Source organism: Pseudomonas sp. OV226, assembly GCF_003148705.1.
Classification (GTDB): Bacteria; Pseudomonadota; Gammaproteobacteria; order Pseudomonadales; family Pseudomonadaceae; genus Aquipseudomonas.
Window position 1 is genome coordinate 57,672 of the sequence record NZ_QGGS01000006.1, and the last position, 57,671, is coordinate 115,342.

The window sequence follows — 57,671 nt, forward strand, 5'->3', positions numbered from 1 at the left end:
AGAGCGATGCCCTGGGCAAGATTCTGTATCTGGACGAGCAGAACGCCGTCCTGATGACCTACTACCGCAACAACGTGCTGCACATTTTTGCGTTGCCGGCACTGCTCGCGAGTTTCTTCCAGAGCGCGTCGCGCATGAACCGCGAGCAGATCCTGCGTTACACCCGCGCACTGTATCCGTACCTGCAATCGGAACTGTTCATTCGCTGGTCCATGGATGAACTAGACGCGGTGATCGACCAATGGCTGGAAGCGTTCGTTGAACAAGGCCTGCTGCGTTTCGAAAACGATGTCTACCTGCGCCCCGCACCAAGCTCACGGCATTTCGTGCTGCTGACCTTGCTGTCGAAGAGCATCGCCCAGACCTTGCAGCGCTTCTATATGACCGTGTCCCTGCTGCTCAACAGCGGCCAGAACAGCATCAGCGCCGAAGAACTCGAAGACCTGTGCACAGTCATGGCCCAGCGCCTTTCGATCCTCCATGGCCTGAACGCCCCCGAGTTCTTCGACAAGAGCCTGTTCCGTCACTTCATCCAGACGATGCTTGATCTGGAGGTGCTCAAGCGCGACGAAGCTGGCAAGTTGAGCTATCACGAATTGCTCGGCGAACTGGCCGAAGGCGCGGCCAAACGGGTGTTGCCGGCGGAGATTCGATTGTCGATCCGTCAGGTTGCGTTGCACCGCAGTGAAGATGCGGCGGATCAGGCTTAGTTGGGTCAACAGTAACTTCCTGACAACAACTATAAGAACAGGGACGTTCTTTTAGTTGTCCGATTATGGATTAATAGATCACTCCAAATAACCCACCACGATATGGATATCGCGATGAACTCATTAGATAACCCCACCCACTACATCACCCTGATATTTAGTTTGCCTGACGACTTTATGCCTCCCACCAGTGGTGAGGCCGAGACTTATATAAGCGTTCATACGGCAAACACTCAGTCCCCCATCAAAGTGGCGCAATCCCGTAAACCGATGCTGTACAGCGGCCGCTGGAACTTTTCATTTGCACACAGTTTTTCCGACGTCAGCGTCAAATACCGCGTGAGTGTCAGCATGACCCACAACGGTGTGCCACTCCTGATCGACCTGGACCACTTCATCATTGTTCACCGCACGCCACACCGCCAAACACTGCACCTGAGTCCGATCGGTCGCCTCTACATCCAGGCGCAAGAACCTCAAGCGGTGGAACCCGAACACGCGGTGACCATTGTTGCCCATGAGCACGACAATGCGACGGTGCAACTGACTCAAGTGCATATCAGTGAAGAAATGGCAGAGGCGTTTTATCTGGAGTACGATCCGGACACTGTTGTGCCCGGTAAACGCTACACCCTGACGGCGACTGAAAATGAATACCGCAATGCAATCGAAGTCTCTCCCGGCTCTGTTGTATTAAAACCCTTCAGCAAAGCCTGATAACCTTCGCGCCCACAATAAACCGGCGAAACGGCTGTCAACATCCGTTCCTCCTCAATCCGAACAAGGAAGCTGCCATGTTCCGCCCTACCCTTCGCTTCGCCGGCCTCTGCGCAGGCTTGATGATCTCTGCCAGCGCACTGGCGCTCTCGTTCAGCGACCTGTCGCAAAAAGACGCCACCGGCGGCCTCAAGGATGCCCTGACCCAAGGCGCGCAACTGGCCGTGAAACAGCTCGGCACACCGGGTGGTTTCAGCAACAACCCGGACGTGAAAATCGGACTGCCGGGCAAACTCGGCAAGGTCGCCAGCAAGATGAAGCAGTTCGGTATGGGCGATCAGGTCGACGAACTGGAAGCCAGCATGAACAAAGCGGCTGAAACCGCCGTGACCCAGGCCCAGCCGATCCTCGTGGACGCGGTGAAGCAGATGAGCGTGGAAGATGCCAAGGGCATCCTCAGCGGCGGCAACGACTCCGCCACTCAATACCTGAACAAAACCAGTCGCGAGCAGATCCGCGCCAGGTTCCTGCCCATCGTCAAGCAAGCCACCGACCAGGTTGGCCTGGCCAAACAGTACAACACCTTCGCCGGTCAGGCGGCGACCATGGGCGTGCTGGATGCGAAGAACGCCAACGTTGAAAACTACGTCACCGAGCAGGCGCTGAACGGCTTGTTCGAGATGATCGGCAAACAGGAAGAAACCATCCGCCAGAACCCGGCAGCGGCGGCGACCAGTCTGGCGAAGAAGGTGTTTGGCACGCTGTAACGTTTAGCGAATGCCACACAAGAAAGAGCCCGCTGTCCTTTCAGGTTCAGCGGGCTTTTTACTTAAATGGCTTCCATGACGGATGAGGTGACGGGGGCGGGCCGTAAAAAGAACACCCACTCACGCCCCATCTTGCGCTTCTCAAACACCTTCAGATCAACCAACCCGTTCAAGGTCGCCGAAGCAGTGTTGTAAGAACAGTCCAGGTTCTCCTTCACATTGACCGCCGTAAATTCCTTGGCCATGCCGCTCTTGGCCACTTGATAGACGGCACGCTGCTTTTGGGTGAGCAGGTTGAAAAAACCGGATGCCATCAACCAGCGATCAAAGCGTTCGGTGTAAGCCAGACTGTTGCGATAGGCGCTGGTAAAACCACTGACCGCCCGAAGGATCACCGAACACTGGAAATCGATGAAGTAGGTCAGGTCCAGTTCATCGGCCTCGGTATTCAAATACGAGCGTCCGTATTTCACCGGCGCGTTGCGTAGCAAAATGCTGATCGCAATGTATCGAAAGGCCGAAAAGTCATTCTTGAACATGAACCAGTAAAACAGCGCCCGCGCGACACGCCCGTTGCCATCGCGAAAGGGATGCTCATAACCCAAAGCAAAATGCAGCGCGATGCCTTTGATCAGCGGATGAAGATAGTCCGCACGGTTGGGATCGTTGTGGGGTTGATTGATCCATTTCGACAGCACCTGTAACCGTGCCACCAGCCCCGCTGCGGGCGGCGGGGTATGCACGGTGTTGCCCTCGCCGTCCTGTACCACCACATCATCGTTGCCTCGCAATTCTCCCGGCGAGTACTGCACGTCGTCGATGCCCTCGACACCAACACGATGCATCGCGGTGATGAGCTCAACACTCAGAGGCTCATAACGCTGCTCCCAAGCAAAGGTCATCATTTGGTAATTGCCAATGACCATTCGCTCATCTGGCGTTCGCGGCTGGCGATGACGCTTGAGCATATCCTTGGCCACCCGAGTGGTCGTTGCCGCGCCTTCGAGCTGGCTGCTGCTGATGGCCTCGTCTTCGATCAGATCATTGAGCAGATAACTGAAATGTGCGCGCTCACCAATCTGGCTGGTCATGTATTCCAACGCAGCGGTTGTGGCTTGCCGATCGACGGCTGAAATAGCCTTCTGCGCCAGCGGTGTCAGCAGGAAGTTGCCCCACTGGACCGGCTCGCCCAAAGGTAGAAGGCTGGAATACTGAGCCGTGCGGGCTTTTTTGACCAAAGCCCAGCACAACCTGGAATCCAGTCCTGGTGCCCAGCGGTAACGCAATTCATCGAATGGAAGATAGCGCCCCTGGTCATCCAGCGGCTTGAGCAGGGCCAGGTAGTCCGAGAGGCGTTCCTTGTGGGGCGAGGTCATCAACAGGTCGAATACCGGATCGGTCCTCCCCGCCACAACAGGTGGTTTTTTCATGACGACTGTCTCAAAAACTCGTGAAATCGAGATTCGAGTACAGCATTCAGCCCCCTCTGACTCAATATCAGAGGGATCTGAAATACACGTAGGAAGTCAGACCGGTTCTTTCTTGACCCTGAACCACGCCGCATACAGCGCCGGCAGGAACAACAGCGTCAATGCCGTCGCCACGATCAGTCCCCCCATGATCGCCACCGCCATCGGCCCGAAGAATACACTGCGTGACAACGGGATCATGGCCAGCACCGCCGCGAGCGCGGTCAACACAATCGGGCGGAAGCGGCGCACGGTCGCCTCGATAATCGCTTGCCAGGGCTTGAGGCCTGCCGCGATGTCCTGCTCGATCTGGTCGACCAGAATCACCGAGTTGCGCATGATCATCCCGGACAACGCGATGGTCCCGAGCATGGCGACAAAACCGAACGGCTGACGGAACACCATCAGGAACAGCGTCACGCCGATCAGCCCCAACGGCGCGGTCAGAAACACCATTACCGTGCGTGAGAAACTGCGCAGTTGCAGCATCAGCAACGTCAGCACCACGACGATGAACAGCGGCACGCCGGCCTTCACCGAGTTCTGTCCGCGGGCAGAGTCTTCTACGGTGCCGCCCACGTCCAGCAAGTAACCGTCCGGCAATTCGGCGCGTATCGGATCAAGCGTCGGCATGATCTGCTGCACCAGTGTGGCCGGTTGTTCCTTGCCATAAATGTCGGCGCGAACCGTCACGTTAGGCAGGCGATTGCGGTGCCAGATGATGCCTTCTTCGAAGCCATATTCCAGCGTCGCGATCTGCGACAGCGCAACGCTGCGGCCGTTGTCGGTCGGCACCGCCAGGCTCGGCAGCAACGACAGCTCGGTGCGCTCGTGCAGGGTGCCGCGCAGCAGAATCTCGATCAACTCGTTGTCTTCGCGGTACTGGCTGACACTGGAGCCGGTCAGTGAACTTTGCAGGAATTTCGACAAGTTCGCCGTGCTCACGCCAAGCGCTCGGGCGCGGTCTTGATCGACGTTCAGGTACACCACTTTGCTGGGCTCCTCCCAGTCCAGGTGCACGTTGACCACGTGCGGATTCTCGCGAACCTTGGCCGCCACTTTACGGGCCAGTGCGCGAACTTCTTCGATGTGCTCACCGGTCACCCGGAACTGCACTGGATAACCAACAGGCGGCCCGTTCTCAAGACGCGTGACCCGTGAACGCAGGGCCGGAAATTGTTCGTTGAGGGTTTCGATCAACCAGGTGCGCAGGGTCTCACGCTCCTCAATGGTCTTGGCCAGAACCACAAACTGCGCGAAGCTCGCCGCAGGCAGTTGTTGATCCAGCGGCAGGTAAAAACGCGGTGAACCGGTGCCGACGTAAGCCACGTAATTATCGATACCGGCGTGATCTTTCAACAAGCCTTCAAGACGTTTGACTTCGTCGGCGGTGTTGCTCAGGGACGCGCCTTCGGCGAGTTTCAAATCGACCATCAGCTCCAGTCGACCCGACGCCGGGAAGAATTGCTGCGGCACGAAGCGGAACAACACCACAGAGGCAACGAACATCATGATCGTCAGCACGATCACCGTTTTGCGGCGGTGCACGCACCACTCCACCAGACGTCTGACCCGCTGATAGAACGGCGTGCCGTAAGGGTCAGGCTGACCCGTGCCATGTTTGGCGGCGTGAATTTTCGCCAGATCCGGCAGGAGTTTTTCCCCCAGGTACGGCACGAACACCACGGCGGCCACCCACGAGGCCAGCAACGCAATGGTCACCACCTGGAAAATCGAGCGGGTGTATTCGCCGGTGCCCGACTGCGCAGTGGCAATCGGCAGGAACCCGGCGGCGGTGATCAGCGTACCGGTGAGCATCGGGAATGCGGTGCTGGTCCAGGCATAACTGGCCGCTTTGACGCGGTCGAAGCCCTGCTCCATTTTGATCGCCATCATTTCCACGGCGATGATCGCGTCGTCCACCAGCAAACCCAACGCCAGCACCAGCGCACCAAGGGAAATCTTGTGCAGGCCGATCCCCAGGTAATACATGCAAGCAAAAGTCATCGCCAACACCAGCGGAATCGCCAGCGCCACCACCATGCCGGTACGCACGCCGAGTGAGAAAAAGCTCACCAGCAACACAATCGCCAAGGCTTCGACCAGCACTTGAACGAATTCGCCGACCCCGGTTTTCACCGCGGCAGGTTGATCCGATACTTTGCGCAGTTGCATGCCGGCCGGAAGGTTTTTCTGGATGCGGTCGAACTCGACTTCCAGGGCCTTGCCCAGCACCAGAATGTCGCCGCCGTCCTTCATCGCGACGGCCAGACCGATGGCGTTTTCCGCCATGAAGCGCATGCGCGGCGCTGGAGGATCGTTGAAGCCACGGCGAACGTCCGCCACATCGGAAATGCGGAACGTACGATCACCGACACGGATAGGGAAGTTCTTGATCTCGTCGACTGTCTGAAAATTCCCCGAGACCCGTAGCTGCAAGCGCTCACTGGTGGTTTCGAAGAACCCCGCCGTCGACACTGCGTTCTGCTCTTCCAACGCTTGCTGCACAGCGGCCAACGGCAAGCCTAGGGTGGCGAGTTTGACGTTGGAGAGATCGATCCAGATCTTCTCGTCCTGCAGCCCGAGCAACTCGACTTTGCCTACGTCCTTGACCCGTTGCAGCTGGATCTGGATACGGTCGGCGTAATCCTTCAACACCGCATAGTCAAAACCGTCGCCCGTCAGGGCGTAGATATTGCCGAAGGTGGTGCCGAATTCATCGTTGAAAAAAGGCCCCTGAATGCCCGGCGGCAGGGTGTGACGGATGTCGCTGATCTTCTTGCGGACCTGATACCAGAGCTCGGGAATGTCGACCGAGTGCATGGAATCGCGAGCGATAAACGTCACTTGGGACTCACCCGGGCGCGAGAACGAGACGATGCGCTCGTACTCGCCGGTTTCCATCAGCTTCTTCTCAATGCGCTCGGTCACCTGGCGCGACACTTCCTCGGCCGTGGCCCCCGGCCAATTGGTGCGTATAACCATCGCCTTGAAGGTAAAAGGCGGGTCTTCGCTTTGGCCGAGTTTGGTGTAGGACAGTGCGCCGACGATTGCCAGCAAAAGCATCAGAAACAGTACGATCTGGCGATTACGCAACGCCCATTCGGAAAGGTTGAAGCGCATCGGGGATTACTCCTTGTCCGCCAGATTGACCACGCGATTGGAGCGATCCACCGGGCGCACTTGCTGCCCGTCATGAAGCACATGAACACCGGCGGCCACGACCCAGTCGCTGGCGTTCAGGCCTTCGAGCACCGGCACGGTTTTCTCGCCGAACGCACCGACCCGCACCGGGGCTTTTTTCAAGGTGTTATTGGCGTTGAGTACCCAAACGTACGTCGCGCCGTTTTCTGCGGTGACGGCCGACAAAGGCACCGACAACGCCACCACTTCAGCGGTCTGAATAAACACCCGGGCGCTCTGGCCGAGTTCAGCGGTGACCTTGCCGGAGGTGAACGCGATGCGCGCGGCAAAGGTGCGCGACTTCGGATCGGCCGCCGGTGACAACTCACGAATGCGGCCACTGAAACGTTGATCGGGCTGAGTCCAGAGTTCTACCGACACCGGCTGCCCGACCTTGAAGCGACCGAAGCTCTGTTCCGGCAGGCTGATCAACACTTCACGTTCGCCATCGGTGGCAATGGTGAACACGGTTTGCCCAGCGGCCACCACTTGCCCGACTTCCACAGCCCGTTTGGCCACCACGCCATCCTGAGGCGCGCGCAGCACCGCGTAACTTGCCTGGTTGGTCGAGACGTTGAATTCGGCTTTGATTTGGTTGAGGCGTGCTTCACCGGATCGGTAAAGGTTTTCGGCGTTGTCGTACTGCGAGCGGCTGACCATCTGACGGTCCATCAGGGTCTTGTAGCGATCCCGCTCGGCGCGTACCAGGCTCAGATTGGCCTCGGCGGCGGCGACCTGGGCGCGGGCGGCATCCAGTTGCAGGCGTACGTCTTGCGGATCGAGTTCGGCCAGAGGTTGGTCGGCCTTGACGCGCTGCCCTTCCTCGACCAGTCGTCGGCTGACCTTGCCGCCAATGCGGAACGCCAGGTCCGGCTCATAACGAGCCCGTACTTCACCGGGATAGCTTTCCATCGCCTGCGCCGAAGGCTCTGGCTGAACCACCATGGCCGGGCGCACGCTGACTTGAGGCGCCTCTTCGTGACCACACGCAGACAGAAAAAAAGCCAGGGACACTGGCAACGCGAGGGGCAAGGCATAGCGGAACATGGTGAAGGACCTTTCGCTAATGGTGCTTGGAATAATTATACTGACGAGTATGTTATTAATAGCAAACTCACCAGTCCAGTAATAAAAGCGAATATGCCGAACAATCTTTCAGCACCCAATGGCCCAGGCAGACCCAAGGATTTGGCCAAGCGCCAGGCCATTCTCGATGCGGCGAAAACGCTGTTTCTGACCAAGGGCTACGCCAACACCAGCATGGATGCCGTCGCAGCTGAGGCCGGTGTGTCAAAGCTGACCGTGTACAGCCACTTCAACGACAAGGAGACGCTGTTCTCCACCGCCGTTGTCGCCAAATGCGAGGAGCAGCTACCAACGCTGTTTTTTGAACTGCCGGACGGCGTTGCGGTAGAAACGGTACTGCTGAACATCGCACGCGGTTTCCATCAACTGATCAACAGTGATGAATCGGTGAACCTGCACCGATTGATGATGAACCTGGGCAGCCAGGACCCGAAACTCGCGCAGATCTTCTTCGAAGCCGGGCCGCAACGCATGCTGCATGGCATGGAGCGGTTGCTGGCCAAGATTGATCAAAGTGGTGTGTTGAGCATCGATAAACCGCGCAATGCGGCCGAGCACTTTTTCTGCCTGCTCAAGGGCGCGGGGAATTTTCGGTTGCTGTATGGCTGCGGCGAACCTGTGGTCGGGGACGCGGCCGAGGAGCACGTGCAGGAAGTGGTGGGGTTGTTTATGCGGGCCTATCGACCCGAGCCAGCCTGATAGAAATCGGGTGTCTGGTCTGGCGCCTGCGCGAGCAGGCTCACTCCTACTCTGGATCTATGCAACACCGTAAATCCCCTGTAAGAGTGAGCCTGCTCGCGATAAAGGCGACTCGGTTTTAAGGCTTGAGCGCCTTCTTCGGATAAATGTCATACCGGCTGGATTTACCGTCCAACGCATGACTCGGCTTCGGCCCGGCAATGCAGGGCGCCTTGCGCGGCCGCTTGACCACCACCCGATGACTGGCCAGCGCCAGCGCGGCTTCCAGCAGTGCTGGCGCATCCGGGTCGTCGCCCACCAACGGCCGGAACAGACGCATTTCCTTTTTCACCAACGCGGTTTTCTCACGGTGCGGAAACATCGGGTCGAGGTAGATCACCTGCGGCGGCTCGCCTTCCCAATTACGCATCACCTCAATGGAATTACCCTTGAGCAAATGCATCCGCGCCACGATGGGCGCCACGTCGAAATCTTCCGCACCGCGCGCCAGGCCATCCTCAAGCAAGGCCCCGATCAGCGGCTGACGTTCGATCAGACTCATCTCGCAGCCCAGGCTCGCCAGCACGAACGCATCCTTGCCCAGCCCCGCCGTGGCATCCAGCACGCGGGGACGCACGCCCTGCGCGATGCCAACGGCCTTGGCGATCATCTGCCCCGTGCCGCCACCGAACAACCGGCGATGAGCCGCCCCGCCTTCGACGAAGTCCACCCGCACCGGGCCCGGCGCATCCGCCCCAAGCTGTTGCAACTGCAAACCCTGCTCGCCGACCTGCAAGGCAAACTCGCCATCATCCACTTGCAGCGGTAAGCCCAGGCGCTCGGCCCATTGCTCGGCTTGTGGCTGAAAGGTCGTGCCCAAGGCCTCGACATGGATGCGGCAAACCGCCGGTTGATCAATCATCGGAAAACACGCTCAAAAAATTAATGATCGGCAAAAACGGCCGATAACAAAACTAACGGGCATTTTGCCAGAGCTGAGCGTCGACCGAGAGAAATGTCAGACTTTCAACCCACAATCACAGGTTTTATCTCGCCCTACGGCGATTACAACCTGCGAAACACCCAGGCGTTGGGCGGTGTCAGTCACCTGTGGCAAGATTTTTTTGCCCGGGCGATGGCCGATCAGCCGGGTGACGGGGTTCCTGAATCGCTCAATTTTCCACCGGTTGATCTGGAAAGCCCGGTCGAACCCACGGTGGGCAGCGAGTTGTTGGCGCACATCGTCTCGCAGCGTCAATGCAACGTGACAGAAACCGTGGTTCGCCCGCCAGAGCCGCTGTTCTTGCCGATTGCCGAGTTCGAAATGGACCTGGCCGACAAACCGGCCCCACCCTTCCCGCCTGAAGAAATCGTCGCTCAGCAAAAACAGCAGGACTTCGAAAGCGGCTGGGTCCGTCCAATCGTGCTCACCGCCGGTCAACCTGTACCGCAAGCTGGCCCGGCGCCACAACCGCGCCCGCTGCACCTGCCGATCGCCGAATTCGAAATGGACCTGCTCGACAAACCGTTCCCGCCGTTCTCCCCCGAAGAGCTGGTGGAACAACAGAAACAGTTCGATTTCGATAACGGTTGGGCTCGCCCGATCGTTCTGCAAAACCTGCGCATCGCCGCCTGACCTTCAATAACAGGCCCTCAGCGACACCCCATCGTCAGCCTTTGAACAGTTGATTGGCCTTCGCGTACGGCATGGATCGCGAGGTAAACCCGAAGGTGCCCGATGTCTTGATCTCTTCGGCCGCACGGAAAAACTCGCCATACGCTGCCAACGCCAGCGCCGAACCGACGCTGATACGTTTGACGCCCATCTCGCTCAACTGCTCGACCGTCAACTTGAGCCCGCCAGACATCAACACATTGACCGGTTTTGGCGCCACGGCACGAACCACCGCCAAGACGTCTTCGGCACTGCGCAGTCCCGGTGCGTAGAGCACGTCGGCCCCCGCCTCGGCGAACGCCTGCAAGCGGCGGATGGTGTCGGCGAGATCGGGATTGCCGTGCAGGAAGTTCTCGGCACGCGCGGTCAGCATGAAGGGGAAAGGCAGGCTGCGCGCCGCGGCCACGGCGGCTTCAACGCGCGCCACCGCATGTTCGAAACAGTAGATCGGCGCCGCTTCACGGCCCGTGGCATCTTCGATAGAACCGCCGACCGCGCCGGCCTCAGCCGCGCGCAGAATGCTCTTGGCGCATTCGACGGGGTCATCGGCAAAGCCATTTTCCAGATCCACCGCCACGGGCAGATTCGTCGCTGCGACAATCGCGCGGACATTTGCCAGCGTATCGTCCAGAGTCATTGCGCCATCGGGGCGCGCATTGGAAAAGGCATAACCGGCACTGGTGGTGGCCAGCGCCTCGAAGCCGAGACTGGCGAGCATTTTCGCCGAGCCGGCGTCCCACGGGTTGGGAATGACAAAAGCCCCGGCGCGTTCGTGCAGTGCTTTGAACGCCTGGGCTCGAAGGGTTTGCGCATCCATTGGGCAGGCTCCTGAAAAGGGGAAAAAACCGCCTCAGAGCAAGCCAAGTTGCTCCACTGCGGGTTCTCTGTATAGCTCAGGCAGCGGCGGCAGGCCAGGCAAACGCAGCATCAGTTGTGCGTGAAAACGTTGCGCCAGCTTGGCGGCCAGCAGGTTGTCTGCGGTGTGCAGGAAGATGTACGGCGTACGGCCCTCTTCGATCCACGCGGCGATTTTCTCGACCCACGGCACCAGGAACGGATCGTTGGCTTCCAGCTGCGGATGGCCGATGAAGCGCACTTGCGGGAATTGTGTGAACGCCGCCGGACGTGGCGGCACTTTGGGCTTTTTCGATTGGGCGTGGAGCACCGACGGATCGGTCGACACACAACTGAACAGCGCTCGCGGATCGAGGCAGATGCGCTCGACACCGCGATCCATCAACAATCGATTGAGCATTCGCTCGGCATCGCCTTTGGCGAAGAACGCGTCATGGCGCACCTCGACGGCCAGAGGTCGCTCCAGCCCATCAATGAAAGCGGCCAGTTCCGGCAACCGTTGCGGCGTGAAGCTTTTCGACAATTGCAGCCACAACGGCGAAACCCGCGCGCCCAAAGGGCTGAGCAACTTCACGAAAGTTTCGGCGGCGGTCAGTTGTTCGCGCAGGTCACCACCATGGCTGATGTCACCGGGGAACTTGGCGGTAAAACGAAAGTGTTCGGGCATGACCTCGGCCCAACGCTGCACAGTCGAGGCAGCCGGGCTCGCGTAGAAGGTCGTATTGCCTTCTACGGCATTGAATACTTGGGTATAGAAATTTAGAAATTCAGCAGGTTTGGCGTCTGGCGGATAGAGGTAATCGCGCCAGGCGTTTTCGCTCCAGGACGGGCAGCCGAGGTAGTAAGGCTGCCCCATCAGATGTACAGGTCGAGGCCCAGCACATCCGTATCCCAATCGACAAAAGTGGCCGTGCTCAGGTAGCTGGCGAGTGCCGTAGCAACGCTTTTGCTCATGGCGCGGTGGTAGATCATGTCTTGTTGGCGAGCCGGGAGATTGCTCAGGCGTTGCGCAGAGGCTTTGGCGGCACGGGCAGCCATTTGCTCTTCGGATGGAATTTCCAGCTCGCCGTCGATATCAACGTAATCGTCTTCCGCCACAGGGCCTTTGCGAGCCTTGCGCTTGATGGGGTAGGACTGAGAGGAAACGCCGTCTATACGCATGAGTACATGTCCGGTATCAGTGATGGCAGTTTAGTGGCGCATTTCCCACTTCGCAAACCGCCGAGTGATAACTAGAACACAGAAAACGGAAAAGGTTTAAAAGCGGGAGGTATAAATCGACGATTGGCTGCGCTGGGTAGATCGCCATCGCGGGCAAGCCACGCTCCCACAGGATTTGTGTGGTTCACAAAATCTGCGGTTGGCTCAAAACTGTGGGAGCGTGGCTTGCCCGCGATGGCACCCACTCGGTGCCGGAAATCAGCGCGCTTTGGGCGTCGCCACTTTGTCGCGCAGGTAAACCGGCTGAGCCTGATCCGCGACAATCGCCTCGCCGCGCTCCCAGGCAAACCGCGCCAGTGTCAGCAGGTCTTCGGCATGCGGCAGCATGCCCGCGTCCTGCCCGGTCAGGTTCACGGCAATGCGCTCGGCATAACCCCAACCCGTGCCGGCACCGAACCACTCACCGCTGGCATCCGCCGGCAACGCCGCCGCTTCGGGTGGCAACACGGCTTCATTGCCCGCCAGGCGCATTTCCCCGGCCGTTTCGCGATAGCAGCCCCAGTACACTTCATCCATCCGCGCGTCGATTGCCGCGGCGACCTGGCTCACACCGTGTTCGCGATAGGCGCGTTGCGCCAGTACGGCCAGGTTCGACACCGGCAACACCGGGCGATCCAGCGCAAACGCCAGGCCCTGGACCACGCCGATGGCGATTCGCACACCCGTAAAGGCGCCGGGCCCGCGACCAAATGCGATAGCGTCGACGGCTTGCAAGGTGGTCCCGGCGTCGGCGAGCAATTGCTGGATCATCGGCAACAGCTTCTGGGCATGCAGGCGCGGAATCACCTCGTAATGGCTCGTGACTTTGCCGTCATGCAGCAAGGCAACGGAGCAAGCTTCGGTCGCGGTGTCCAGGGCCAGCAAGGTGCTCATCGATGTATCCGTAAGAGAATTCAGAAAAAGTTCGCCAGTATAAACAACTACGGCCCGCAAGCGGGCCGTAGAAGATGAAGCGGTTATCAGCTCAGTGCTTCAAGCACCTTGGCCGTGATCGCTTCAACCGAACCGACGCCAGGGATGTGGCTGTACTTCGGCTTGCCATTGGCAGCGGACAGATTCTGGTAGAACGCTACCAGTGGTTTGGTCTGGGAGTGGTAGACCGACAGGCGATGACGCACGGTTTCTTCGGTGTCGTCCTTGCGCTGCACCAGCTCTTCACCGGTGATGTCGTCCTTGCCGGCAATTTTTGGCGGGTTGTAGACGATGTGGTACACGCGGCCGCTGGCTTCGTGAACGCGGCGACCGGCGATGCGCTGGACGATTTCTTCGTCTTCGACGGCGATTTCGACCACGGCATCCAGCTCGACGCCAGCGGTTACCAACGCTTCAGCCTGAGGAATGGTGCGCGGGAAACCGTCGAACAGGAAACCCTTGGCGCAGTCGGCTTGAGCGATACGGTCCTTGACCAGTGCGATGATCAGGTCATCGGAGACCAGACCGCCAGCATCCATGATGCCCTTGGCCTTGAGGCCCAGCTCAGTGCCGGCCTTGACGGCTGCACGCAACATGTCGCCAGTGGAGATTTGCGGAATGCCGAATTTCTCGGTGATGAACTGTGCCTGAGTACCTTTACCGGCCCCGGGAGCTCCCAGCAGAATGACGCGCATCGATGTGCTCCTCAATTTTTTATATGGATATCGTCAGATTCGCCTCGTGGGGCCAATCTCAAAAATAGGGTCGTGGCCGCCCAAACGGCCAAAGGCTGCTCAAGATACACAGCAGTTCCTGCCCACACAAGCCGCCGAAAGTCGGAGAAACCGGCGCCTGTCATGCCCCTTCGATGAAGTGCTCCAAGTCGCAACCCCATCATTAACTGTCGCCTGACCGACCTTTCAACACCTTCACCGACAGGCACTCGACGCCTGCGCCGAGTGCCTCGCCCCACGGCAAAAACCTTAGCCGGTATTTCGCAAACCGGCGGCAATCCCCGCCACAGACACCAGCAGCGCCTGTTCTACAGGGCTGCCCTGCGCCACGTCCTGTTGCCGCGAACGTGCCAGCAACTCCGCCTGCAATAGATGAAGCGGGTCGAGGTAAGTGTTGCGTAACCGGATGAATTCAAGGGTGTCTGGGCTATGTGCCAGCAGCTGCGACTGACCGGTCAACCCCAGCACCACTGCGCAGGCCTGCGACAATAGGTCGCGTAAATGCACACCTAAAGGAAGCAAATCCGGCTCGACCAAGCGTTCATCGTAAGATCGGGCGATATCAGCGTCCGCTTTGGCCAGGACCATTTCCAGCATGTCGATGCGGGTGCGGAAGAACGGCCATTGCTCACGCATCTGCCCTAACAACTCGCCTTCACCGCGCTCCAGCGCCTTGCTCAATGCCGCTTCCCAACCCAACCAGGCCGGTAACATCAGGCGGGTCTGGGTCCAGCCGAAAATCCACGGAATGGCGCGCAGGCTTTCGATCCCGCCGGCGCGGCGTTTGGCCGGGCGGCTGCCCAACGGCAAACGTCCCAGTTCCTGTTCAGGGGTCGACTGGCGGAAATACTCGACGAATTGCGGGTTCTCCCGCACCACGGCGCGGTACGCCTTGACGCCATCGTCGGCCAGTTCGTCCATCAAATGACGCCATGCCGGCTCAGGTGGCGGCGGTGGCAGCAGGGTCGCTTCCAGCACCGCCGCCAGGTACAGATTGAGGTTTTGCTCGGCGATGTCCGGCAGGCCGAATTTGAATCGAATCATTTCCCCTTGCTCGGTGGTGCGGAAACGCCCCGCGACCGACCCCGGTGGCTGCGACAGAATCGCCGCATGCGCCGGACCGCCACCACGCCCCACGGTGCCGCCGCGACCATGGAACAACAACAATTCCACTTGCTGTTCACGGCAGATGTCGACCAGACGCTCCTGCGCCCGGTACTGCGCCCATGCCGCAGCGGTCGTGCCGGCATCCTTGGCCGAGTCGGAGTAACCGATCATCACTTCTTGCGGGCCTTGCAAGCGCGCGCGATAGCCCGGCAGCAGCAACAGTTTTTCGATCACCGGACCAGCGTTATCAAGGTCGGCCAGGGTTTCGAACAACGGCACCACGCGCATCGGCCGCAGCACGCCGGCCTCTTTGAGCAGCAGTTGCACGGCGAGCACGTCGGACGCCGCACCGGCCATGGAAATCACGTACGAACCGAGCGATGCACCGGGGGCGGCGGCCACTTCCCTGCAGGTCGCCAGCACTTCGGCGGTGTCGGCCGACGGTTTGAAGTACGCCGGCAGCAATGGCCGACGATTATTCAGTTCACGCATCAGAAACTCGATGCGCACATCCTCGCTCCAGTCTTCGTAGCGACCCAGGCCCAGGTAATCGGTGATTTCGGTCATGGCCGAGGTGTGCCGCGACGAATCCTGACGCACATCGAGGCGCACCAGAAACAGGCCGAACGTCACCGCCCGGCGCAGGCAATCGAGCAGCGGGCCATCGGCGATCACCCCCATGCCGCACTCATGCAGCGAGTGGTAGCACAGCTCCAGCGGATCCAGCAGTTCGCGGTTGTTTTGCAGTACATCGGGCGGTGCGGGGGTGGCGGTCGTCAACGACGCATGCGCCCAGTTGCGCGTCGCACGCAAGCGTTCACGCAGCTGTTTGAGCACGGCGCGATACGGCTCGGCGCTGTCCCCGGCCTTGGCTTTCAACGCCTCGCTGGCTTGTTGCATCGACAGCTCGGCCGCCAGTTGATCGACATCACGCACATACAAATCGGCCGCCATCCAGCGCGCCAGCAACAACACTTCACGGGTGACGGTCGCGGTCACGTTGGGGTTGCCATCGCGGTCGCCGCCCATCCACGAGGCGAAGCGAATCGGCGCGGCCTGTAGCGGCAAGCGCAGGCCGGTAGCGTCATACAGGGCTTTATCGGCCTTGCGCATGTAATTGGGGATCGCCTGCCACAGCGAATGTTCGATCACTGCGAAGCCCCACTTGGCTTCGTCTACCGGCGTCGGGCGGGTGCGGCGGATTTCTTCGGTATGCCAGGCTTCGGCGATCAGGCGCTGTAGTTTCGCGTGGATCTGTTCGCGTTCGGCCGGGGTCAGGTCGCGGTGATCTTGTGCGGCCAGTTGCGCGGCGATGGCATCGTACTTCTGGATCAGTGTGCGGCGCGCCACTTCGGTGGGGTGCGCGGTCAGCACCAGCTCGATGTCCAGTCGCCCCAATTGCCGGGCCAGGGAATCGGCACTGTGGCCTTCGGCGCGCAAGCGAGCGAGCAGTTCCGGCAGCACGCGCGCCTCGAACGGCGCGGGTTGCGACGCTTCGCGGCGATGAATCAACTGATATTGCTCGGCAATGTTGGCCAGGTTGAGAAACTGGTTGAACGCCCGCGCCACCGGCAGCAATTCGTCTTCGCTCAATTGGTTGAGACTGGCGCTCAGTTCGGCATCCATCGAACCGCGACGGTCGGCCTTGGCGCCCTTGCGGATCTGCTCGATCTTGTCGAGAAAGCCGTCCCCGTACTGTTCACGAATGGTGTTGCCCAGCAGCTCACCCAACAGGTGAACGTCTTCGCGCAAGCGTGCATCAATATCGGTCATCAGCAGTTCTCCAGCAAAAAATCCGGGCGGCCATGAACATCATGCTTTGCCCAAGAGTGCCGCCGTAAAGCCGTTCTTACAAGCAAACGACGAAGGGACTTTAAACTCACGGCGCAGAAGCTAGTCTGAAGAGGAAGCCGCACAACGGCTTTCGCCGGCCACTGCCGGACTCTGAAACGGCCTGCCACGAGCAGGAACGCATTGAGGTCACTATGAAAATTCGCGAGCTTGCCCAGCATTGGGAAGAAAACGCCAAGGGTCGCCTGACCGAGACGGGCTACACGATTCATCTGGACGTGGAGGCCGCCGCACGGCTGGCGGCGATCACCGAGATGTACCCCAAACGCCAACCCGAAGAACTGCTGGGCGAGTTGATCGGCGCCGCTCTGGAAGAGCTCGAAAAAAGCTTTCCGTACGTGAAGGGCTCGACGGTTGTGGCCACCGATGAAGAAGGTGACCCGCTGTACGAAGACGTCGGTCCGACGCCGCGTTTTCTCGCGTTGTCCCGTCGTCATCTGCACGATTTGTCGGCTGGTAACGACAAGCAAAAACACTGATCCAGCCGCGATGAAACGGTGGGAGCGAACGTGCTCCCACACTGGATCTTGGGTGATGACAAATCCCGGTTACTGTTCCAGTTTCTGCGGGGTTTCCTGGCCCATGCAGCGCACGGCTTTTTTCTTGCTGTCGATCAGCACACCGGTCAGGCCTTTTTGCTCGGTGTCGAACAATACCAGCACGCCGTCGACGCATTGCGCGACCTGGGCCGCCGGTTCCAGCGAGACTTTGTAGTCTTCGCCCGGAATGGTTTTAAGCATCGTGAATTCGTTGAGCAGCAACGCATCCTCAGGCTTGGCGAAATGCAGGTAGCCGTACCACCACAGGGCACCGACAGTGCCGAGGATGCTGCAGATACCGGTGATGATCAGCGGGATGGCGTTACGTTCTTCACTCATTGCGGACTCTCTGGTGGTTCATCTTCAGAATGTTTGGGCGCCGGGTAATTGGGGATTTCACCCAGGCGGCGCAGGCCGTTGAAATGCTGCGGATCGTCGAGATAACGCAACATGACGGTTCGCCAGACCGGGTCGGCGAACGTCTGCACATGCCCCCCTCGGGTCAGTTGCAGCACCCGTGGCGGCGGCGCAGCTTGATACAGACGGATGCCGTTGGAAAGGGGCACGATCGGATCGTCGATGCTGTGGTAGAGCAGTTTCGGTACGCCGTTGAGCTGTGGCATCGAGTTGATCGCGCTGTCGCCGTCCGGCACCAGCCACGACAACGGCACCTGGACTGGCCAGGTCAACCATGAGGTACCCAGGGCAAACTGGCCAACACTTCGATAGCTGGCGGGCGCACCGTCAAGGACCAGCGCCTTGAGTTGCTTCTGGCGCTCAGGGTGTTGAACAAGGTAGTGCACGGCCATCGAGCCACCGAGGCTTTGACCGAGCAGGATCAATGGTTTGCCTTTGACCTCGGGTGCCTGATCGAGCCATTTGAACGCCGCGTCTATGTCCAGATAGAGTGCCGGCAGGCTCGGCTTCCCTTCGGATAAACCATAGCCGCGATAGTCGATCAGCAGCACTTGATAGCCTTCCTTGGGCAACCACCAGCTCCCCCCCAGATGCATCGGCAGGTTGCCACCGTTGCCGTGTAAATGCAGGACAGTGCCTTTGACCTCGACACCCTTTTTCGCCGGCAGCCACCAGGCATTCAGCTTGACGCCGTCGGCGGTGACCAGGGTGACATCGCGGTACTCGAGATCAGCTTTTTCCGGGGTGAACAACTGCCCGGGCTCAGGGTAGAACAGCAGCGAACTGCAACCGTTCAAGGTCAGAAGCAGACAAACAATGCCGAGGAATCTCATCCGTTGAAACCTCGCGAGAATAAGGGTTGAAACACTGGGTCTGTAGGAGCCGAGCTTGCTCGCGATAGCGGTATGTCAGGCGATACACAGGTTGAATGTAATTGCGCCATCGCGAGCAAGCTCGGCTCCTACAGGGGATCTCATGGTTCACAGGATGTTGGAGTAATCCGCCTCGATCCGGTCCAGGCTCAGGTGGTTGAGGAAGTTGGAGAAGCACATCCATGCGGACAGCGCGTTCAGGTCGCGGAACTGTTCGGGCAAGTACTTGGGTGGCACCACCAATCCTTCATCGACCAACTGGCGCAAGGTGCGCATGTCTTCCAGCGTGGTCTTGCCGCAAAACAGTAGCGGTATCTGCTCCAGCTTGCCTTTGCGCACCGCCAACTGAATGTAGTTGTAAATCATGATGAAGCCCTTGAGGTAGGACAAGTCTTTGGTAAATGGCAGACCTGTCGGCACCGAGCCACGGAAAACGCGACTGGTGTTGCTGTAGCTCTCGGGCATTTCAAACCCTTGCTCACGGAAAAACTCGAACACCTGCAGGAAGTCCGCGCCCTCCTCCACCATGTGAATGGCGCGGGTGCGGTTGGTCAGTTTGCGCAGGCGACTCGGGTAGGACGCGAAGGTGATGATTTCCATCAGGATCGCCAGGCCTTCCTGCGTCACCGTCGAGGACGGCGGGCCCTTGGCCAGAAAGGTGCAGATCGGCTGGTTCAGACCATTGAGCGTGGTGCCTACGTGCACCAGCCCTTCGTGAACCTCCAGGGCTCGCACGTCGCGGTCGTTGAACATCGCGTCGGAGCGGATCTTGATGTAGTCGGCCCCCGCTGCCGCATCGGCGACGATGCCGTCGGACTCAAACACCCGAATGGTTTCCTCGGCCTCGCCAAACACCTTGTTCAAACGATGCTGCAGCATCGCGACAGCGTCCTTGGCGGTCAACGTCTTCGGTTCATCCTTGAGATCGCCACGGCCATCAATATTGTTCAGGTAATCGGAGAGCATCAGGCCCAGGTCGGACAAGGTCGGGTCGCCCGCGTGAAACGCATCGGACGCGGCGCCATACAGCTCCTGGGAAATCAGCCCGAAATCCTCGGTGCCGCGCGCTTCGAGCATGCGCACCACCATGCGGTATTCCTTGCACATGCGACGCATGATCTGGCCGACCGGATTGAACTGGCCGAGCTGGCGGGTGATGTCGCGCTCGATGTTCTGGAACTCCAGTTTCACCTGGCTGGAATCGAACGCCAGCGGCCGGTTCAGGTAATAGTCACGGTCCACGGCAGGCAATTCCTTGCCCTTGGCCTTGAGAAATTTCTGACGGATAGTGTCGTCCCACTTGACCGCATCAAGGACCCGAATCGGCGTCTGCGCCAGCACAATGCGATCGGACAAAATGCGTATCGTCTGCTGGTAATCGTCCACCCGAAACTCCTGTAGAAAAGCCGTTATGTACTGGGTTTATTTGCGTTTGGCCATGCGCTGATAGCGCACCGCTTCGACGAAGACATCGGAATTGGCCGGATCGTCGAGGTAAGTAAACACCTGATCCATCGAGTTGTTGACCAATACGCCGTCGCCGTCATCGGTCTGGAAGTCTTCGCCACTCAAGACTTTTTGTCCGAGGGCCTGGTTGATCTGCTCGAGGTCGAGGTTGTAGACCACCAGTTCATGTTGTTCAGTGAGCTCGAAACCGGCAATGGTGAAATGCCCGCCGAATTTGGCCGGCACCTTCGCCGACAAGTACCAGCGGCTGCCATGGCGCGAGACGGTGAAGGGATAGGCTTCACGTTCGCCGGGGGTTGCCTTGAAGTAACTGACCGCCTGATAGCGATTGTCGCCGATGCGCGTCAACTCAAGGTTCATCGGTTCGCCCCAGGCGTTGGTGCTGGTCCATTTGCCGAGTAAACCTTTGGGCGCGGGGTCGCTTGCGGGCAGAGGCTCCTTGAAGGTCACCAGACAGCCACTGAGCAGCAACAACGACAAGGCGATCACTACGCCACGCCAGGCTTTCATTCAACACTCCCTATGAACACACGCAGCCCTGAACTGAACACCTGCCCCTGTGGGAGCGAGCTTGCTCGCGATAGCGGTGTGTCAGCCAACAGAGATGTTGAATGTCAGGCCGTCATCGCGAGCAAGCTCGCTCCCACAGGGTTTTGTGGCGTCCTCAGGGATTACACCGACGCGAGTACCAAGTGCATGTAACGATTGAGGATACCGAGCATTTCTTCTTCGCCCACAGGCTCCGCGTCGTTGAGCAAGCCCTGATACTCCATCCGTCCGATAATCGCCGTCAACACTTTGGCATCCTCTTGTGGCTCACGAGAACCCAATACCTCGAAAAGCTGGCACGTGCCCTGAAGGAGGATTTGCTGATGCGAGCGCACCAGTTCCGCCAGGCGCGGGTTCAACAAGGCCTCCTGACGGAACGCCTGTTCCGCCATCAAGTGTTCGCGACGGTTGATCAATTGCCGGTGAACGTAGTCCGCCATCAGTCGAGCGATATCGTCCGCCAGTTGCGCGCGAGCCTGCGGGCTGCCGTCGCCGCTGACCACCATCTCGCGCAGCAGGCCTTCGTTGTTCACCCACAACTTGGCCATGAACGCCGCACTGCGTTCCACGTATTGAGCGAAGGTATCGGTGAGCAAGTCATCGATATCCTTGAAGTAATAGGTCGTCGCCGACAACGGTACGCCGGCCTCGGCCGCCACCGCCCGGTGGCGCACGGCCCGCACGCCATCGCGCACGACAATGCGCATCGCCGCATCGAGAATGTCCTGTCGACGCTGCTCGCTGCCCTGTCGGCTGGCCTTGCGGCCCTGGTACTGAACACTTTCAGCGACCGCAGTGGCGATACCCGCTGCACCTTCTTGAGCCATTGCACGATTCACGACAGGTCTTTCCTCTCAGATGAAAGCAACAAATTGATACGTTTGTGCCAGACAGGCAATAAAAAGCCGCCTGAAAAGGCGGCTTCTTAATTGAAACACTTACGCTTGCGGCCGCATGTGCGGGAACAGGATCACGTCGCGGATCGACGGCGAGTTGGTCAGCAGCATCACCAGACGGTCGATACCGATGCCTTCACCCGCCGTTGGCGGCATGCCGTATTCCAGCGCGCGCACGAAGTCGGCGTCGTAGTGCATGGCTTCGTCATCGCCCGCGTCCTTGTCAGCGACTTGCGCCATGAAACGCTCAGCCTGGTCTTCCGCGTCGTTCAACTCGGAGTAGGCGTTGGCGATTTCACGGCCGCCGATGAACAATTCGAAACGGTCGGTGACGTTCGGGTTGTCATCGTTGCGACGAGCCAGCGGCGACACTTCGAACGGGTACTGGGTGATGAAGTGCGGCTGCTCCAGCTTGTGCTCGACCAGTTCTTCGAAAATCATCACTTGCAGCTTGCCCAGACCTTCGAAGCCCAGCACCTTGGCGCCGGCCTTCTTGGCGATGGCGCGAGCCTTGTCGATGTCGTTCAGGTCGTCAGCGGTCAGCTCAGGGTTGTACTTGAGGATCGAGTCGAACACCGACAGACGCACGAACGGTTCGCCGAAGTGGAACACTTTGTCGCCGTAAGGCACGTCGGTGCTGCCCAGAACCAGCTGCGCCAGCTCACGGAACAGTTCTTCGGTCAGGTCCATGTTGTCTTCGTAGTCGGCGTAAGCCTGGTAGAACTCCAACATGGTGAATTCAGGGTTGTGACGAGTCGAAACGCCTTCGTTACGGAAGTTGCGGTTGATCTCGAACACTTTCTCGAAACCGCCAACAACAAGGCGCTTGAGGTACAGCTCTGGCGCGATACGCAGGAACATGCCCATGTCCAGCGCGTTGTGGTGGGTTTCGAACGGCTTGGCCGCCGCACCGCCAGGAATGGTTTGCAGCATCGGCGTTTCGACTTCCAGGAAGTCACGCTGCATCAGGAAGCTGCGGATGTGCGCGATGACTTGCGAACGAACGCGGAAGGTCTGGCGCACGTCTTCGTTGACGATCAGGTCGACATAACGCTGACGGTAGCGCTGTTCGGTGTCGGTCAGGCCGTGGTGCTTGTCCGGCAGCGGGCGCAGCGACTTGGTCAGCAGGCGCACAGTGGTCATTTCAACGTACAGGTCGCCCTTGCCGGAACGGGCCAGGGTGCCTTCGGCGGCGATGATGTCGCCCATGTCCCAGGTCTTCACGGCGGCCAGGGTTTCTTCGGACAGGGTTTTACGGTTGACGTAAACCTGAATCCGCCCGGTCATGTCCTGAATCACCATGAACGAGCCACGGTTGAGCATGATGCGACCGGCAACCTTGACCGGAATTGCAGCCTCTGCCAGCTCTTCCTTGGTCTTGTCCGCGTATTTCTTCTGCAGATCTTCGCAGTAGTTTTCGCGGCGGAAGTCGTTCGGGAAGGCATTGCCCTTGGCGCGCTCGGCAGCAAGCTTTTCCTTGCGCAGGGCGATCAGGGAGTTTTCTTCCTGTTGCAGGGCTTGCGGGTCGAGTTCTAGGTCGCTCATGTCTTTAAATATTCCATCACAGGTTCGTTGCCCCCAGGCCTGCGGCCTGGGGATCGCCGGCAGGCCGGCTCCTACAAGGATCGAGGTATGTCAGTCGATCCTGTATTGCATGGCTTACAGGCCTTGTTTCAGGCTGGCCACCAGGTATTCGTCGATATCGCCGTCGAGCACCTTGTCGCAGTCGCTGCGTTCGATGTTAGTGCGCAAATCCTTGATTCGCGACGCATCGAGTACATACGAGCGGATCTGGTGACCCCAGCCGATGTCGGACTTGGTGTCTTCCAGGGCCTGGGAGGCGGCATTGCGTTTCTGCACTTCCTGCTCGTACAAGCGCGCCCGCAACATTTTCATCGCGGTGTCTTTGTTGGCGTGCTGGGAGCGTTCGTTCTGGCAGCTGACCACGGTGTTGGACGGTACGTGGGTAATCCGCACGGCCGAGTCGGTGGTGTTTACGTGCTGACCACCGGCACCGGAGGAGCGGTAGGTGTCGATGCGCAGGTCCGACGGGTTGATGTCGATTTCGATGTTGTCATCGATTTCCGGCGACACAAACACCGCCGAGAACGAGGTGTGGCGGCGGTTACCGGAGTCGAACGGGCTCTTGCGCACCAGACGGTGCACGCCAATCTCGGTACGCAACCAGCCAAAGGCGTATTCGCCCTTGATGTGCACGGTAGCGCCCTTGATCCCGGCGACTTCACCGGCGGACAGCTCCATGATGGTCGCGTCGAAACCGCGCTTGTCAGCCCAGCGCAGGTACATGCGCAGCAGGATGTTGGCCCAGTCCTGAGCCTCGGTGCCACCGGAGCCGGCCTGGATATCCAGGTAGGCGTTGTTGGCATCCATTTCACCGCTGAACATGCGACGGAATTCGAGTTTTTCCAGCGACTCGCGCAGGCGCTCGACTTCGGCAGCGACGTCATCGACGGCGGCCTGGTCTTCTTCTTCGGCGGACATCAGCAGCAGGTCTTTGGCGTCGGCCAGGCCTGAGTGCATTTCGTCGAGGGTTTCGACGATCTGCGCCAGCATGGACCGCTCGCGGCCCAGTTCCTGAGCGTACGTCGGGTTGTTCCAGACAGACGGATCTTCAAGCTCGCGATTGACTTCAGTCAGACGCTCATGCTTTTGATCGTAGTCAAAGATACCCCCGAATAGTTTCGGAGCGCTCGGACAGGTCCTTGATACTGTTAAGGATCGGGTTGATTTCCATGGCGGGCAGCACTCGTTGGCGAACTTTTGAAAGCCGGCGAGTATAACGTAATCAGGCTGTCACGGCAGCCCGCCTGGCCGCTTTACCGGCGAATGGTTTTGATTGAAACCATGGAACATCCCTGTAGCAGCGGTCGAGCCCCGCGAGGCCGCGTCCGAGGACGAAGTCCTCGCCAATCCTGCGCACGCGGTTTGCCTGGTAGACCGTGTTGTATGGTTTTACGACGGCTTTGCCGCCGGACGCAGCCTCGCAGGCTCGACAGCTGCTACAGGTCGCGTATTACTTCACTCAATCCCCACCTGATTACGTCCATTGTTCTTCGCCAGGTACAGCCCTTTATCCGCCGCCGAGATTAATTGCCGGCAATCGCTGCCCTGCTGCGGGACCATGGTGGACAGGCCGATGCTGATGGTCAGGCATGAGCCTTCGGTCGGTGAAATGTGCGGAATTTTCAGCGCGGCCACGGTTTGACGCAGTTTCTCCGCCACCAGCCGCGCACCGCCCGGCGTGGTATTGGGCAGCACCAACGCAAACTCTTCGCCACCGTAACGGGCTGGCAGGTCGGACGGGCGAGCGCTGGCCTCGCGAATCGCCGTCGCCACCTTGCGCAAGGCTTCGTCGCCCTCCAGATGGCCGAAGCTGTCGTTGTAGGACTTGAAGTAATCCACATCGATCATCAGCAACGACAATTGGCTCTGGTCACGCAGCGAACGGCGCCACTCCAGTTCCAGGTACTCATCGAAATGCCGGCGGTTCGACAGCCCGGTCAGGCCATCGGAGTTCATCAGGCGTTGCAGCACCAGGTTGGTGTCGAGCAGTTGCTGCTGGCTGACCCGCAACGCCCGGTACGCCGCATCGCGCTGCAACAGCGTCATGTAGGAGCGCGAGTGATAGCGAATGCGCGCCACCAACTCGATGTTGTCCGGCAGCTTCACCAGATAATCGTTGGCCCCGGCCGCAAACGCCGCGCTCTTGATCAGCGGGTCTTCCTTGGTCGACAGGACAATGATCGGAATGTCCTTGGTCGCCGGATGATTGCGGTACTCGCGCACCAGGCTCAGGCCGTCCAGACCGGGCATCACCAGATCCTGAAGGATCACCGTCGGCTTGATGCGGATCGCTTGGGCAATGGCTTGGTGCGGGTCGGCGCAGAAGTGGAAGTCGATATTGTCTTCGTTCGACAACCCGCGACGCACCGCTTCGCCGATCATCGCCTGATCGTCTACCAACAACACCATGGCGGCGTTTTCGTCGGTCTTGTAGTCGTCGAGCTGTAATTCATTCATGTGCGGTCACCTGAATACTGCCTTTGCCAGGATTACTGCTAATGGTGGTCATTTCGGAAAGATCTCCAGCAATCGTGGTGCGATCTTGTTCAGTGGGCGGACTTCCACAGCAGCGTCGATGGCCGCGGCCGCCTTGGGCATTCCGAACACCGCACTGCTGTTCTGGTCCTGAGCGATGGTCAGGTAACCCTGTTGGCGCATGAGTTTAAGCCCCTGCGCGCCATCGCGCCCCATGCCGGTCAACAAAACCCCCACGGCGTCACCGTTCCAGTAATTGGCAACGCTTTCGAAAAACACATCAATTGAAGGACGGTAGATTTCGTTGACCGGTTCAGCGGTGTAGGCCAGCGTGCCGTTTTTCAGCAAGCGAATATGGTGGTTGGTACCGGCCAGCAACACCGTGCCAGCCTGGGGCGCCTCACCTTCCACTGCCAGGCGCACGTTCAAGCCACTGGCGCTGCCGAGCCATTCGGCCATGCCGGAAGCGAAGACCTGATCCACATGCTGGACCAGCACGATCGCTGCCGAAAAATCTCGGGGCAAACCCTTGAGCAGAATTTCCAGCGCTGCCGGCCCGCCGGCGGATGAGCCGATGGCGATCAGGCGCTGGCGCGAGGCGGAACTGCGATGCGGGCTCGGTGCCTTCGGGACTTGAGCGTTGCGGCCACCAATCAGCCAGCCGATGTTCATGATCTTGCGCAACAACGGGGCCGCCGCCTCTTGGGCATTGCCGGCACCGAGGGCCGGGGTGTCGACCACGTCCAGCGCGCCGTGGCCCATGGCCTCGAACACCCGATGCACGTTCTGCTGGCGGTCAACGGTGACGATGACAATGGCGCACGGTGTTTCTGTCATGATCCGCCGGGTCGCTTCCACCCCGTCCATGACGGGCATGATCAGGTCCATCAAAATCAGATCCGGCGTATTTTCGGCGCAAAGCTGCACCGCCTCCGCTCCATTGCCAGCGACCCAAATCACCTGGTGCGCCGGCTCAAACGCCAAGGCCCGGCGCAACGCCTCTACCGCCATGGGCATGTCATTGACGATCGCGATTTTCATGCCTTTGCTCCTCCGATGAGCTCAACCACTGCATCAAGCAGGGCATCGTCATGAAAACTGGCCTTGGCTAGATAATAGTCGGCCCCGGCGTCCAGTCCACGACGACGGTCTTCCTCGCGATCCTTGTACGACACCACCATCACTGGCAGCGATTGCAGGCGATTGTCCCGGCGCAATAACGACACCAGTTCGATGCCATCCATGCGCGGCATATCAATGTCGGTGATCAGCAGATCGAAATCCTCCGAGCGCAGGGCGTTCCAGCCATCCATACCGTCAACCGCCACGGCCACATCGTAGCCGCGATTGAGCAGCAGCTTGCGTTGCAACTCGCGAACCGTCAGTGAGTCATCAACCACCAGAATCCGTTTACGCGCCGCCTCGACCGCTTGATTGCTGTGGCGGGCAATGCGCTCCAGGCGCCCGGTATTGAGCAGTTTGTCCACCGAACGCAGCATGTCTTCGACGTCGACGATCAGCACCACCGAACCATCGTCGAGCAAGGCCCCGGCGGAGATGTCCTGCACCTTGCCCAGACGTTCGTCCAGCGGCAATACGACCAATGTCCGCTCGCCGATAAAACGCTCGACCGCCACGCCGTAAATCGCATCGCGCTCGCGGATGACCACGACTTTGAGCGTCTGCTGACTGTTCTGGCTGACCGGGCGCTGCAACAGCTGACTGGCCGCCACCAGGCCGACATGCCGACCTTCATGCCAGAAATGCTGACGCCCTTCGACCTGCACGATGTCCGCCGACTCCAGGTCGCACATGCGTTCGATATGAGCCAGCGGAAACGCATAAGCCTCGTCACCGACTTCCACCACCAGGCTACGGACCACCGACAGCGTCAGCGGCACTTCGAGGTGGAAGCGGCTGCCTGCGCCCGCCGTTTGCTCCAGCACCACCGCTCCGCGCAATTGGCGGACCATGTGTTGAACCGCATCCAGCCCGACACCACGTCCGGAGACTTCGGTGACCTTGTCGCGCAGGCTGAAACCCGGCAGGAACAAAAACGTCAGCAGCTCTTCTTCGCTCAATTGCGCGGCGGTTTCGGCTGGGGATAACTGCCGCTCGACAACGGTGCGGCGGACCTTTTCCAGGTCGACGCCGTTGCCGTCATCGCTCAACTCCAGCACCAGCAGACCGGCCTGATGGGAGGCACGCAGACGAATCACCCCCTCCGCCGGTTTGCCGGCCAGCAACCTTTGTTCCGGGGATTCGATGCCGTGATCCACGGCGTTGCGCAACAAGTGCGTCAGTGGCGCTTCGAGTTTTTCCAGGACGTCGCGGTCGACCTGGGTTTTCTCGCCCTCGATCTCCAGCCGCACCTGTTTACCCAGGTCCCGGCCCAGATCGCGGACCATGCGCACCTGCCCGCTCAACACGTCGGCAAACGGGCGCATGCGACAAGCCAGCGCGGTGTCGTACAGCACCTGCGCCCGCTGACTGGCCTGCCAGGCAAACTCATCCAGCTCGGCGTTTTTTTCGATCAACAGTTGCTGGGATTCCGCCAGCAACCGCCGCGCATCCTCGAGCGCCTCCTGAGCTTCAAGGCTCAAGGCGTGCTCCTTGAGATGCACGTTGAGGTTTTCCAGTGCCCGCAGACCGTTGTTTTGTATGCGCTTGAGGCGCTGCATGGTCGCCAGGTGTGGTTTGAGCCGCTGGGTTTCCACCAGGGATTTACTCGACAGGTCGAGCAGGCTGTTCAAGCGCTCGGCCGTGACGCGCAGCACGCGCTCACCGTTTTCGGTGGTGCGTTTAGCCTTGCGCGGGGTTTCAACCGGGGCGGCTGGCGGCTCAATGACCGGGGCCGGCAACTCGACGGTCTGCGGTTCAGGCAGACGTTCGTCCCTGAGCGGTTCGACCGGTGCCAACGGATCAAGTACATGGGCCATCAACGCCACATAGGCCTCGATATCCGCCGGTGTCAGGTTGTTGTTCGGCGTGGCGATGCGCATCAGCAGATCGGTGCCTTGCAACAACGCATCGATGTGCTCGGGCCGCAAGTACAACTGCCCTTCCTGAGCGCTGACCAGGCAGTCTTCCATCACATGCGCAACACTGACCCCGGCATCGACACCGACGATCCGCGCCGCGCCCTTTAGCGAGTGCGCCGCGCGCATGCACGATTCGAGCTGATCGGCCTGAGTCGGGTTGCGCTCCAACGCCAACAGCCCGGCGTTCAGGACCTGGGTCTGGGCCTCGGCTTCCAGGCTGAACAGTTCGAGCAACGAAGCGTCGCGCATTTGCTCGGGGGTCATGTGAGGCTCCGGGTCACGGCGGACAGCAACTGTTCTTCATCCAGCCAGCGCAAACTGCGACCTTTGAACGGCAACACGCCTCGGGTGTATTTGCCGCTGGCCTGAGTGCCCGATTGCGATGCGGCATCCAGAATTCGTTCGTCGATGGCATGAATCCCGTCAACCTCGTCCACCGGCACCACCACCGGCCCACCGTGGGCGGCGATGATCAGCATGCGCGGCATGACCCGCGCACCGGTGGCCACGTTGTTGGTGGCGTCGAGCCCGAGCAATTCCACCAACGACAGGCAGGCGACCAACGCTCCGCGCACATTTGCCACGCCGAGCAACGCCCGGGAGCGCTGGTGCGGCAACGAATGAATGGCTTGCAGGGGCGCCACTTCCACCAGGCTGCGAGTGGCCAGGCCCAGCCATTCCTCGCCGAGTCGGAACATCAGCAGCGAACGGGTTTTCACCTCGGTTTCAACCGCTGCCGAATGTTGCACGCGGTCGTCCTGCTGCAAGGCGTAGCGGTCGAGCAAACGCGTAGCGGCGGCCGAGTACACCGCGCAATTGCGGCAGTGAATGTGCTCGGTCAGCAGCGGGCAGGACTTGTCACCGTGAATACCGATGCGGTTCCAGCAATCGTCGATGGCCTGGGCATCTTCATGGGTAACGTTCAAGGTGTCGGAGGCGCTCATCGTTTACGCTCACTGTCAGCGCGCTCGCTGCGGGCGGCGCGGTCCTGCAATCGTCTGGCACCCGCCGCATCACCCTGGGATTGCAGCAAGGCCGCCAGGTGCATCAACGCGTCGGGATGTTGCGGTTCAAGGTACAACGCCTTGCGATAAAAACCTTGGGCTTCGAAGGTGTTTCCACTGACATCGCTGAGCAGCCCCAACCAGTAAAACACTTGGGCGACCGGCTCGTGGCTGCGCAAATACCCTTCGCACGCGGCGCGGGCTTCGACACTTTTGCCTTCGTTGGCCAGCACCGCGATGTTCGCCAGCAACGCAATCGCGTCCGATGCTTTCGCCGCGATTGGCGACGTGAGGGGGGTGAACGGGCGGTTACGCACGGTTGGCGGTGTCACGCTGCGCACGGGTTGGCGTACCGGCAGCGGCGCCGGCACGAACACGGGAAACGGCTCAGGCTGTGGCGCACTCTGGCGGCTGAACGCAAACGACTGCGCAATGCCAATCGAGCGCATGCCAAAACGCCCCAACAAACCACCTTCGGCCGGGCCGATAAACAGCACGCCGTCGACATGCGTCAGGTGCTTGAGTACTTCAAAAACCTGCTGCTGGGTTGGCTGATCGAAATAGATCAGCAAGTTGCGGCAGAACACAAAATCATAAGGTTGCGCGTTAGCGAGCAAGGCCGGATCAAGCAGGTTGCCGACCTGCAAACGCACCTGCTCAAGCACGCGCTCGCTGAGGCGATAACTGTCGTCTTCGGCACTGAAATGGCGGACGCGAAACGCGATATCGTGACCGCGAAACGAGTTTTTCCCGTAGACCGCACGCCTGGCCTTTTCCACCGACAGTGGGCTGACGTCCATGCCTTCTACCTTGAACTGATGCGGTTCAAGCCCGGCATCAAGCAGGGTCATGGCGATGGAATACGGCTCCTCACCCGTGGAACACGGCAGGCTGAGAATTCGCAGCGCACGCATGTTGTTGATTTCGGCCAGCCGTTTTACCGCCAGTTTCGCCAGGGTCGCGAAGGATTCCGGATAACGGAAAAACCAGGTCTCCGGCACGATCACCGCTTCGATCAATGCCTGCTGCTCATCCTGCGAGCCTTGCAGTGTGTGCCAATACTCATCGGCCGTCAGCGCATTGGACGCCGTGCTGCGCTGGCGCACCGCGCGCTCGATGATCGCCGGGCCCACCGACGTCACGTCGAGGCCGATACGTTCCTTGAGGAAATCGAAAAAACGCTGATCGCTGCTCATGACCGCTCCTCAAGCGATGCCAGGTCCAGCGGTGGCGAAGGAAACAGCAGCGCGCGAACCTGATCATCGAGCAAATCAACGACCCGTACCCATTGCAGCAGTCCTTGCGCATCCTCCCGAACCGGCCCCAAGTACGGCGCCTGGCGGTTGTCCAAACCATAGGGTTTGAAGTCCGCAGCGTCACAACGCAAGGTATCGGTGGCCTGCTCAAGGATCAGGCCCAGCAACATCGAGGGTGTCGTGTCATCCGGCCGATAGTGCACCAGCACCAGCCGCGTACTGGTACGGGCCTGCGCCGGTTGACCGAACGTCAGCGCACAAAGGTCGATCACCGGTACGACGGCGCCGCGATAAGCAAAGACCCCGGCGACCCAATCAGGCGCCCGTGGAATCGGCTTCAAAGGCAGGCGTGGCAACACTTCCGCCACTTCGATGGCCTGCAAGGCAAAACGCTCGCTGGCGATGCGAAACACCAGGAACAACGATTGCTTCGCCGGCACCACGGCGCCGCGTTTGCCCGCGAGTTCGCTCATCAGACTTTGAATCGCGAAACGCCGCTGCGCAGCCCGACGGCCACCTGGCTCAGTTCGTCGATGGCGAAACTGGCCTGGCGCAACGACTCGACGGTCTGGCTGCTGGCATCACCCAACTGCACCAGCGCATGGTTGATCTGTTCGGCACCGGTGGCCTGCGCCTGCATGCCTTCATTGACCATCAACACCCGCGGCGCCAGCGCCTGCACCTGATGGATGATCTGCGACAACTGCTCGCCGACCTGCTGCACTTCGGACATGCCCCGGCGCACTTCCTCCGAGAACTTGTCCATGCCCATCACGCCGGCAGACACCGCCGACTGGATCTCGCGCACCATTTGTTCGATGTCATAAGTGGCGACAGCGGTTTGATCCGCCAGGCGCCGCACTTCGGTGGCGACCACGGCGAACCCGCGACCGTATTCACCGGCCTTCTCGGCTTCGATTGCAGCGTTGAGCGACAGCAAGTTGGTCTGGTCGGCGACTTTGACGATGGTCACCACCACCTGGTTGATGTTGCCGGCCTTCTCATTGAGGATCGCCAGTTTGGCGTTGACCAGATCGGCCGCGCCCATCACCGAGTGCATGGTGTCTTCCATGCGCGCCAGGCCTTGCTGCCCGGAACCGGCCAGCACCGAAGCCTGATCGGCAGCAGTGGAGACTTCAGTCATGGTGCGCACCAGGTCCCGGGACGTCGCGGCGATTTCTCGGGAGGTCGCGCCGATTTCCGTGGTGGTGGCGGCGGTTTCCGTGGCGGTGGCTTGCTGCTGCTTGGACGTGGCGGCGATCTCGGTCACCGACGTGGTCACTTGCACCGACGAGCGCTGGGCCTGAGACACCAGCGACGTCAGCTCGGTCATCATGTCGTTGAAGCCGGTTTCCACGGCGCCGAATTCGTCTTTGCGCTCCAGGTTCAAACGGCCACTAAGGTCGCCGGTGCGCATGATTTCGAGGATGTCCACGATCCGGTTCATTGGCGCCATGATCGCGCGCATCAGCAGCAAACCGCACAGGCCGGCGGCCAGCACCGCAATCAGCAAGGAAATGCCCATGATGACCTTCGCGGTGACCACGGCGTCGTCAATGTTCGCCATGTCCTGGTCGGCCACTGCTTTGTTTTCGCGGATGATGTCGTTGAGTTTCATCCGGCCCGCCGTCCACGCCGGGGTCAGCTGTTCATTGAACAGTTTGATGGCGTCGGCCTCCTGATTGTTCTTATGCAGGTCGAGGAGTTTCGCCAGGATCTTCTGGTACTCCTCATGCAGCTTTTCGAACGCGGCGATTTCGACCTTGTCTTCCTCCGTGGTCACCGTGCGTCGATAGTTGTTCATCTGCTCCAGCAGTCGCGCCTCGAACGCCTTGAAATCGGCGGCGTCTTCGACACTGACGCCCTGCCCTTCCTTGAGGCCGAGCATCTCCTGGGTCTGGATAAAACTGTCGACCCAGGCACTGCGAATCATCGAGCTGAAATACACCCCCGGCAGCGCATCATCGCGAACGCTTTCTTCACTGGCTTCGATCTTCAACAGCCGTGAATACGAGACGACGACCATCAACAGCATGATGGCGATGATTACCGCAAAGCTCGCCAAGATGCGTTGGCGCAACGTCCAGTTTTTCACAGTCAGTCCTCGGGGCGGTTCAAATGCTGGGGAGTATAGCCGAGGGCGTTGTTTCATTTATAAGACGGTGTGCGGCGGCTCTCAATCCAGGACTTACAGGGAAACCTGTCGCACCTGCTTCTCCAGCTCTGCCTTCAACCCCGGCTCCAGCTTCAACTGCCGCGCCAGCTCATCGAGGTAGGACTTCTCCATGAAGTTCTGCTCATCCACCAGCATCACGCTGGCGATGTACATCTCGGCGGCCATTTCCGGCGTGCTGGCAGCCCGGGCAACGTCCGTCGGGTCCAGCGGTTTGTTAAGTTCGGCATGCAGCCAGTGCTGCAACACCTGATCGTTGTCGAGCTTGCTGAACTCACTTTCGATCAGCGCACGCTCGCGTTCATCAATATGGCCGTCCGCTTTCGCTGCAGCCACCAACGCCTTGAGAATCGCCTGGCTGTGCAATTCGACTTGCGCCGGGGGCAAGCGATCGAGGGTTTGCGGTTCAGTGTTCGGCGCCGTGCCTTGCTGGGCCTGCCAGTTGCCAAAGGCCTTGTAGGCAATCACGCCCAACGCGGCGAGGCCGCCGTAGACGGCGACTTTGCCGCCGACGCTACGAGCCTTTTTGCTGCCGAGCAACAACCCCATGGCGCCCGCAGCTATCGCACCGCCGCTCGCGCCCGAGAGCAAACCGCCGAGGCCACCGCTGGACGCCTTGTTCTGATTGCCGCCGGCCTTGTTCTGCAGCAGGTCCTGACCGGACTTGAGCAGTTGATCGAGCAATCCACGGGTATTCATTTTGCCGCCTCCAGGAAAGGGGTTAACCGGACACTTAAGGCCCCGAGCCTAATTCGAAAGTGCCCCGCGTCTCCCGGCGAGAGTGCTTCTGAATGTTGCCAGGATAAAACGGCCCATCGAATAAAAAGATATACACTCGAGCGAATCTATAAAAACCGCCCACCGGGTACTGTCCCATGATGACCCTGCGTCAGATTCGTCATTTCATCGCCGTGGCCGAGACCGGCTCGATCTCCGCCGCCGCGCAAACCGCGTTCATTTCCCAATCGACTTTGACCCTGGCGATCCAGCAACTGGAAGAGGAGATAGGCGTAGGCCTGTTTAACCGGCATGCCAAGGGGATGAGCCTGACTCATCAGGGCCATCAATTCCTGCGTCAGGCGCACTTGATCCTGGCCACGGTGGACAACGCCAAGCGCAGCCTGCAACAGAGCACCGATCAGGTGGCCGGGCAGTTGATCGTCGGGGTGACCAGCCTGGTGGCCGGCTATTACCTGGCGGACTTGCTGACAAGATTCCAACGCGCCTACCCCAACGTCGAAATCCGCGTAATGGAAGACGAACGCCCCTACATCGAGCATTTGCTGGTCAGTGGCGAGATCGACGTCGGCGTGTTGATCCTCTCCAACCTCGAAGACCGCCACGCCCTGCAAACCGAAGTCCTGACCCATTCACCCCATCGCTTGTGGCTGCCGGCGCAGCATCCGCTACTGGAACACGACAGCATCAACCTCGCCGACGTAGCGCGAGAGCCGCTGATTCAACTGAACGTCGATGAAATGGACCGTAATGCCCAGCGCATGTGGTCCGCCGCGTCGCTGCAACCACGCATCACCCTGAGAACCGCGTCGACGGAAGCCGTGCGAAGCCTGGTGGCGGCCGGTTTGGGCGTATCGATCCAGCCCGACATGACCTATCGCCCGTGGTCGCTGGAGGGCGACATCATCGAAGCGCGCCCGATTGCCGACTTGAGTCAGACCCTCGACGTCGGCCTGGCCTGGCGTCGCGGCACGGCGCGGCCAGCGCTGGTGGACCCGTTCCTGACGGTTGCGCGCGAGCAGCCCCACGGCGGGCGCAAGCCATCTATTTAATCGAACGCCACCTTCAGTATTTAGTATTTGTCGACCTCGGGTCCGCGCACTAGTCTTGTTGCATCTATATAAGACGGCCGGCCCCAGTCACAGGGAGCAGCATGGCCACACAAGAAAAGAGAACCCGAAAGATGGCTGGCGCGCAGACCCCGTTGTTCACCGCGTTGTTGATCGATGGCGAATTGGTCGCGGGTCAGGGTGTTGTCGAACCCATCCTCAACCCCGCCACCGGGGAAGTGCTGACGCACATCGCCGAGGCCAGCACCGAGCAAGTGGAAGCCGCGATTCTCGCCGCCCATCACGCCTTCGCCAGTTGGTCACGGACCACGCCACAGCAACGTTCAAACCTGTTGCTGGACATCGCCAATGCCATCGAAAAACAAGCCGACCTCCTCGCCCGTCTCGAATCCCTGAACTGCGGCAAGCCGTTGCACCTGGCCCGTCAGGATGACTTGAGCGCGACGGTCGATGTGTTCCGTTTCTTTGCCGGCGCCGTGCGCTGCCAGACCGGCCAGCTCAGCGGTGAATACCTGCCGGGGTATACCAGCATGGTGCGCCGCGATCCTATCGGGGTCGTCGCCTCTATCGCGCCGTGGAATTACCCGATCATGATGGCCGCGTGGAAAATCGCCCCGGCCCTCGCCGCCGGCAACACGCTGGTGTTCAAGCCGTCCGAACACACGCCGTTGTCCATCCTCGCCCTGGCCCCAGCCCTGGCCGAGATCCTGCCGCGTGGCGTGATCAACATTGTTTGCGGCGGCGGTGAAGGGGTCGGCAGCCACTTGGTCAGTCACCCGAAAATCCGCATGGTGTCGTTGACCGGCGATATCGTCACCGGGCAAAAAATCCTGCAAGCCGCGGCGAAAACCTTGAAGCGCACGCACCTCGAACTCGGCGGCAAAGCGCCGGTGATCGTCTGTAACGATGCGGACATTCAAGCGGTGGTCGAGGGTGTGCGCACTTACGGTTATTACAACGCCGGTCAGGATTGCACCGCCGCGTGCCGGATTTACGCACAGGCCGGGATTCATGATCGTTTGGTGGCTGAGCTCGGCGCGGCGGTCAGCAGCCTGCGTTTCGCCGGCAAGCGCGATGCCGATAACGAAATCGGCCCGCTGATCAGCACCCGCCAGCGCGACCGCGTGGCCAGTTTTGTCGAACGCGCCCTCGGCCAACCGCACATCGAGCGGGTGACCGGTGCGGCGGTGCATTCCGGTGCCGGCTTCTATTACCAGCCGACGCTGCTGGCCGGCTGCAAGCAGAGCGATGAAATCGTTCAGCGTGAAGTGTTCGGGCCGGTGGTCACCGTGACCCGTTTTGACGGGCTCGAACAAGCCGTGGACTGGGCCAACGACTCCGAATACGGCCTCGCCTCCTCGGTCTGGACCCAAAACCTGGACAAGGCGATGCAGGTCGCAGCGCGCTTGCAGTACGGCTGCACCTGGATCAACAGCCATTTCATGCTGGTCAGCGAAATGCCCCATGGTGGCCTGAAGCGTTCGGGCTACGGCAAAGACCTGTCCAGTGACTCGCTTCAGGACTACAGCGTGGTGCGGCACATCATGGCGCGCCATGGCCAGCATCTCTGACTACGCTAATAACAAGCCGCTAACGGCATGCTTCACCACGTTCACAACTGCCCCGACCATAATTAAAGAAGAGGGAATTCCCATGTTCGTGCACAAGACCGCACTGCTCAGTGCAATCACTACAGCGCTGCTGGCCAGCGCCAGCCTCCAGGCCGCTGAACCGCTGAAAGCGGTCGGCGCCGGCGAAGGTCAGCTGGATATCGTGGCCTGGCCCGGCTACATCGAACGTGGCGAAAGCGACAAGTCCTACGACTGGGTCACCGGTTTCGAGAAGGAAACCGGCTGCAAGGTGAACGTGAAGACTGCGGCCACTTCCGATGAAATGGTCAGCTTGATGGCCAAGGGCGGTTACGACCTGGTGACCGCGTCGGGCGATGCCTCGTTGCGGTTGATTGGCGGCAAGCGTGTGCAGCCGATCAACACGGCGTTGATCCCGAACTGGAAAAACATCGACCCGCGTCTCAAGGATGCGCCGTGGTACGTGGTCAACAAACAGACTTACGGCACCCCGTATCAGTGGGGCCCGAACGTATTGATGTACAACACCAACGTGTTCAAGACCGCGCCGACCAGTTGGGCCGTGGTGTTCAATGCGCAAAACCTGCCGGACGGCAAGCCGAACAAGGGCCGCGTGCAGGCCTATGACGGCCCGATTTACATCGCCGACGCGGCGCTGTACCTGAAAACCGCCAAGCCGGAATTGGGCATCCAGAACCCGTACGAACTGTCCGAAACGCAGTACAAAGCCGTGCTTGATCTGTTGCGTGCCCAGCAGCCGCTGATCCACCGCTACTGGCATGACACCACCGTGCAGATGAGCGACTTCAAAAACGAAGGCGTGGTCGCGTCTGGCGCCTGGCCGTATCAAGTCAACGGCCTGATGAACGAGAAACAGCCGATCGCTTCGACCATCCCGAAAGAAGGCGCCACCGGTTGGGCCGACACCACCATGATGCACGCTGAGGCCAAACACCCGAACTGCGCCTACAAGTGGATGGACTGGTCGTTGCAACCGAAAGTCCAGGGTGATGTGGCGGCTTGGTTCGGCTCGTTGCCAGCGGTGCCGGCGGCGTGCACCGGCAGCGAACTTCTGGGTGCCGAGGGCTGCAAAACCAACGGTTTCGACCAGTTCGAAAAAATCGCCTTCTGGAAAACCCCGCAGGCTGAAGGCGGCAAGTTCGTGCCATACAGCCGCTGGACCCAGGACTACATCGCGATCATGGGCGGCCGATAAGCCCCCCGTAGCAGCTGCCGAGGCACGAGGCTGCGTTGCGTGTCCGCAGGACCGCCCTCGGGGCCGCTGCGCAGCCCAACGCAGCCTCGTACCTCGACAGCTGCTACGACGCTGTTCATTAAGTTTCAGATTTTTCAGAAGTCCAGGCAGGGCCGCTGCGACGGCCCTCGCCTTTTTGGAGCACCGCACCATGACGCTTGCAGTCCAGTTCACCAACGTTTCCCGTCTGTTCGGCGAAGTGAAAGCCGTAGACCGGGTTTCCATCGACATCCAGGACGGCGAGTTTTTCTCCATGCTGGGCCCTTCCGGCTCGGGCAAAACCACCTGTTTGCGCCTGATCGCCGGTTTCGAACAACCGAGCGCAGGCTCTATCCGGATTCACGGCGAAGAAGCCGCCGGGTTGCCGCCGTATGAGCGTGATGTCAACACGGTGTTTCAGGATTACGCCCTGTTTCCGCACATGAATGTTCGCGACAACGTCGCCTATGGTTTGAAAGTCAAAGGCGTCGGCAAGGCCGAGCGCCAGAAACGCGCCGAAGAAGCCCTCGACATGGTCGCCCTCGGTGGCTACGGCGAGCGTAAACCGGTGCAACTGTCCGGCGGTCAACGTCAGCGTGTGGCCCTGGCCCGCGCACTGGTCAATCGCCCGCGTGTGCTGCTGCTCGACGAACCCTTGGGCGCCCTCGACTTGAAGCTGCGCGAGCAAATGCAGAGCGAACTGAAGAAACTGCAGCGTCAGCTCGGCATCACGTTCATTTTCGTCACCCATGACCAGACCGAAGCGCTGTCGATGTCCGACCGCGTGGCCGTGTTCAACAAGGGCCGCATCGAACAGGTCGACACCCCGCGCAACCTCTACATGAAACCGGCAACGACCTTCGTCGCCGAATTCGTCGGCACCTCCAACGTGATTCGCGGCGATCTGGCCAAGCAGTTGAGCGGCAATCCACAGCCGTTCTCGATTCGTCCCGAACACGTGCGTTTCGCCGAAGGCCCGCTGGCCGGCCACGAAATCGAAGTCAGCGGATTGCTGCACGACATCCAGTACCAGGGCAGCGCTACTCGCTACGAACTGAAGCTGGAAAACGGCCAGACCCTGAACATCAGCCAGGCCAACAATCAATGGCTGGACGTCAGCGCCCAGCACCAGACCGGGCAACGCATCAGTGCTCGCTGGGCACGGGAAGCGATGATCCCGCTGCACGACACCGTTGCCGGCGGGGTGTGAAATGACCAGCGTGGTTATCCCTCAAACCCCGGCCGGCGGCTCGCCGTTGCGCAGGTTTTCCAACCTGCTGTATCGCCGGCCGAATTTTTACCTGTCATTGCTGCTGGTGCCGCCACTGCTGTGGTTCGGCGCGATCTATCTCGGCTCGTTGCTGGTGCTGCTGTGGCAAGGCTTCTACACCTTCGATGACTTCACCATGGCGGTCACACCCGACCTGACCCTGGCGAACTTCGCAGCGCTGTTTCAGCCGTCGAACTTCGACATCATCCTGCGCACCTTGAGCATGGCTGTCGTCGTGTCGATTGCCAGCGCCATCGTCGCGTTCCCGATTGCCTACTACATGGCGCGCTACACCACCGGCAAGACCAAGGCGTTTTTCTACATCGCGGTGATGATGCCGATGTGGGCCAGTTACATCGTCAAGGCGTATGCCTGGACCTTGCTGCTGGCCAAGGGCGGCGTCGCGCAGTGGTTCGTTCAACACATGGGGCTGGAGCCGGTGTTGCAGTTTGTGCTGGGCATTCCGGCCGTGGGCGGCAGCACCTTGTCGACCTCGCACCTGGGGCGCTTCATGGTGTTCGTCTACATCTGGCTGCCGTTCATGATTCTGCCGATCCAGGCATCGCTGGAACGTCTGCCGCCGTCCTTGCTGCAAGCCTCGGCCGACCTTGGCGCCAAGCCACGCCAGACCTTCATGCAAGTGATTCTGCCGCTGTCGATTCCCGGCATCGCCGCCGGTTCGATCTTCACATTCTCGCTGACCCTGGGCGACTTCATCGTGCCGCAACTGGTCGGCCCGCCGGGCTACTTCGTCGGTAGCATGGTGTACGCCCAGCAAGGCGCGATCGGCAACATGCCGATGGCCGCGGCCTTCACGCTGGTGCCAATTGTGCTGATCGCCATTTACCTGTCCATCGTCAAACGACTGGGGGCCTTCGATGCACTCTGACAAAGCCTCTTGGGGCCTGAAAATCGCAGCCTGGGGCGGATTGGTGTTTTTGCACTTCCCGATCCTGATCATCTTCATGTACGCCTTCAATACCGAAGACGCGGCTTTCAGCTTTCCGCCCAAGGGTTTCACCCTGAAGTGGATCGGCGTGGCGTTCTCGCGCCCCGACGTGCTGGAAGCGATCAAGTTGTCGTTGCAGATCGCTTCGATCGCCACGCTGATCGCCATGGTCCTCGGCACGCTGGCTTCAGCGGCGTTGTACCGGCGCGACTTCTTTGGCAAGCAAGGCATTTCGCTGATGCTGATCCTGCCGATTGCGTTGCCGGGGATCATCACCGGGATCGCCTTGCTGGCGACCTTCAAGACCTTGGGGATCGAGCCGGGGATGTTCACCATCATCGTCGGCCACGCGACCTTCTGCGTGGTGATCGTCTACAACAACGTCATCGCCCGTTTGCGCCGTACTTCACACAGCCTGATCGAAGCGTCCATGGACCTCGGCGCCGATGGCTGGCAGACCTTCCGCTACATCGTCCTGCCGAACCTCGGCTCGGCGTTGCTGGCCGGCGGCATGCTCGCCTTTGCCTTGTCGTTCGACGAAATCATCGTCACCACCTTCACCGCCGGCCATGAACGCACCTTGCCGCTGTGGCTGCTCAACCAGCTCAGCCGCCCACGGGACGTGCCGGTGACCAACGTCGTCGCGATGCTGGTGATGATCGTGACCATGCTGCCGATCCTCGGCGCCTATTACCTGACCCGGGGCGGTGAGAGCGTCGCGGGCAGCGGCGGGAAATAACCGAATAACCACTGAAGGAACCGAATCTCTGTAGGAGTGAGCCTGCTCGCGATGACTGACTGTCTTTCAACAGTGATGTCGACTGTAAGACCGCTATCGCCGGCAAGCCGGTCTCACTCCTACATTTAGAGCCGGTTCAGACAGAAAAATAAAAGCGTCAATGAGGACAATGCCATGCAAACCAAACTCTTGATCAACGGCCAACTGATCGACGGCGAAGGCCCCGCCCAACCCGTGTTCAACCCGGCCCTGGGTCGTGTGCTGATCGAAATCAACGAAGCCAGCGAAGCCCAGGTCGATGCCGCCGTGCGTGCGGCGGATGCCGCGTTCGACAGCTGGTCGCAAACCCCGCCCAAAGAACGCTCGCTGCTGCTGCTCAAACTCGCCGACGCCATCGAAGCCCATGGCGAAGAACTGGCCAAACTGGAATCGGACAACTGCGGCAAACCGTACAGCGCCGCGTTGAACGACGAGATCCCGGCGATTGCCGACGTGTTCCGCTTCTTCGCCGGCGCCAGCCGTTGCATGAGCGGTTCGGCGGGCGGTGAATACCTGCCGGGCCATACCTCGATGATCCGCCGCGATCCGGTGGGCGTGATCGCCTCCATCGCGCCGTGGAACTACCCGCTGATGATGGTCGCCTGGAAAATCGCCCCGGCCCTGGCCGCCGGTAATACCGTGGTGCTCAAGCCGTCGGAACAAACCCCGCTGACCGCCCTGCGCCTGGCCGAACTGGCGTCGGAAATTTTCCCGGCCGGCGTGCTCAACCTGGTGTTTGGCCGTGGTCCTACCGTGGGCAGCCCGTTGGTGACGCACCCGAAAGTGCGCATGGTGTCGCTGACCGGTTCGATCGCCACCGGCTCGAACATCATTTCCAGCACCGCCGATACGGTTAAACGCATGCACATGGAACTGGGCGGCAAAGCCCCGGTGATCATCTTTGACGACGCCGACATCGACGCCGCCGTGGAAGGCATCCGCACCTTTGGTTTCTACAACGCCGGTCAGGACTGCACGGCGGCATGCCGCATCTACGCGCAGGCAGGCATCTACGAAAAATTCGTCGAGAAGCTCGGCGAGGCGGTCAGCAGCATCAAGTACGGCTTGCAGGATGATCCGTCGACCGAACTGGGGCCGTTGATCACCGCCCAACATCGCGACCGCGTGGCCGGGTTTGTCGAGCGCGCCATTGCACAACCGCACATCCGTTTGATCACCGGCGGCAAGTCGGTGGACGGCAATGGCTTCTTCTTCGAGCCGACCGTACTGGCCGACGCCCAGCAGGATGACGAAATTGTTCGCCGCGAAGTGTTCGGGCCTGTGGTGTCGGTCACAAAGTTCAGCGATGAAGCCCAAGTGCTGGGCTGGGCCAATGATTCGGACTACGGCCTGGCGTCGTCGGTCTGGACGGCGGATGTCGGTCGCGCGCATCGCATGTCTGCCCGCTTGCAGTACGGCTGCACCTGGGTGAATACGCACTTCATGCTGGTCAGCGAAATGCCTCACGGCGGTCAGAAACTGTCCGGTTATGGCAAAGACATGTCGATGTACGGGCTGGAGGACTACACCGTCGTCCGGCATGTGATGTTCAAGCATTAAAAACATCGCGAGCAAGCTTTGCTCCTACAGGTTCACTGCAATACCTGTAGGAGCCGGGCTTGTCGGATCGCCGCACCGCCGCGATGGCGTCACCGCAAACTCAAGGAAGAAACCGGCACCCGCACCACCAGGCACCAAACCAAAGAAGTCAAAACAATAACCACCGATCCGGGCAGTGCCGTCATGGCCCCGCCACGGTTTCGGACATCCGAAATCTGCCGATTTTCCGGAGCTAACACCATGGATACAACACCCGAACTTGCTGTCCCCGTCGCTGACAGCGACGCCGAGCAGTTACGCAAACTGGGTTACACGTCGAACTTCAATCGCAGCATGAGCCTGTGGGAAAACTTCGCCCTGGGCTTCACGTACCTCTCGCCCGTCGTAGGGGTTTATACCCTCTTCGGCCTGTGCCTCGCCGCTGGCGGACCACCGATGTTCTGGGCCTATTTGCTGGTCGGATGCGGCCAGTTGCTGGTGTGCCTGATCTTCGGTGAAGTGGTTTCGCAATTCCCGATTTCCGGTGGCGTCTACCCGTGGGCCCGTCGTTTAGTGGGCAAGCGCTGGGCGTGGATGGTCGGCTGGATCTACTCCATCGCCCTGTGCGTGACCATCGCCGCGGTTGCCGTGGGTGCCGGTCCGTACCTGGCGGCCATGATGGGTTTTGAACCGAGCAACAACACCAACATCATCATCGCGCTGTTGCTGACGCTGTTTGCCACGTTGGTCAACCTCAGCGGCACCAAGGTGCTGGCGCGCATCGCCATGTTCGGCTTCCTGTGTGAATTGGTGGGCGCGGTGATCGTCGGCGTTTACCTGCTGGTCTTCGAACGTCATCAACCGCTCAGCGTGTTGTTCAACACCTTCGACATCAGTGTTGACGGCTCGTACCTGCCAGCCTTCCTGACCGCTTCGCTGGCGGGGATGTTCCTGTACTACGGCTTCGAGGCCTGCGGCGATGTGGCCGAAGAAACCCCGAACCCGAGCAAGAAAATCCCGGTGGCCATGCGCATGACCATCTACATCGGCGGCATCGCGGCAATGTTTGCTTGCCTGGCACTGATCCTCGCCGTGCCGGACATGCAAGCCGTGATCAACGGCACCGACAAGGACCCGGTCACCACAATCCTCAACAACGCCTTCGGCCCGGTCGGCTCAAAAGTGGTGATGGGCGTGGTGATGATTTCCTTCATCTCCTGCGTCATCAGCCTGCAAGCGGCGGCGAGTCGTCTGCTGTATTCCTACGCTCGGGATGAAATGGTCATCGGCAGCTCACTGCTGAAGAAGATTTCTCCTACGACCCAGGTTCCGGTTGCAGCGCTATTCGTGTCCGGCGTCCTGCCGGCGCTGATCATCGTGCTGGGCTTCTTCCTGCAGGACGCGGTAGCAACCATCGTCAGCTTCGCGGCCATCGGCATCTACCTGGCGTTCCAGATGATCGTGCTCGGGGCTCTCTATGCCCGTATGAAAGGCTGGAAACCAAGCGGAAAATTCACCCTCGGTGCGTGGGGCTGGATCGTGAACATCGGCGCGCTGGCGTATGGCATTGGCGCAATCATCAACATGGCCTGGCCGCGTACGCCGGATGCGGCGTGGTACATCAACTACGCCATGGTGCTGAGCACGGCCATCGTGATTGGCCTGGGGTTGTTGTACATGTGGATTGCCAAGCCGTATGACCACGGGACTGCGCCTGCGGGGGATGCGTGGAAGGTTAGTCGGTAAAGGTACTTTCTCAGCCCGCAGCGATGCGGGCTGGGTTGGTGGTGTTAAATCGGTTGAGGTTTGGAGAGACTTTCAAACTCGTCCATCAATAGATGGATTTCGGTACTCGGGTTGGCTTCGCCGCTAATGGCGACATCCTCGATAATCTTTGGCGCTAAAGCTCTTGCCCTTTGAAATGGCTCCCCCAAGAGTTTGGCGAAATAGTTGATGTCTTCGCCCTTCGCATACTTATCCATGTTGGGCTTTTCTCTGAGGCTCTTGGCTACCAAGTCGCCTGGAGAGCACTTCCCGACCGCACGAAAAGGCTTTCGATTGAACCCGAAATGCAGAAGAAGCCAAAACTCAAAACAGGGGTATGAAGCGATAACTTTGATTTTCGGATGCGGCCTAGCCAGATTAATTGCTCGCTCAAAACACAAATGCGTATCGCGATCCAAGGCACAAAACACCTTATCGAATCCTTTCTGACGGGCGATGGCTGTTTTTACAATGCCACTTGGGTGTGTGATGCCGCAGTGGGCAATGTCCACTTGAGCATTGGCGCGAAAATGAAATGCGGCCTCTTCCAGGTATCGTTTTCCTGACTTGCTGTCTTCACAGAGAATCAGCACTTTGGGTTGAGGCTTGAACCGGGATGCCTTTCGATCAAACAGCCGTATAGGGCGTGCCATGATCAGCCCCGCCTTATCAACGGTAATCCGCGATAACGGCCTTCAAAGTAGCGCTTCTCGACGTCCTCTCCTTCTCGTCCTTCAAAATCGTGAACCGAATAAAGACAGGTTGCACCGTTGGCATCGCGCTCGGTGATCCAGAACTGATCGCGCCGAAGTGTTTTGGCGTTCATTAGATGAGTGTCATGGGTGGTAAAGATCAGTTGAGTATCCAGCCCACTGTCCAAGTGTTTCTCAATCAGGTCATCAACGATTGAAGGGTGAAGGCTGCTGTCCAACTCATCGACAGAAAGAATCCCGCTCCCATCGGCGTGATTGATCATGAACCAGGGCAGCCAGAATCCGATCAGGTTTTTTGTACCCCCCGACTCCTCTGAAAAATCGAATTCGGCTTTTCCAAGAAGGCTCGTATGCGTCAGGGTAACTTTGTCTTTTTGGGCGGCCGCAAAGAACTCTTTCAGCGTGAGTTTTTTTGCAGGTTGAACAGATTCCGCGTCTTCGGTGTTGAGGTGGATAGCTGACACAGGGATATCCACATCCTTTAGAAAATCTCGCAAATTGCCGGTGTGATCCGAAGCAATCTTCAGAAATCTGATGGACGCGGCTGACAGCCCCATGAAGTTGTTCTGCTCGATCACGAGTAGACCGGTTTGAAACCAGCCAAACGGACCCCGCAACTGGGTCAGCTCTTCGCTACTGTTCGCTATCGCCTGCGAAATAAACAATGTTTTGGGGCTCGTCAGACGCCGCCACGCATTGTGGACTTCTTTACCACCCTCAAGGTGTGCTCCAAAAATATACTGCTCACCCTCCTCCGCAAAACGACGCTGATACAGCAGCACTTCCTTGCCTTTGGGGTATGAAACCAGTTGTTCCTCGATAATCCGCAGAGCAGTCAGGCGCAGAACAAACCGATATCGGAGCCCGCGTTGAATGAAGTTGTACTCAAAACAACTGGGTTCATGTTGGAGTTTCGGGTCAAAACGAAAGGGCGAAACCGGTAGCGGTTCATCATTTGAGGACGGTAATGCTGTGAGCAACTGTCCGATGATTCCCATCGCCCGAATGAGCGAAGATTTACCAGACGCATTCGGCCCGTAGATCGCCGCCACCTTCAACAAATCCGGCAGTTTTTCTCCATTTACCGGCGGCGCGAACAGGTTGCGCTTTTTGCTCAAGCGCGGCGTCGCAGCCATGGACAGGGTTTGTTTGTCACGGAAGGAGCGATAGTTGGAAACAGAGAATTCGATCAACATGTAGCAAACCTGCAGTTCGTTCCTGAAAACGAAAAAACTATAGGAAAAACCTGGGCTGGGATGCTGCATCAGTGCATTTCAAGCAAAAACAGGAAATTCCTACAGCCCGAGCCTTCAAGTTAAAAGCCCCATTCCTACGGCGTGCGTCGCCAGAGTAGACTTGGCGCCGCGAGCGCCTGAGAGATAGGCTTTACCTCGTCGCTGCCAAATCAGCGACCCGGGGTCGAAGCCGGAACACTATCAACATGGCGCATCCGCGCCCCCATATGAACTGGGGCAATTTTTTGCCTTTCAGTTTCGCTTTATGGTGGGCCGTGTGGCGCGGGCCTCTTGGCTTCATGTTGATCGAGAATGTCCCGACTTCGAACGCCGCACGGTCCGCCCCCCAAATCTGTCGAAGGATCAGTGGCGGCTCCTTTTCAACATGGAGTCGAAAATGCTTGAGCACACGCTAAATCCGTCCAAAATCCATTCTCATTTCACCCCAACCGTCTTCACCCGCCACAACCGCTTTCTTCACACCTTCATGCACGCCAACCAGGCTTGGTTCTGCGTCCAGGACCTCGGTCGCCTGATGGGCCGCCCTCTGGATCAACGCCTCACCCTGAAGCTCGATCCCGATCAGCGCCAACAGGTCTTGTTGCTGAGGAACGGCAACAGGTCTTGTTGCTGAGGAACGGCAAAACCATTGAATCGTTGATGGTCAGCGAATCTGGGATGTACGCCCTGCTGGTTCACCATTTCGTCCCGGAAAACCGAAACTTGCGCCAATGGCTGAGCAACGAGGTCATACCTACCCTGCGTGAGTCGAAAGCTGCTGTGGATAACATTCCAAGCCTGAGTTCATTGCAATGGGCAGGCATCTCGGTGCCGCTGCTGCATTGGCAACATCAAGCCTGGATCAAATGGCGGGACATGCCTGACCTGATGCAAGTACAACGACCCTTCAAGATCATGGGCACTTGCAGTTGAAGACAGGGTAAAAGATCGGCATAGGGGACGGCCTTCACAGGCCGTTCCCCTGCCACACCACCCGGCATGCGGGTCCGCACCGGGCGGTTCGAGAGATTGAGGTCAGGAGAGACGCGGTAAACCCGTTCTGTCGAACCACGCCATATCGAGCACTCGGTTGAGTTCAAGAGCGCTATTGCGCCACCAGGAGCGAGAGTTTCCCGCCACTTTGCGGGCAGTAACCTCACTTGCACCCAACTTGCGTAGCTCTCGATAGATCGTTGCACTACGCCGCCATTGCTTGAGCTGGATTGCTCGTAGTCGGTGTCGTATCCATTTGTCCAGCTCTCGCCAGATTCTGGGGGTTTGCGACAAGCCGAAATAGCCCTTCCAGCCCAGCATGTAGGGCCTTAATCGATCGACAACTTGTTGCAAGCTGCGACCACCTGAGCGCCGGGTAAACCAGCGGATGCGTTGTTTGAACTGCTTGCGCGCTTTGACTGCTACCGTTCTCTTGACGCCTTTGGGCGACGCCCAAAAGGCAAAGCCAAGAAACTTGCGGCCAAACGCACTCGCTACTGCACTCTTGCTCTCGTTGACGCTCAAGTGCAGCTTTTCATACAGACGCTTTAGCAGAGCCATTACCCGCTGCCCAGCCTTGCGGCTGCGAACATACACGTTCGCATCGTCGGCATAGCGCACGAAGCAATGACCTCGACGCTCAAGTTCCCGATCCACTTCGTCCAGCAGCACGTTCGCCAACAACGGCGACAGCGGGCCGCCTTGCGGCGCCCCGCAGCGGCTGTTCTCGACCACGCCATCGATCAGCGTTCCCGCATCCAGATACGCCCGAATCAGCCGGATAACCGCCCGATTCGCAATCCGCTTGCGCAACCGATCCATCAAAATGTCGTGGTCGACCCGGTCGAAGAATTTCTCCAGATCCACATCCACCACCACTTTGCGCCCTGAAGACACATGACGCTGAGCCGCCAAAACGGCGTCCTGCGCAGAGCGTCCAGGACGAAAGCCGTAGCTGTGTTCACTGAACGTCGGATCGAGTAATGGCTGCAAGACTTGCAGCAACGCTTGCTGGATCAAGCGGTCGGTGACCGTTGGAATACCCAGCTCGCGTTCGCCGCCGTCAGACTTGGGGATGACCACGCGGCGTACCGGACTGGGCCGGTAGACACCTGAGAGAAGCTGTTCACGAATCGCGGTCCACTGGGTGAGCAAGTGTTCGGCGGTCTGTTCAATATCCAGACCATCGACGCCCGCTGCACCCTTGTTGGCCTTGACCCGCTTCCACGCCCGTTTCAGGTTTTCTCTCGCAAAGGCCCGCTCCAGCAGCCCTTGCCCTGCGTTATCGGGTTCATCTTGCGGGCGATTGACCTCGTCGCTGACGGGACTTCTCACGGCTTCACCGCTCGTTATCTCCGTCCGCCCCGCGTTTGGCAGGCATCTGACTTCCGGTCGTTCGCATCAACATGGCCTATAACGCTTTCTCTCGTTCGGCCCTTCGTCAAAAAAAAGACTACTACGGCCTCTGCTGACTTCTCGCTCCGGCTAGCGCCGTCGCCCTTTCAGGCGTGAGGCGAGATCTCCCCAGGTAAGAACGCAATCCTTCCCCGCACAACCGCCGGATTTACGTTGCCGCCCCTTTGACCACAAGAGCTTCGCAGTTACATGCCCGCTCGCCCTGGTCGGCATCGCCTTGTATCCGGTTCTTGTCCATCGGCTCACGGTTTCGATCCACGCTTCCTCCCCACACTCGGTCGCCCTCATGCAGTTGCGCTTCACTTCGTTCGCTGTGGCCAGCTTACGGCGGGACTTTCACCCACAAGATTGCGCCCATGCTGGGCGCACATGAAAAAGGGGCGGACTTCACAGTCCGCCCCTTGGCTTTCCAACAAGACTTAATCTCAAACCTTCAAAACCGCGAAACACTCCGCATCGCATCCACCAGATACCGCATCGCAATCCGGTCGCTCTCCGACAGCTCGCGATACCGTTGCAGCAACTTCAGCTCGTCCGGGCTGAGCCGACGCCTTCGCCGGCCACTCGCCAGGCACGGAAGGATTCCTAACATATCGGTGAGTCCTTGTACTTTCGTCATGGACGATGTCCTTCTATAGGTCTGTGGAAACTTCAAAAACCGCATCGCCCTTTCCTCTTCATCAGTCGCCGGCCTGAAGGGCAGAAACCGGTCATGACCACAGAATAGAAACTATCTGCGCGCTGAAAAGCGATTTTTAGAGTAATTAGTCAAAAAAAGCAGAAATGCCCTATAAATCAGAAAGTACTGTCGGAAAACTTCACCGACATTTCTTGTTTCATTGCTGCACTGACAAAGTGTTACCCATCAATTCTTGTCTGCAATCGAACGGTTTAAGCTATTTGGCATCTGTTTAAAGTCCGTTGCGTTTGGCCGAAGGCATGTCCGAACCGATATTTTTGATCCAGCACGTGCCAGGAACGGCGCGGGATTGTTCACGACAGGTTGTACTTATGCATCGCAGGAACTTGCTCAAAGCGTCCATGGCCATCGCGGCTTACACCGGTTTGTCTGCCACCGGCCTGTTGGCCGCCCGCGCCTGGGCGGGCAATGGCACAGCGGATGGCGAGGCCCAGGCCTTCGATTTCGAAGCACTGAAAATTCAGGCCAAGCAACTTGCCGGCAACCGCTATCAGGACACCAAGCAGGTGCTGCCGCCAACGCTGGCGACCATGACGCCGCAGAATTTCAACGCCATCCGCTACGACGCGAACCATTCGCTGTGGAAAGACCTGAACGGTCAGCTGGACGTGCAGTTTTTCCACGTCGGCATGGGGTTCAAGCAGCCGGTTCGCATGTACAGCGTCGATCCCAAGACGCGTCAGGCGCGCGAGGTGCATTTCCGCCCTTCCCTGTTCAACTATGAAAAAACCACGGTCGACACCAAACAACTGACGGGCGATTTGGGGTTTTCCGGGTTCAAGCTGTTCAAGGCCCCGGAGCTGGACAGGCACGATGTGCTGTCCTTCCTTGGCGCGAGTTATTTCCGAGCGGTGGATAGCACCGGGCAATACGGGCTGTCGGCACGCGGCCTGGCAATCGATACCTACGCAAAGAAGCGCGAGGAATTTCCGGACTTCACCAAGTTCTGGTTCGAGACTCCGGACAAGGACAGCACCCGTTTTGTGGTCTATGCCCTGCTGGATTCGCCGAGCGCCACCGGCGCTTACCGTTTTGACATCGATTGCCAGGCCAATCAGGTGGTCATGGCGGTCGATGCCCACGTCAACGCGCGTACTGCCATCGAGCAACTGGGGATCGCGCCCATGACCAGCATGTTCAGCTGTGGCACCCATGAACGGCGCATGTGCGACACCATTCACCCGCAGATTCACGACTCGGACCGTCTGGCGATGTGGCGCGGTAACGGCGAGTGGATCTGCCGCCCACTGAACAACCCGGCGAAACTGCAATTCAACGCCTTCGCCGACACCGATCCCAAAGGCTTCGGCCTGGTGCAGACGGACCATGAATTCGCCAGCTATCAGGACACGGTCGACTGGTACAGCAAGCGTCCGAGCCTGTGGGTAGAACCTACGACCGCATGGGGCGAAGGCTCTATCGATCTGCTGGAAATTCCTACGACCGGTGAGACACTGGATAACATCGTCGCGTTCTGGACCCCGAAAAAACCGGTCGCGGCCGGCGACTCCCTGAACTATGGCTACAAGCTGTACTGGAGCGCGCTGCCACCGGTCGGCACGCCATTGGCTCGGGTCAACGCCACCCGTTCGGGCATGGGCGGCTTCACCGAGGGCTGGGCGCCGGGCGAGCACTACCCCGAAGTCTGGGCGCGGCGTTTTGCCGTGGACTTCACTGGCGGCGGCCTCGATCGCTTGCCCGAAGGTGCCGGGATCGAGCCGGTGGTGACGTGCTCGAACGGGCAGGTGAAGGATTTCAACGTGCTGGTGCTCGATGACATCAAGGGTTACCGCATCACCTTCGACTGGTTCCCGACCAATGACAGCGTCGAGCCGGTGGAGCTGCGGTTGTTCATTCGAACCAATGACCGGACGTTGAGTGAAACCTGGTTGTATCAGTATTTCCCGCCAGCGCCGGATAAGCGTAAGTACACCTGACAGTTAATGGTTGTCTGGGCTGGCCCCATCGCGAGCAAGCTCAGCGCCTACAAGTGTATGCGTTCGATACGATACCCTTGTAGGAGCTGAGCTTGCTCGCGATGAGGGCCTGACAGACAACAAACCTCAGTGCACAGAAACGCAAAAGCCCCAGTCAACTCGACCGGGGCTTTTTGGTTTTACAGCGTCAATCAGTCACGCAAATCCGACTCATGAATCGGCTGCTCCCGATGGGTCGCGCGTTGGTATTGCGCCGGCCAGATGGCCTTGCGTCCACCCAGGTCATCATCGGCATGCAACGGCCAATACGGGTCGCGCAACAACTCACGGGCCAGGAAGATGATGTCCGCCTGACAGGTGCGCAAAATGTGCTCGGCCTGCGCCGGCTCGGTAATCATTCCAACCGTGCCAGTGGCAATGCCCGACTCCTTGCGCACACGCTCAGCGAAGCGGGTTTGATAACCGGGCCCTGTCGGAATTTCGGCATTGGCTGCCGTACCGCCCGAGGAAACGTCAATCAGGTCCACGCCCAACGCCTTGAGGCGTCGCGCCAGCTCTACCGTTTCATCCGGGTTCCAGCCGTCTTCCACCCAATCGGTAGCCGACACCCGCACGAACAGCGGCAGCTCTTCAGGCCATACCGCACGCACCGCTTCAGTGACTTGCAGCACCAGCCGAATCCGGTTCTCGAACGAACCGCCAAATTGATCGCGTCGCTGATTGCTCAGGGGCGAAAGAAATTGATGCAACAGGTAACCGTGGGCGGCGTGTATTTCGACCACTTTGAAACCAGCGGTCAGTGCGCGCCGGGCCGAGTCAACAAAAGCCTGGACGACCTCGGCGATCTCGCTTTCATCGAGCTGCCGTGGGTGGGTGTGCTGCGGGTCAAATGCAATCGTCGAAGGCCCCACCGGCACCCAGCCACCGTCTTCGGGCTTGACGCTGCCATGTTTGCCGAGCCACGGCCGATGGGTGCTGGCCTTGCGCCCGGCGTGCGCCAACTGGATACCGGCCACAGATCCCTGGGCGGCGATAAAGCGCGTGATGCGTTGCAGGGGTTCGATCTGTTCGTCGTTCCACAGGCCGAGGTCCTGGTCGGTGATGCGCCCGTCGGCGGTGACCGCCGTGGCTTCGGTAAACACCAGGCCGGCACCGCCGACAGCGCGACTGCCGAGGTGGACGAGGTGCCAGTCATTGGCCAGCCCATCGACGCTGGAGTACTGGCACATCGGAGAGACCGCAATACGGTTGAGCAGGGTCAATTGACGCAGGGTATAGGGTTCAAGCAGCAGACTCATGGGTCACCTCTCGTATCAGTGGGCAGGCTCCAGGGTTCTGTTTGAAAAGTCGACGAGTGACATGAAAAAGGCGCAGCACCCGCCCCCGCGGGCAAAAAATTCGACAAGACGTCACAAGGATAATCAAGCAGTGATTAGAGCCTAGTCGACATCGGGGGATGAGGGAGGGTTCAGATGAATTGGGGGTCAGAAAGTTTGCTATCGCGGGCAAGCCCGCGATGGAGTCAACGCGGTTCGATGTGGACAATCATCAACTGAACGGTTTCGTTGCCACGGAACTCGTTGAGGTCGAGCTTGTAGGCCAATTCCACCCACTTGATGGTCGGGTTCGGCCAAATATCGCGGTCGACGCCGAAGGCGATACCGTCGAGTTTGACCGAACCGCATTCGCTTTTCAGTACCACTTTGAGGTGACGTTCGCCGACCACGCGCTGCTCGACCAATTGGAACACGCCATGGAACAACGGCTCCGGGAAGTGCTGCCCCCAAGGACCGGCATGTCGCAGGGCACGCGCCAGCTCGAGGTGAAACTCTTCGACCGCCAGCGTGCCGTCCGACAGCAGGCGCCCGGTCAGGTCTTCTTCACGCAATTGTCGCCGCACTTCGGCGTCAAAGGCCTCGGCGAACAGCGGAAAATTCGCTTCCGGCAGCGTCAGGCCAGCCGCCATGGCATGACCGCCGTATTTGCTGATCAGGTTCGGATGCTGCGCTGCCACCACGCTCAACGCGTCGCGAATGTGGAAGCCCTGAACCGAACGCCCCGAGCCCTTGAGCAAACCATCGCCCGCATCGGCAAAGGCGATCGTCGGACGGAAATAGCGCTCTTTCATACGCGAAGCGAGGATCCCGATGACCCCTTGGTGCCATTCGGGGTCGAACAGGCATAAGCCGAACGGCATCGACTCGACCGGCAAATCCTTCAGTTGCGCCAGCGCTTCACGCTGCATGCCCTGCTCGATGGATTTGCGGTCCTGGTTCATGCCATCCAGCTGGACGGCCATTTCCCGCGCCATTCCCGCGTCTTCGGTGAGCAGGCATTCGATACCCAGGCTCATGTCGTCCAGCCGCCCTGCCGCGTTCAGGCGCGGGCCGACAATGAAGCCCAAATCCGTGGAGGTGATGCGTGCAGGTTCGCGCTTGGCCACTTCCAGGATGGCCTTGATTCCCGGCCGGGCACGTCCGGCGCGAATTCGCTCCAGGCCCTGGTGCACCAGAATCCGGTTGTTGGCATCCAGCGGCACCACGTCGGCAACGCTGCCCAGCGCCACCAGGTCGAGCAGTTCACCGATGTTTGGCTGCGGGCGGCTCTCGTACCACCCGAGGCTGCGCAGACGGGCGCGAAGAGCCATCAGCACATAAAAAATCACCCCGACGCCGGCCAGCGCCTTGCTCGGAAACTCGCACCCTGGCTGGTTCGGGTTGACGATGGCATCGGCCAGCGGCAGTTCATCGCCCGGTAAGTGGTGATCGGTAACCAGCACGTTCAGGCCATGCTGCTTCGCCGCCGCGACACCTTCGACGCTGGAGATCCCGTTGTCCACGGTAATCAGCAGCTGTGGCGAACGGGTCAACGCCACTTCGACGATTTCCGGTGTCAGGCCGTAGCCATACTCAAAACGGTTCGGCACCAGGTAGTCGACATGAGCGGCGCCCAGCAGGCGCAATCCCAACACGCCCACGGTGCTGGCGGTCGCGCCATCGGCGTCGAAGTCGCCGACGATCAGAATCCGCTGCCGCTGCTCCAGCGCCGTCACCAGCAAATCCACGGCGGCATCGATGCCTTTGAGCTGCTGGAACGGAATCAGCCGCGCCAGGCTCTTGTCCAGTTCAGCCTCGGTGAGCACGCCCCGCGCTGCGTACAGGCGGGTCAGCAGCGGTGGCAGATCACCGAGAAATGGCAGAGTGGCAGGCAGTTGGCGAGGATCGATACGCATGGGGTGACGGAGGCTTCTCTTGAATACGTGGGATTAATCGGGTGTCGGCGCAGGATCAGCCGCGCTCACCTTGCAGCCATTGCAACTGGACTTCGTGCTGACCACGGTCGTCGGTCACGAAAATCGTCCCTTCGCTGATCATCACGTCCCACTTGATAACGCGTGGCATGTCCTTGGCCAGGGTTTCCAGGACTTCCTGCGGCACGGCGGCGATGTTGACGTTTTTCAGGGTTTTGATCGCCGGGATCACTTTGGTTTCCCAGACACGCAGGCTGCCGTAGGCCAGCAGGCTGGTGCGTTCGGTGCGACGCGAGCACCAGGTCAGGCGATCGGCATCTGGCTGACCGACTTCGATCCAGTGCAGGACACGGTCGTCCAGGCTCTTTTCCCACAGAGCGGGTTCATCCACGTCTGACAGACCACGACCAAATGACAGCTGCTCGTTGTACCAGAAGGCGTAGGCCAGCAGCCGCACGGTCATGCGCTCTTCGGTTTCCGAAGGGTGACGGGCGATGGTCTGCTTCACAGTCTGGTAAACGCTGCGGTCGAGGTCGGTGAGGTTCAGTTCAAACTTGTAGGTCGTGGACGGCTGGGCCATGAACGGGCTTCTTGATACGAGGAAAGGCGGCAAGTCTAACCGATGCTGTAGGCAATCAACGAATTGAAGGCGATGAACCTTGGTCGTCTGACGTTCGGCTATGTTAAAACGCTGTATCCGCTCAGCCTTTGCCCTACAGGATCCCGCATGCCGCTTACAGGAAAACCGCTCTCAGGTTTGAAAGTCATTGAATTGGGTACGCTGATCGCCGGGCCGTTTGCCTCACGCATTTGCGGCGAGTTTGGCGCTGAAGTGATCAAGATCGAATCCCCCGACGGCGGCGATCCGTTGCGCAAATGGCGAAAACTGTACGAAGGCACTTCGCTGTGGTGGTTCGTTCAGGCACGCAACAAAAAATCCCTGACCCTCAACCTGAAACACCCTGACGGCTTGGCGATTCTGAAAAAGTTGCTGGGCGAAGCCGACATCCTGATCGAGAATTTCCGCCCTGGCGTGCTGGAAAAACTGGGCCTCGGCTGGGAGACCTTGCACGCGCTGAACCCGAAACTGGTGATGGTGCGTCTCTCCGGCTTCGGTCAGACCGGGCCGATGAAAGACCAGCCAGGTTTTGGCGCGGTTGGCGAATCCATGGGCGGTTTGCGCTATATCACCGGTTTCGAAGACCGACCACCGGTACGCACCGGGATTTCCATCGGCGACTCGATCGCGGCGCTCTGGGGCGTGATCGGCGCACTGATGGCCCTGCGTCATCGCGAAGTGAACGGCGGTCTCGGCCAAGTGGTCGACGTGGCGCTGTACGAAGCGATCTTTGCCATGATGGAAAGCATGGTGCCGGAGTTCGATGTGTTTGGTTTCATTCGCGAACGCACCGGCAACATCATGCCGGGCATCACGCCCTCCTCGATCCACACCAGCGCCGACGGCAAACATGTGCAGATCGGCGCCAACGGCGATGCGATTTTTAAACGGTTCATGCTGATCATCGGCCGCGAAGACCTGGCCAATGACCCGGTGCTGGCCAGCAATGACGGGCGTGACAGCCGTCGCGACGAAATTTATGGCGTGATCGATCGCTGGGTCAACTCACTGCCGCTGGACACGGTTATCGAACAGCTGAATCAGGCCGACGTTCCGGCCAGCCGGATCTTCAGTGCCGAAGACATGTTCAGCGATCCGCAGTACCTGGCCCGGGAAATGTTCCTGCAGGCCAAGCTTCCGGACGGCAAAGATTTCAAGATGCCGGGAATCGTGCCGAAACTCTCAGAGACACCCGGCACTTCGCAATGGGTTGGGCCGCAACTGGGCGAGCACAACGCACAGGTACTCCAGGAACTTGGCTATGACGCGACGCAGATCGCACAACTGCGCAAAGACGGAGCTATCTAAGCTGAGGCGCCTGCTTGCGTTGCCCTTTAGACCTAGCACGTCGTCCGACGCGCGGGTGACAGGCGCGTTGCTGTTGATATTTCTGCTCGGCGGCCTGGTCTCATCGGCGATGGCACAACCCAGGGAAACCCTGGTCTGGTTGATGCGAGATCTACCGCCCCTGACCATTTTCGAAGGACCGAAAAAAGGTCAAGGCGTCATCGATCAGCTGTTGCCTCTATTGATCGCCGGCATGCCGCAATACGAACACACCGTCATGCGGGTCAATCGCGCTCGCGGCCTGCAAATGCTCCACGAGCCGTCCCTGACCTGCGATGCGGCGTTGAACTGGAGCAAGGAGCGTGAAAGCTGGATCGCATTTTCCCTCCCGGTTTTTCGGGCCATGAGCAATGGTTTGGCGGTCAGACGGATAGATCAACCGGTGCTGGAGCCCTTTATTCGGGACGGTGAAGTAGACCTGGCGGCCCTGCTGGCCAGTGGTCGCGAGAAGCTGGGGATTATTGCCGAGCGCAACTACGGCGAATACCTCGATGCATTGCTCAAACAAGCACCGCCCGGTGCGTTGACGTTGCACTACGGAAACGACGCCTTGGGCAGTCTGTTGCAAATGCAACGCCTGGGGCGCTTGCGACTGTTGTTGGGTTACCGCCCGGAAATCCGCTATCAGGCCCAACAGCAAGGGATAGCGGAAGATGAATTGCAGTTTTATCCGATTCGCGGCACCGGCAAATACCTCTCCGGCTACATCGGTTGCACCGACACTCCCAAGGGTCGGCAGGCCATCGTCGAGATCAACCAGTTGCTGCGCAAAATGCCGCGCGATCATTTGAGCGAGGCCTATGCGGCCTGGCTCGATCCGGAAAGTCGCGGCGCCTATCTGGAAGAGACCCGGGCCTTTTTCGAGCATCAGGCCGGGCAGTGACAAATCGCAGGCAAAAAGAAACCCCGAGCAGTGGGGAGACAACTCGGGGTTAAACGTGGCCTACATAAAGACCCGTAACAGCAAGCGACAAGCACCGGAGCACAATGCTTGATCCTGCTGCTGTAGGGTCTGACTGATCTGTGCGCAGGAAGGTTCCCACAGATGTCACTTCAATTTCGGCTAGCCAGCATTTTGTCCTGAGCGGCATTGCGCAATGCCGCGATAACGCAAGGCTCCAGCCGTCCTTCGGCAATGAGCACGTCGCGGTGCAAGCCGTCGACGACGTCGGTCAGCAGACGTTTGTCGGTCAACTGAGCCTGATTGAAGGCCCGTTCGACGACAATGACGCCGGTCGCATTTTTCAGTGTTACCAGGCATTCGCCATGGGCACCCGACGGGGACAGCGTGA

50 protein-coding genes and 1 pseudogene (2 of these 51 cut by a window edge) are annotated in these 57,671 nt (G+C 59.5%); 18 read left to right on the forward strand and 33 right to left on the reverse strand.

What is annotated here, in order from left to right; all coding sequences use genetic code 11:
* From plsB to C7534_RS13130, 3 genes are all read left to right on the forward strand, one after another.
* Nucleotides 1–710: the 3' end of a glycerol-3-phosphate 1-O-acyltransferase PlsB gene (gene plsB / locus C7534_RS13120; protein WP_046029161.1), read on the forward strand. 1,774 nt of this gene lie to the left of the window's left edge; only the last 710 of its 2,484 coding nucleotides appear in the window; the start codon falls outside the window, past its left edge; its stop codon occupies nt 708–710.
* 114 nt (nt 711–824) lie between these two features.
* Nucleotides 825–1,427: a hypothetical protein gene (locus tag C7534_RS13125; RefSeq protein WP_109786018.1), complete on the forward strand. Its 603-nt coding sequence runs from the start codon at nt 825–827 to the stop codon at nt 1,425–1,427.
* A 77-nt stretch (nt 1,428–1,504) separates the two neighbouring features.
* Nucleotides 1,505–2,194: a DUF4197 domain-containing protein gene (locus C7534_RS13130; RefSeq protein ID WP_109786019.1), complete on the forward strand. Its 690-nt coding sequence runs from the start codon at nt 1,505–1,507 to the stop codon at nt 2,192–2,194.
* A 62-nt stretch (nt 2,195–2,256) separates the two neighbouring features.
* Here C7534_RS13130 and C7534_RS13135 read toward each other — a convergent pair whose 3' ends face one another.
* The 3 genes from C7534_RS13135 to C7534_RS13145 all read right to left on the reverse strand — a co-directional run bounded on the left by C7534_RS13135 (nt 2,257) and on the right by C7534_RS13145 (nt 7,893).
* Entirely contained in the window at nt 2,257–3,624 is a 1,368-nt protein-coding gene (locus tag C7534_RS13135) for a Fic family protein (protein WP_109786020.1), read from the reverse strand.
* A gap of 96 nt (nt 3,625–3,720) precedes the next feature.
* The gene (locus C7534_RS13140; RefSeq protein ID WP_109786021.1) at nt 3,721–6,786 is read right to left on the reverse strand and encodes an efflux RND transporter permease subunit; all 3,066 of its coding nucleotides are present in this window, start codon (nt 6,784–6,786) and stop codon (nt 3,721–3,723) included.
* A 6-nt stretch (nt 6,787–6,792) separates the two neighbouring features.
* Entirely contained in the window at nt 6,793–7,893 is a 1,101-nt protein-coding gene (locus C7534_RS13145) for an efflux RND transporter periplasmic adaptor subunit (protein WP_046029154.1), read from the reverse strand.
* Nucleotides 7,894–7,986: 93 nt separating this feature from the next.
* Between C7534_RS13145 and C7534_RS13150 the strand changes: the two genes are divergently transcribed.
* Nucleotides 7,987–8,631 carry a TetR/AcrR family transcriptional regulator gene (locus C7534_RS13150; RefSeq protein WP_046029151.1) on the forward strand — a complete coding sequence of 215 codons (645 nt, stop codon included), beginning with the start codon at nt 7,987–7,989 and terminating at the stop codon, nt 8,629–8,631.
* 118 nt (nt 8,632–8,749) lie between these two features.
* On the opposite strand, the gene C7534_RS13155 is transcribed toward C7534_RS13150, so the two are convergent.
* Complete coding sequence (locus C7534_RS13155; RefSeq protein WP_046029149.1) at nt 8,750–9,532, reverse strand: class I SAM-dependent methyltransferase; 783 nt, start codon at nt 9,530–9,532, stop codon at nt 8,750–8,752.
* A 93-nt stretch (nt 9,533–9,625) separates the two neighbouring features.
* Here C7534_RS13155 and C7534_RS13160 point away from each other — a divergent pair, with 93 nt between their 5' ends.
* Entirely contained in the window at nt 9,626–10,246 is a 621-nt protein-coding gene (locus C7534_RS13160) for an energy transducer TonB (protein ID WP_109786022.1), read from the forward strand.
* A gap of 34 nt (nt 10,247–10,280) precedes the next feature.
* Here C7534_RS13160 and C7534_RS13165 read toward each other — a convergent pair whose 3' ends face one another.
* From C7534_RS13165 to ppc, 6 genes are all read right to left on the reverse strand, one after another.
* Complete coding sequence (locus C7534_RS13165; protein ID WP_109786023.1) at nt 10,281–11,102, reverse strand: isocitrate lyase/PEP mutase family protein; 822 nt, start codon at nt 11,100–11,102, stop codon at nt 10,281–10,283.
* Nucleotides 11,103–11,135: 33 nt separating this feature from the next.
* On the reverse strand, nt 11,136–11,996 hold the full coding sequence (locus tag C7534_RS13170) for a DUF72 domain-containing protein (protein ID WP_046029146.1): 861 nt from the start codon (nt 11,994–11,996) through the stop codon (nt 11,136–11,138).
* Nucleotides 11,996–12,301 (reverse strand): hypothetical protein, encoded by a 306-nt coding sequence (locus C7534_RS13175; protein WP_046029145.1) that lies wholly within the window; start codon nt 12,299–12,301, stop codon nt 11,996–11,998. Before C7534_RS13175 ends, C7534_RS13170 begins: the two co-directional genes overlap by 1 nt.
* Before the next feature lie 258 nt (nt 12,302–12,559).
* Nucleotides 12,560–13,234: a tRNA (adenosine(37)-N6)-threonylcarbamoyltransferase complex dimerization subunit type 1 TsaB gene (tsaB, locus tag C7534_RS13180; protein ID WP_046029144.1), complete on the reverse strand. Its 675-nt coding sequence runs from the start codon at nt 13,232–13,234 to the stop codon at nt 12,560–12,562.
* 86 nt (nt 13,235–13,320) lie between these two features.
* Entirely contained in the window at nt 13,321–13,968 is a 648-nt protein-coding gene (adk, locus tag C7534_RS13185; RefSeq protein ID WP_046029141.1) for an adenylate kinase, read from the reverse strand.
* Nucleotides 13,969–14,256: 288 nt separating this feature from the next.
* Nucleotides 14,257–16,887 (reverse strand): phosphoenolpyruvate carboxylase, encoded by a 2,631-nt coding sequence (ppc, locus tag C7534_RS13190; RefSeq protein WP_109786024.1) that lies wholly within the window; start codon nt 16,885–16,887, stop codon nt 14,257–14,259.
* Between the two features lie 212 nt (nt 16,888–17,099).
* Between ppc and C7534_RS13195 the strand changes: the two genes are divergently transcribed.
* On the forward strand, nt 17,100–17,444 hold the full coding sequence (locus C7534_RS13195; RefSeq protein ID WP_034150733.1) for a hypothetical protein: 345 nt from the start codon (nt 17,100–17,102) through the stop codon (nt 17,442–17,444).
* Nucleotides 17,445–17,513: 69 nt separating this feature from the next.
* Here C7534_RS13195 and C7534_RS13200 read toward each other — a convergent pair whose 3' ends face one another.
* The 15 genes from C7534_RS13200 to C7534_RS13270 form a co-directional block, all read right to left on the reverse strand.
* Nucleotides 17,514–17,843: a hypothetical protein gene (locus C7534_RS13200; RefSeq protein WP_046029133.1), complete on the reverse strand. Its 330-nt coding sequence runs from the start codon at nt 17,841–17,843 to the stop codon at nt 17,514–17,516.
* On the reverse strand, nt 17,840–18,754 hold the full coding sequence (locus C7534_RS13205; protein WP_109786025.1) for an alpha/beta hydrolase: 915 nt from the start codon (nt 18,752–18,754) through the stop codon (nt 17,840–17,842). Before C7534_RS13205 ends, C7534_RS13200 begins: the two co-directional genes overlap by 4 nt.
* 147 nt (nt 18,755–18,901) lie before the next feature.
* Nucleotides 18,902–20,179 carry a flavohemoglobin expression-modulating QEGLA motif protein gene (locus C7534_RS13210; RefSeq protein WP_046029128.1) on the reverse strand — a complete coding sequence of 426 codons (1,278 nt, stop codon included), beginning with the start codon at nt 20,177–20,179 and terminating at the stop codon, nt 18,902–18,904.
* A 36-nt stretch (nt 20,180–20,215) separates the two neighbouring features.
* A complete protein-coding gene (locus C7534_RS13215) occupies nt 20,216–20,770 on the reverse strand; it encodes a hypothetical protein (RefSeq protein ID WP_046029125.1) in 555 nt (184 codons plus the stop codon).
* Nucleotides 20,771–20,931: 161 nt separating this feature from the next.
* Nucleotides 20,932–21,648: a TetR/AcrR family transcriptional regulator gene (locus tag C7534_RS13220; RefSeq protein WP_046029123.1), complete on the reverse strand. Its 717-nt coding sequence runs from the start codon at nt 21,646–21,648 to the stop codon at nt 20,932–20,934.
* A gap of 99 nt (nt 21,649–21,747) precedes the next feature.
* On the reverse strand, nt 21,748–23,250 hold the full coding sequence (gene lysS / locus C7534_RS13225) for a lysine--tRNA ligase (protein WP_046029121.1): 1,503 nt from the start codon (nt 23,248–23,250) through the stop codon (nt 21,748–21,750).
* Between the two features lie 114 nt (nt 23,251–23,364).
* Nucleotides 23,365–24,460 (reverse strand): peptide chain release factor 2 gene (gene prfB / locus C7534_RS13230; protein WP_109786026.1). Its coding sequence is split into 2 segments (ribosomal slippage): nt 23,365–24,387 and nt 24,389–24,460, totalling 1,095 coding nucleotides; the frame shifts between segments, so codons are not numbered across the junction.
* Between the two features lie 284 nt (nt 24,461–24,744).
* Nucleotides 24,745–25,746 (reverse strand): response regulator, encoded by a 1,002-nt coding sequence (locus C7534_RS13235; protein WP_046029115.1) that lies wholly within the window; start codon nt 25,744–25,746, stop codon nt 24,745–24,747.
* A 48-nt stretch (nt 25,747–25,794) separates the two neighbouring features.
* A complete protein-coding gene (locus tag C7534_RS13240; protein WP_109786027.1) occupies nt 25,795–26,805 on the reverse strand; it encodes a chemotaxis response regulator protein-glutamate methylesterase in 1,011 nt (336 codons plus the stop codon).
* Nucleotides 26,802–29,069 (reverse strand): hybrid sensor histidine kinase/response regulator, encoded by a 2,268-nt coding sequence (locus tag C7534_RS13245; protein ID WP_077430806.1) that lies wholly within the window; start codon nt 29,067–29,069, stop codon nt 26,802–26,804. Before C7534_RS13245 ends, C7534_RS13240 begins: the two co-directional genes overlap by 4 nt.
* A complete protein-coding gene (locus C7534_RS13250; protein ID WP_046029107.1) occupies nt 29,066–29,749 on the reverse strand; it encodes a chemotaxis protein CheW in 684 nt (227 codons plus the stop codon). Before C7534_RS13250 ends, C7534_RS13245 begins: the two co-directional genes overlap by 4 nt.
* A complete protein-coding gene (locus tag C7534_RS13255; RefSeq protein ID WP_109786028.1) occupies nt 29,746–31,005 on the reverse strand; it encodes a CheR family methyltransferase in 1,260 nt (419 codons plus the stop codon). The genes C7534_RS13250 and C7534_RS13255 overlap by 4 nt, the downstream gene beginning before the upstream one ends.
* A complete protein-coding gene (locus C7534_RS13260) occupies nt 31,002–31,538 on the reverse strand; it encodes a chemotaxis protein CheW (RefSeq protein ID WP_046029103.1) in 537 nt (178 codons plus the stop codon). The genes C7534_RS13255 and C7534_RS13260 overlap by 4 nt, the downstream gene beginning before the upstream one ends.
* On the reverse strand, nt 31,538–33,160 hold the full coding sequence (locus tag C7534_RS13265; protein WP_109786029.1) for a methyl-accepting chemotaxis protein: 1,623 nt from the start codon (nt 33,158–33,160) through the stop codon (nt 31,538–31,540). Before C7534_RS13265 ends, C7534_RS13260 begins: the two co-directional genes overlap by 1 nt.
* A gap of 93 nt (nt 33,161–33,253) precedes the next feature.
* Nucleotides 33,254–33,937 carry a tellurite resistance TerB family protein gene (locus tag C7534_RS13270; RefSeq protein WP_109786030.1) on the reverse strand — a complete coding sequence of 228 codons (684 nt, stop codon included), beginning with the start codon at nt 33,935–33,937 and terminating at the stop codon, nt 33,254–33,256.
* A 176-nt stretch (nt 33,938–34,113) separates the two neighbouring features.
* On the opposite strand from C7534_RS13270, the gene C7534_RS13275 reads away from it, so the two are divergent.
* From C7534_RS13275 to C7534_RS13310, 8 genes are all read left to right on the forward strand, one after another.
* Complete coding sequence (locus C7534_RS13275) at nt 34,114–35,028, forward strand: LysR family transcriptional regulator (RefSeq protein WP_046029088.1); 915 nt, start codon at nt 34,114–34,116, stop codon at nt 35,026–35,028.
* A gap of 101 nt (nt 35,029–35,129) precedes the next feature.
* Entirely contained in the window at nt 35,130–36,617 is a 1,488-nt protein-coding gene (locus C7534_RS13280) for a gamma-aminobutyraldehyde dehydrogenase (protein WP_109786031.1), read from the forward strand.
* Nucleotides 36,618–36,699: 82 nt separating this feature from the next.
* Nucleotides 36,700–37,851, forward strand: coding sequence for a putative ABC transporter substrate-binding protein YdcS (gene ydcS, locus C7534_RS13285; RefSeq protein ID WP_109786032.1), 1,152 nt, complete (start codon nt 36,700–36,702; stop codon nt 37,849–37,851).
* Nucleotides 37,852–38,041: 190 nt separating this feature from the next.
* Entirely contained in the window at nt 38,042–39,079 is a 1,038-nt protein-coding gene (locus C7534_RS13290) for an ABC transporter ATP-binding protein (protein ID WP_077430811.1), read from the forward strand.
* Between the two features lies 1 nt (nt 39,080).
* Nucleotides 39,081–40,028, forward strand: coding sequence for an ABC transporter permease (locus C7534_RS13295; protein WP_077430812.1), 948 nt, complete (start codon nt 39,081–39,083; stop codon nt 40,026–40,028).
* On the forward strand, nt 40,018–40,827 hold the full coding sequence (locus C7534_RS13300; protein ID WP_046029074.1) for an ABC transporter permease: 810 nt from the start codon (nt 40,018–40,020) through the stop codon (nt 40,825–40,827). The genes C7534_RS13295 and C7534_RS13300 overlap by 11 nt, the downstream gene beginning before the upstream one ends.
* 174 nt (nt 40,828–41,001) lie before the next feature.
* Nucleotides 41,002–42,426, forward strand: a complete 1,425-nt coding sequence (locus tag C7534_RS13305; RefSeq protein ID WP_109786033.1) for a gamma-aminobutyraldehyde dehydrogenase — start codon at nt 41,002–41,004, stop codon at nt 42,424–42,426.
* 240 nt (nt 42,427–42,666) lie between these two features.
* The gene (locus tag C7534_RS13310; protein WP_046029071.1) at nt 42,667–44,151 is read left to right on the forward strand and encodes an APC family permease; all 1,485 of its coding nucleotides are present in this window, start codon (nt 42,667–42,669) and stop codon (nt 44,149–44,151) included.
* A 44-nt stretch (nt 44,152–44,195) separates the two neighbouring features.
* Here the strand turns inward: C7534_RS13310 and C7534_RS13315 are convergent, their stop codons facing one another.
* Both C7534_RS13315 and C7534_RS13320 read right to left on the reverse strand, forming a co-directional pair.
* Nucleotides 44,196–44,822, reverse strand: coding sequence for an RloB family protein (locus C7534_RS13315; protein ID WP_077430814.1), 627 nt, complete (start codon nt 44,820–44,822; stop codon nt 44,196–44,198).
* 2 nt (nt 44,823–44,824) lie between these two features.
* Nucleotides 44,825–46,078 (reverse strand): AAA family ATPase, encoded by a 1,254-nt coding sequence (locus C7534_RS13320; protein WP_046029628.1) that lies wholly within the window; start codon nt 46,076–46,078, stop codon nt 44,825–44,827.
* Nucleotides 46,079–46,514: 436 nt separating this feature from the next.
* On the opposite strand from C7534_RS13320, the pseudogene C7534_RS13325 reads away from it, so the two are divergent.
* Nucleotides 46,515–47,050 (forward strand): annotated as a pseudogene (locus tag C7534_RS13325) (BRO-N domain-containing protein).
* A gap of 102 nt (nt 47,051–47,152) precedes the next feature.
* Here the strand turns inward: C7534_RS13325 and ltrA are convergent.
* Nucleotides 47,153–48,445 (reverse strand): group II intron reverse transcriptase/maturase, encoded by a 1,293-nt coding sequence (gene ltrA / locus C7534_RS13330; protein WP_109786034.1) that lies wholly within the window; start codon nt 48,443–48,445, stop codon nt 47,153–47,155.
* A gap of 514 nt (nt 48,446–48,959) precedes the next feature.
* Entirely contained in the window at nt 48,960–49,145 is a 186-nt protein-coding gene (locus C7534_RS13340) for a hypothetical protein (RefSeq protein ID WP_046029626.1), read from the reverse strand.
* A gap of 392 nt (nt 49,146–49,537) precedes the next feature.
* On the opposite strand from C7534_RS13340, the gene C7534_RS13345 reads away from it, so the two are divergent.
* Nucleotides 49,538–51,163, forward strand: coding sequence for a glucan biosynthesis protein D (locus C7534_RS13345; protein WP_077430816.1), 1,626 nt, complete (start codon nt 49,538–49,540; stop codon nt 51,161–51,163).
* A 191-nt stretch (nt 51,164–51,354) separates the two neighbouring features.
* Here C7534_RS13345 and C7534_RS13350 read toward each other — a convergent pair whose 3' ends face one another.
* The 3 genes from C7534_RS13350 to C7534_RS13360 all read right to left on the reverse strand — a co-directional run bounded on the left by C7534_RS13350 (nt 51,355) and on the right by C7534_RS13360 (nt 54,993).
* A complete protein-coding gene (locus C7534_RS13350) occupies nt 51,355–52,461 on the reverse strand; it encodes an NADH:flavin oxidoreductase/NADH oxidase (RefSeq protein WP_046029058.1) in 1,107 nt (368 codons plus the stop codon).
* Between the two features lie 224 nt (nt 52,462–52,685).
* Nucleotides 52,686–54,395, reverse strand: coding sequence for a single-stranded-DNA-specific exonuclease RecJ (gene recJ / locus C7534_RS13355; protein WP_046029056.1), 1,710 nt, complete (start codon nt 54,393–54,395; stop codon nt 52,686–52,688).
* A gap of 55 nt (nt 54,396–54,450) precedes the next feature.
* Nucleotides 54,451–54,993: a YaeQ family protein gene (locus C7534_RS13360; RefSeq protein ID WP_046029054.1), complete on the reverse strand. Its 543-nt coding sequence runs from the start codon at nt 54,991–54,993 to the stop codon at nt 54,451–54,453.
* A gap of 147 nt (nt 54,994–55,140) precedes the next feature.
* Here C7534_RS13360 and C7534_RS13365 point away from each other — a divergent pair, with 147 nt between their 5' ends.
* A complete protein-coding gene (locus tag C7534_RS13365) occupies nt 55,141–56,340 on the forward strand; it encodes a CaiB/BaiF CoA transferase family protein (protein WP_046029052.1) in 1,200 nt (399 codons plus the stop codon).
* A 109-nt stretch (nt 56,341–56,449) separates the two neighbouring features.
* Nucleotides 56,450–57,262 (forward strand): TIGR02285 family protein, encoded by an 813-nt coding sequence (locus C7534_RS13370; protein ID WP_442963205.1) that lies wholly within the window; start codon nt 56,450–56,452, stop codon nt 57,260–57,262.
* 170 nt (nt 57,263–57,432) lie between these two features.
* Here the strand turns inward: C7534_RS13370 and C7534_RS13375 are convergent, their stop codons facing one another.
* Nucleotides 57,433–57,671, reverse strand: partial view of a DUF3509 domain-containing protein gene (locus C7534_RS13375; RefSeq protein WP_109786036.1) — the 3' portion only. It continues 49 nt past the right edge of the window; the window shows 239 of its 288 coding nt (coding positions 50–288); its start codon lies beyond the right edge, outside the window; its stop codon occupies nt 57,433–57,435.

Excerpts from the sequence above, each read along its gene's own strand:
- C7534_RS13125 (WP_109786018.1), top strand. The coding sequence starts at position 825 with ATGAACTCATTAGATAACCCCACCCACTACATCACCCTGATATTTAGT.
- C7534_RS13130 (WP_109786019.1), top strand. The coding sequence starts at position 1,505 with ATGTTCCGCCCTACCCTTCGCTTCGCCGGCCTCTGCGCAGGCTTGATG.
- C7534_RS13135 (WP_109786020.1), bottom strand. The coding sequence starts at position 3,624 with ATGAAAAAACCACCTGTTGTGGCGGGGAGGACCGATCCGGTATTCGAC.
- C7534_RS13140 (WP_109786021.1), bottom strand. The coding sequence starts at position 6,786 with ATGCGCTTCAACCTTTCCGAATGGGCGTTGCGTAATCGCCAGATCGTA.
- C7534_RS13145 (WP_046029154.1), bottom strand. The coding sequence starts at position 7,893 with ATGTTCCGCTATGCCTTGCCCCTCGCGTTGCCAGTGTCCCTGGCTTTT.
- C7534_RS13150 (WP_046029151.1), top strand. The coding sequence starts at position 7,987 with ATGCCGAACAATCTTTCAGCACCCAATGGCCCAGGCAGACCCAAGGAT.
- C7534_RS13155 (WP_046029149.1), bottom strand. The coding sequence starts at position 9,532 with ATGATTGATCAACCGGCGGTTTGCCGCATCCATGTCGAGGCCTTGGGC.
- C7534_RS13160 (WP_109786022.1), top strand. The coding sequence starts at position 9,626 with ATGTCAGACTTTCAACCCACAATCACAGGTTTTATCTCGCCCTACGGC.
- C7534_RS13165 (WP_109786023.1), bottom strand. The coding sequence starts at position 11,102 with ATGGATGCGCAAACCCTTCGAGCCCAGGCGTTCAAAGCACTGCACGAA.
- C7534_RS13170 (WP_046029146.1), bottom strand. The coding sequence starts at position 11,996 with ATGGGGCAGCCTTACTACCTCGGCTGCCCGTCCTGGAGCGAAAACGCC.
- C7534_RS13175 (WP_046029145.1), bottom strand. The coding sequence starts at position 12,301 with ATGCGTATAGACGGCGTTTCCTCTCAGTCCTACCCCATCAAGCGCAAG.
- tsaB (WP_046029144.1), bottom strand. The coding sequence starts at position 13,234 with ATGAGCACCTTGCTGGCCCTGGACACCGCGACCGAAGCTTGCTCCGTT.
- adk (WP_046029141.1), bottom strand. The coding sequence starts at position 13,968 with ATGCGCGTCATTCTGCTGGGAGCTCCCGGGGCCGGTAAAGGTACTCAG.
- ppc (WP_109786024.1), bottom strand. The coding sequence starts at position 16,887 with ATGACCGATATTGATGCACGCTTGCGCGAAGACGTTCACCTGTTGGGT.
- C7534_RS13195 (WP_034150733.1), top strand. The coding sequence starts at position 17,100 with ATGAAAATTCGCGAGCTTGCCCAGCATTGGGAAGAAAACGCCAAGGGT.
- C7534_RS13200 (WP_046029133.1), bottom strand. The coding sequence starts at position 17,843 with ATGAGTGAAGAACGTAACGCCATCCCGCTGATCATCACCGGTATCTGC.
- C7534_RS13205 (WP_109786025.1), bottom strand. The coding sequence starts at position 18,754 with ATGAGATTCCTCGGCATTGTTTGTCTGCTTCTGACCTTGAACGGTTGC.
- C7534_RS13215 (WP_046029125.1), bottom strand. The coding sequence starts at position 20,770 with ATGAAAGCCTGGCGTGGCGTAGTGATCGCCTTGTCGTTGTTGCTGCTC.
- lysS (WP_046029121.1), bottom strand. The coding sequence starts at position 23,250 with ATGAGCGACCTAGAACTCGACCCGCAAGCCCTGCAACAGGAAGAAAAC.
- C7534_RS13235 (WP_046029115.1), bottom strand. The coding sequence starts at position 25,746 with ATGAATGAATTACAGCTCGACGACTACAAGACCGACGAAAACGCCGCC.
- C7534_RS13240 (WP_109786027.1), bottom strand. The coding sequence starts at position 26,805 with ATGAAAATCGCGATCGTCAATGACATGCCCATGGCGGTAGAGGCGTTG.
- C7534_RS13245 (WP_077430806.1), bottom strand. The coding sequence starts at position 29,069 with ATGACCCCCGAGCAAATGCGCGACGCTTCGTTGCTCGAACTGTTCAGC.
- C7534_RS13250 (WP_046029107.1), bottom strand. The coding sequence starts at position 29,749 with ATGAGCGCCTCCGACACCTTGAACGTTACCCATGAAGATGCCCAGGCC.
- C7534_RS13255 (WP_109786028.1), bottom strand. The coding sequence starts at position 31,005 with ATGAGCAGCGATCAGCGTTTTTTCGATTTCCTCAAGGAACGTATCGGC.
- C7534_RS13260 (WP_046029103.1), bottom strand. The coding sequence starts at position 31,538 with ATGAGCGAACTCGCGGGCAAACGCGGCGCCGTGGTGCCGGCGAAGCAA.
- C7534_RS13270 (WP_109786030.1), bottom strand. The coding sequence starts at position 33,937 with ATGAATACCCGTGGATTGCTCGATCAACTGCTCAAGTCCGGTCAGGAC.
- C7534_RS13275 (WP_046029088.1), top strand. The coding sequence starts at position 34,114 with ATGATGACCCTGCGTCAGATTCGTCATTTCATCGCCGTGGCCGAGACC.
- C7534_RS13280 (WP_109786031.1), top strand. The coding sequence starts at position 35,130 with ATGGCCACACAAGAAAAGAGAACCCGAAAGATGGCTGGCGCGCAGACC.
- ydcS (WP_109786032.1), top strand. The coding sequence starts at position 36,700 with ATGTTCGTGCACAAGACCGCACTGCTCAGTGCAATCACTACAGCGCTG.
- C7534_RS13290 (WP_077430811.1), top strand. The coding sequence starts at position 38,042 with ATGACGCTTGCAGTCCAGTTCACCAACGTTTCCCGTCTGTTCGGCGAA.
- C7534_RS13295 (WP_077430812.1), top strand. The coding sequence starts at position 39,081 with ATGACCAGCGTGGTTATCCCTCAAACCCCGGCCGGCGGCTCGCCGTTG.
- C7534_RS13300 (WP_046029074.1), top strand. The coding sequence starts at position 40,018 with ATGCACTCTGACAAAGCCTCTTGGGGCCTGAAAATCGCAGCCTGGGGC.
- C7534_RS13305 (WP_109786033.1), top strand. The coding sequence starts at position 41,002 with ATGCAAACCAAACTCTTGATCAACGGCCAACTGATCGACGGCGAAGGC.
- C7534_RS13310 (WP_046029071.1), top strand. The coding sequence starts at position 42,667 with ATGGATACAACACCCGAACTTGCTGTCCCCGTCGCTGACAGCGACGCC.
- C7534_RS13315 (WP_077430814.1), bottom strand. The coding sequence starts at position 44,822 with ATGGCACGCCCTATACGGCTGTTTGATCGAAAGGCATCCCGGTTCAAG.
- C7534_RS13320 (WP_046029628.1), bottom strand. The coding sequence starts at position 46,078 with ATGTTGATCGAATTCTCTGTTTCCAACTATCGCTCCTTCCGTGACAAA.
- C7534_RS13340 (WP_046029626.1), bottom strand. The coding sequence starts at position 49,145 with ATGACGAAAGTACAAGGACTCACCGATATGTTAGGAATCCTTCCGTGC.
- C7534_RS13345 (WP_077430816.1), top strand. The coding sequence starts at position 49,538 with ATGCATCGCAGGAACTTGCTCAAAGCGTCCATGGCCATCGCGGCTTAC.
- C7534_RS13350 (WP_046029058.1), bottom strand. The coding sequence starts at position 52,461 with ATGAGTCTGCTGCTTGAACCCTATACCCTGCGTCAATTGACCCTGCTC.
- recJ (WP_046029056.1), bottom strand. The coding sequence starts at position 54,395 with ATGCGTATCGATCCTCGCCAACTGCCTGCCACTCTGCCATTTCTCGGT.
- C7534_RS13360 (WP_046029054.1), bottom strand. The coding sequence starts at position 54,993 with ATGGCCCAGCCGTCCACGACCTACAAGTTTGAACTGAACCTCACCGAC.
- C7534_RS13365 (WP_046029052.1), top strand. The coding sequence starts at position 55,141 with ATGCCGCTTACAGGAAAACCGCTCTCAGGTTTGAAAGTCATTGAATTG.
- C7534_RS13370 (WP_442963205.1), top strand. The coding sequence starts at position 56,450 with ATGGCACAACCCAGGGAAACCCTGGTCTGGTTGATGCGAGATCTACCG.